The sequence below is a fragment of the Mobilisporobacter senegalensis genome (assembly GCF_003752155.1).
GTDB classification, from domain to species: domain Bacteria; phylum Bacillota; class Clostridia; order Lachnospirales; family Lachnospiraceae; genus Mobilisporobacter; species Mobilisporobacter senegalensis.
In genome coordinates this window covers 1-43267 of sequence record NZ_RJVG01000017.1, presented here as the reverse complement: position 1 = coordinate 43267, position 43267 = coordinate 1, and the positions used below count along the sequence as shown (strand labels likewise).

Annotated in this window: 34 protein-coding genes; 5 read left to right on the top strand and 29 right to left on the bottom strand. The window is 34.3% G+C overall.

Features of this window, described 5'->3' with window-relative positions; translation table 11 throughout:
• Positions 1-691 precede the first annotated feature (691 nt).
• From folD to EDD66_RS17645, 4 genes are all read right to left on the bottom strand, one after another.
• Positions 692-1531 (bottom strand): bifunctional methylenetetrahydrofolate dehydrogenase/methenyltetrahydrofolate cyclohydrolase FolD, encoded by an 840-nt coding sequence (gene folD / locus EDD66_RS17660; protein ID WP_123610917.1) that lies wholly within the window; start codon positions 1529-1531, stop codon positions 692-694.
• A gap of 43 nt (positions 1532-1574) precedes the next feature.
• Positions 1575-2366 (bottom strand): HAD family hydrolase, encoded by a 792-nt coding sequence (locus EDD66_RS17655; RefSeq protein WP_123610916.1) that lies wholly within the window; start codon positions 2364-2366, stop codon positions 1575-1577.
• A gap of 61 nt (positions 2367-2427) precedes the next feature.
• The gene (locus EDD66_RS17650; protein ID WP_123610915.1) at positions 2428-4713 is read right to left on the bottom strand and encodes a hydratase; all 2286 of its coding nucleotides are present in this window, start codon (positions 4711-4713) and stop codon (positions 2428-2430) included.
• A gap of 236 nt (positions 4714-4949) precedes the next feature.
• The gene (locus EDD66_RS17645) at positions 4950-5378 is read right to left on the bottom strand and encodes a hypothetical protein (RefSeq protein ID WP_123610914.1); all 429 of its coding nucleotides are present in this window, start codon (positions 5376-5378) and stop codon (positions 4950-4952) included.
• A 200-nt stretch (positions 5379-5578) separates the two neighbouring features.
• Between EDD66_RS17645 and EDD66_RS17640 the strand changes: the two genes are divergently transcribed.
• Positions 5579-6325, top strand: coding sequence for an MBL fold metallo-hydrolase (locus EDD66_RS17640; RefSeq protein ID WP_123610913.1), 747 nt, complete (start codon positions 5579-5581; stop codon positions 6323-6325).
• 4 nt (positions 6326-6329) lie between these two features.
• On the opposite strand, the gene EDD66_RS17635 is transcribed toward EDD66_RS17640, so the two are convergent.
• Entirely contained in the window at positions 6330-7385 is a 1056-nt protein-coding gene (locus EDD66_RS17635) for a CPBP family intramembrane glutamic endopeptidase (RefSeq protein ID WP_123610912.1), read from the bottom strand.
• 312 nt (positions 7386-7697) lie between these two features.
• Here EDD66_RS17635 and pyrB point away from each other — a divergent pair, with 312 nt between their 5' ends.
• Both pyrB and EDD66_RS17625 read left to right on the top strand, forming a co-directional pair.
• Complete coding sequence (pyrB, locus tag EDD66_RS17630) at positions 7698-8618, top strand: aspartate carbamoyltransferase (RefSeq protein ID WP_123610911.1); 921 nt, start codon at positions 7698-7700, stop codon at positions 8616-8618.
• Entirely contained in the window at positions 8612-9049 is a 438-nt protein-coding gene (locus EDD66_RS17625; RefSeq protein ID WP_123610910.1) for an aspartate carbamoyltransferase regulatory subunit, read from the top strand. The genes pyrB and EDD66_RS17625 overlap by 7 nt, the downstream gene beginning before the upstream one ends.
• 64 nt (positions 9050-9113) lie before the next feature.
• On the opposite strand, the gene EDD66_RS17620 is transcribed toward EDD66_RS17625, so the two are convergent.
• From EDD66_RS17620 to EDD66_RS17515, 22 genes are all read right to left on the bottom strand, one after another.
• On the bottom strand, positions 9114-9695 hold the full coding sequence (locus tag EDD66_RS17620) for a DinB family protein (protein WP_123610909.1): 582 nt from the start codon (positions 9693-9695) through the stop codon (positions 9114-9116).
• A 16-nt stretch (positions 9696-9711) separates the two neighbouring features.
• Positions 9712-9900, bottom strand: a complete 189-nt coding sequence (locus tag EDD66_RS19045) for a GNAT family N-acetyltransferase (RefSeq protein WP_123610908.1) — start codon at positions 9898-9900, stop codon at positions 9712-9714.
• A gap of 98 nt (positions 9901-9998) precedes the next feature.
• Positions 9999-10697 carry an MBL fold metallo-hydrolase gene (locus tag EDD66_RS17610; RefSeq protein WP_123610907.1) on the bottom strand — a complete coding sequence of 233 codons (699 nt, stop codon included), beginning with the start codon at positions 10695-10697 and terminating at the stop codon, positions 9999-10001.
• Between the two features lie 378 nt (positions 10698-11075).
• Positions 11076-12746 (bottom strand): formate--tetrahydrofolate ligase, encoded by a 1671-nt coding sequence (locus EDD66_RS17605; RefSeq protein WP_123610906.1) that lies wholly within the window; start codon positions 12744-12746, stop codon positions 11076-11078.
• Between the two features lie 178 nt (positions 12747-12924).
• Positions 12925-13824, bottom strand: a complete 900-nt coding sequence (locus tag EDD66_RS17600; protein ID WP_148053958.1) for an ATP-grasp domain-containing protein — start codon at positions 13822-13824, stop codon at positions 12925-12927.
• Positions 13817-15763 (bottom strand): M56 family metallopeptidase, encoded by a 1947-nt coding sequence (locus EDD66_RS17595; RefSeq protein ID WP_123610904.1) that lies wholly within the window; start codon positions 15761-15763, stop codon positions 13817-13819. Before EDD66_RS17595 ends, EDD66_RS17600 begins: the two co-directional genes overlap by 8 nt.
• On the bottom strand, positions 15756-16163 hold the full coding sequence (locus EDD66_RS17590) for a BlaI/MecI/CopY family transcriptional regulator (protein WP_170164412.1): 408 nt from the start codon (positions 16161-16163) through the stop codon (positions 15756-15758). Before EDD66_RS17590 ends, EDD66_RS17595 begins: the two co-directional genes overlap by 8 nt.
• A gap of 220 nt (positions 16164-16383) precedes the next feature.
• Entirely contained in the window at positions 16384-17274 is an 891-nt protein-coding gene (locus EDD66_RS17585; RefSeq protein WP_123610921.1) for an ATP-grasp domain-containing protein, read from the bottom strand.
• 1 nt (position 17275) lies between these two features.
• Positions 17276-19906: an FtsK/SpoIIIE family DNA translocase gene (locus tag EDD66_RS17580; protein WP_123610902.1), complete on the bottom strand. Its 2631-nt coding sequence runs from the start codon at positions 19904-19906 to the stop codon at positions 17276-17278.
• A 194-nt stretch (positions 19907-20100) separates the two neighbouring features.
• Positions 20101-20898, bottom strand: a complete 798-nt coding sequence (locus EDD66_RS17575) for a ClpP family protease (protein ID WP_123610901.1) — start codon at positions 20896-20898, stop codon at positions 20101-20103.
• Between the two features lie 181 nt (positions 20899-21079).
• On the bottom strand, positions 21080-22408 hold the full coding sequence (locus EDD66_RS17570; RefSeq protein WP_207667815.1) for an MATE family efflux transporter: 1329 nt from the start codon (positions 22406-22408) through the stop codon (positions 21080-21082).
• 156 nt (positions 22409-22564) lie between these two features.
• Entirely contained in the window at positions 22565-23248 is a 684-nt protein-coding gene (locus EDD66_RS17565) for a YjjG family noncanonical pyrimidine nucleotidase (RefSeq protein ID WP_123610900.1), read from the bottom strand.
• Between the two features lie 177 nt (positions 23249-23425).
• Positions 23426-26056: a cation-translocating P-type ATPase gene (locus EDD66_RS17560; RefSeq protein ID WP_123610899.1), complete on the bottom strand. Its 2631-nt coding sequence runs from the start codon at positions 26054-26056 to the stop codon at positions 23426-23428.
• A 317-nt stretch (positions 26057-26373) separates the two neighbouring features.
• Positions 26374-26886, bottom strand: a complete 513-nt coding sequence (locus EDD66_RS17555) for a dCTP deaminase/dUTPase family protein (RefSeq protein WP_123610919.1) — start codon at positions 26884-26886, stop codon at positions 26374-26376.
• 43 nt (positions 26887-26929) lie between these two features.
• Positions 26930-27418, bottom strand: a complete 489-nt coding sequence (gene nrdG / locus EDD66_RS17550) for an anaerobic ribonucleoside-triphosphate reductase activating protein (protein WP_123610898.1) — start codon at positions 27416-27418, stop codon at positions 26930-26932.
• Positions 27419-27444: 26 nt separating this feature from the next.
• On the bottom strand, positions 27445-29565 hold the full coding sequence (gene nrdD, locus EDD66_RS17545; protein WP_123610897.1) for an anaerobic ribonucleoside-triphosphate reductase: 2121 nt from the start codon (positions 29563-29565) through the stop codon (positions 27445-27447).
• Between the two features lie 144 nt (positions 29566-29709).
• Positions 29710-30516 carry an ABC transporter permease gene (locus EDD66_RS17540; RefSeq protein WP_123610896.1) on the bottom strand — a complete coding sequence of 269 codons (807 nt, stop codon included), beginning with the start codon at positions 30514-30516 and terminating at the stop codon, positions 29710-29712.
• A 4-nt stretch (positions 30517-30520) separates the two neighbouring features.
• Positions 30521-31342 carry an ABC transporter permease gene (locus tag EDD66_RS17535; RefSeq protein WP_123610895.1) on the bottom strand — a complete coding sequence of 274 codons (822 nt, stop codon included), beginning with the start codon at positions 31340-31342 and terminating at the stop codon, positions 30521-30523.
• Positions 31339-32385, bottom strand: coding sequence for an ABC transporter ATP-binding protein (locus tag EDD66_RS17530; protein ID WP_123610894.1), 1047 nt, complete (start codon positions 32383-32385; stop codon positions 31339-31341). Before EDD66_RS17530 ends, EDD66_RS17535 begins: the two co-directional genes overlap by 4 nt.
• A gap of 220 nt (positions 32386-32605) precedes the next feature.
• On the bottom strand, positions 32606-33880 hold the full coding sequence (locus EDD66_RS17525; RefSeq protein ID WP_123610893.1) for an O-acetylhomoserine aminocarboxypropyltransferase/cysteine synthase family protein: 1275 nt from the start codon (positions 33878-33880) through the stop codon (positions 32606-32608).
• 19 nt (positions 33881-33899) lie between these two features.
• A complete protein-coding gene (locus EDD66_RS17520) occupies positions 33900-35177 on the bottom strand; it encodes a M16 family metallopeptidase (RefSeq protein WP_123610892.1) in 1278 nt (425 codons plus the stop codon).
• Positions 35178-35320: 143 nt separating this feature from the next.
• A complete protein-coding gene (locus tag EDD66_RS17515; RefSeq protein WP_123610891.1) occupies positions 35321-37414 on the bottom strand; it encodes a polyribonucleotide nucleotidyltransferase in 2094 nt (697 codons plus the stop codon).
• Positions 37415-37688: 274 nt separating this feature from the next.
• On the opposite strand from EDD66_RS17515, the gene EDD66_RS17510 reads away from it, so the two are divergent.
• Both EDD66_RS17510 and EDD66_RS18835 read left to right on the top strand, forming a co-directional pair.
• Entirely contained in the window at positions 37689-38786 is a 1098-nt protein-coding gene (locus EDD66_RS17510) for a tetratricopeptide repeat-containing glycosyltransferase (protein WP_123610890.1), read from the top strand.
• 84 nt (positions 38787-38870) lie between these two features.
• On the top strand, positions 38871-40478 hold the full coding sequence (locus EDD66_RS18835; RefSeq protein ID WP_279232887.1) for a collagen-like domain-containing protein: 1608 nt from the start codon (positions 38871-38873) through the stop codon (positions 40476-40478).
• Between the two features lie 97 nt (positions 40479-40575).
• Here the strand turns inward: EDD66_RS18835 and EDD66_RS17500 are convergent, their stop codons facing one another.
• Complete coding sequence (locus tag EDD66_RS17500; RefSeq protein WP_123610889.1) at positions 40576-42252, bottom strand: alpha-glucosidase; 1677 nt, start codon at positions 42250-42252, stop codon at positions 40576-40578.
• Between the two features lie 111 nt (positions 42253-42363).
• A complete protein-coding gene (locus tag EDD66_RS17495; RefSeq protein ID WP_123610888.1) occupies positions 42364-43044 on the bottom strand; it encodes a DUF3298 and DUF4163 domain-containing protein in 681 nt (226 codons plus the stop codon).
• Positions 43045-43267: the final 223 nt, after the last annotated feature.

The following is a 43267-nucleotide window of genomic DNA, read 5'->3' as shown; positions in this document are numbered from 1 at the left end:
TAAAGAAAGTGCATTCTGATAAGATAATTCTTAAACCAGAACTACTTAAAAACTAACATTTGCAGGGCAGATATCATTAAATAACAAGATGCCCTTATGAGTGGAATTTAACGATGCACAAGAATTTCCAGTCATCTGATTGTAATGCAAAAAAATCCATAATTTAAGCCAAAAATCTGTTGTTTTATCAGGGTATCACTGTTCAAAAACGGCTTAATAAAGCCTTGAAAATACTGGGATTGTGGAATTTTGGGGTGCACATAATTCTAATACCCGGATGTGGAACTTCGGATTTCATTCAACGCTTTAAGGCTCTTACTAATGATTTAATATTAATATTCTTTGTTCTGAATTATATTTTGCTTCTTAACATCTTTCTCTAATATATAACTTATTAATATTTATAAATCATACCCTTCTCTTGCAAATAGGAATGTCAGCCTTGCCCTGCAAAGACTAAAACAGGTGTACTAATATTTTTCTGGAGTCTTTAAGGATTTATGTAGTTCTTATATCTTATGAATTGTGCTAATCACTGTGAAAAATTCTGTCTGAGCGAAGCGAGTTGGTTTTTCACAGTGATGTTTTAAACAATTCATAAGATTTTAGAACTACTAGAATCCTTAAGTATGACAGGAAATATTAGTACCACCTATGGCATCTATAGGGCAAGGCGTCATACCCCAATAACCTAAAGGGAAACAGATTCCACACAATTATGCAGTAACATTGCAATAGTCATAGGACCAACTCCTCCTGGAACTGGAGTGATTGCACTTACTTTATCAAAGACATCCTCATAATCAACGTCCCCACAAAGTTTACCATTCTCATCTCTGTTAATGCCAACGTCAATAACAACAGCACCTTCTTTTACATAATCTTTTGTAACGAATTTTGGTTTTCCTAATGCCACAACTAAAATATCTGCCCGTTTTGTAACTTCTTTCAGATTCTTAGTTCTTGAATGACAAATGGTTACAGTGCCATTTTCGCGAAGCAGGAGTAACGCCATTGGTTTTCCAACGATATTACTTCTACCAATGATAACGCATTCTTTTCCTTCAATCTCTATATTAGAACGTTTTAATAATTCAATAATTCCTGCAGGTGTACAGGATACAAATCCTTTTTGACCTATACTTAATACTCCCACACTCTGAGGGTGAAAACCATCCACATCCTTTCCCGGATCAATGGTTTGTATTACTAAATCTTCATCAATATGTTTTGGAAGAGGTAATTGTACCAAAATACCATTTACTTCTTTTTTATTATTCAATACTTTAATTAGCATTAGTAATTCTTCCTGGGTTGTATCCTCCGAAAGTTCATAAGCAAGAGATTCAATTCCCACATAAGCACAAGCCTTCTTCTTATTGCCAACATACACACTGGATGCAGGATCCTTTCCAACCTGAATTACAGCAAGTGTAATAGTAATTCCGTTTCTTTTATATTCTTCCACCTTTGACTTTAATTCATCTTTAATGATAGCTGATATTTCTTTTCCATCAATGATTTTAGTCATAATCTTCACTCCCTTTAATTATTAGTACGTTGATTTTTATAATCTATTTCAAAAGTGCCTTTATCACTTGTAACACTCCATCATTCACATTCGTATCAGCTACATGCTTTGCTGCCTGTTTTACTTCTTCCCTTGCATTTCCTATGGCATAACTTTCCCCTGCCTGCTTTAGCATTGCAATATCATTCAAATTATCACCAAATACCATAGTTTCTTCTTTTGTGATATTTAATTGCTTTTGAATCTTCTTTATGGCTTCCCCTTTACTCACATTATAGTTCATAATATCGAGCCATTGATTTCCTGCACATACAATTTCAAGTTGATCTTTCCACTTAGGAATAATAAAATTACCAGCTGCACCAGTAGCATCTGTTTTATGAAAGATAGATATTTTAATAAAATCCTCTTTTACTTCCAATAAATCCGTAACTTGTTCTACTTCATTTCTATATTCATGGATTAGTAGATTAAGAAATCCTTTCTCTGTTGATTCCACATAAATGAAATGTTTCCCTGATAAAGAGATTTCACATTCTGGAATGGAACGAATGTCACGTATAAGCTGATGGATAATATCTCTATCCATTACACTTACAGACATATCTTCTCCTCTACATGTTACATAAGAGCCATTCTCTGCAATAAATATCATATTATCCTTCACTGGTTCAAAAAGTTTTGCAATACTGGAATATTGTCTTCCACTGGCTGCAGCAAAGATAATCCCCTGCTCCTTTAGCTTCAGTATTACATCAAAATATTCTGTATTTAATTTGTTATATCCATCTGGTACAAGAGTACCATCAATATCAGAAGCAATTAATTTTATCATTATGTCCTCCTGTTTATATTACAATCAAGGACGGTATGATTTCTACCGTCCTTTTAATTTTCTATTGTCTATAGTAATTGATTAGGCAGCCCTTTAAAATAATATCTCTTTCATCATCGGTAAGTTCCCCTAGATTTAGAGTGAATTCTTTTAAAGTATTGCCTACTACATATGCTTTAATATCATTAACCTTATTAATAATTGCATTTTTTATTTCTGGAATATAAATATAATCTCCATTTGCAAATGGAATTTCCTCTTTTAAAATAAATGGAAGCATACCCCAGTTAATTAAATTAGAACGATAACGCTTTGTAGCATATTCTTTCGCAATGTTTGCTAAACCACCAAGAACCTTTTGACAGCTCGCTGCTTGTTCTCTTGCTGAACCATCTCCTGGTTTTACTGCATAGATGACACTTCCAATCTCAGTTTCTTTTGGATCAACTTTGAACTGAGTGTTAATCTTGGCAAATATATCTTCTATCTCATCATTTGCAGCAAAAATGTCTTCTCCTGCAATTCTTGCTTTCTCAGCTTTTTGAACTTCTTTTGCTCTTCCAACATAGGCTGGATCTTTACGGGATAATGTAAATTCAGCAAGTCCTAAAGGATTGGAACGATAAGATGAAGTTTCTCCAGATGGAATCAATTCATCTGTTGTTGTTACAGGATCATGAATCTCTGCAACCACTTTAAGGACAATATTATCTGCTAAATTACTCATTGCCGGCCAGTCTACAATTCCTGGTCCAAATTTTAATTCAACATTTGAATCTGGTTTTCCCAGACCGTTGTATACACGATTATCATAAATAGTACGATCAAAGAAATATTTTGGCTTTGCATAGTTTACATCAATATCTGTTGCTGCTGTTAAATACCCTTTGTTGGCTGCAGTTGCTGCGATAGAACGAGCATCCATAAGTGCTACGGAAGCAACCTGTCCATTTGTAATCTTAGAACCTTCACGGTTAGGGAAGTTTCTTGTAGAATGTCTGATACTTAATCCATTATTAGCAGGTACATCTCCTGCACCAAAACATGGTCCGCAGAATGCAGTACGAATGGTAGCACCCGTTGACATTAATTTTGCAATACTGCCGTTCTTCACTAATTCCATAAAGATTGGCTGACTTGCCGGATATACACTTAAGGAAAATTCATCTGCACCAATGAATTTACCATCTAAGATGTCCGTTGCATCACAGATATTTTCAAATCCACCGCCTGCACAACCTGCAATCACACCCTGTTCCACATATAATTTTCCATTACGTACTTTATCTTTTAAAGTAAACTTCACATTACTGTTATCTAAGCTAACAAGTGCTTTCTTTTCTACATCATCAAGAATGTCATATAGATTTCCATTTAACTCATCAATAGTATATACATTGCTTGGATGGAATGGCATAGCAATCATTGGCTTGATTTCTGATAAGTCAACATAGATCATACCATCATAATATGTAACTTTTTTAGGAGCAAGTTCTTTATAATCTTCTGTTCTACCATGAATTTCATAGAATTCTTTTACTTCCTGATCTGTAGTCCAAATAGATGACAGACAAGTTGTTTCCGTTGTCATAACATCTACACCAATTCTAAAATCAACACTTAAGTTAGCTACGCCGTCACCAACGAATTCCATCACTTTATTATTCACATAACCATTTGCAAATACTTCTCCAATTATGGCAAGAGCAACGTCTTGAGGACCAACGCCAATCTGTGGTTTGCCTGTTAAATATACACCAACAACTCCTGGCATATTAATATCATAGGTTTTTGATAATAATTGTTTTACAAGCTCCGGACCACCTTCTCCGATTGCCATGGTACCAAGAGCACCATAGCGGGTATGGCTGTCAGAACCAAGAATCATCTTACCGCCACCAGCAAGCATTTCGCGGGCAAATTGATGGATTACTGCTTGATGGGGTGGTACATAGATACCACCATATTTTTTTGCACAGGAAAGTCCAAACATATGATCATCTTCATTAATAGTACCACCAACTGCACATAAACTATTATGACAATTTGTAAGAACATAAGGAACAGGGAATTTCTCAAGTCCTGATGCTCTCGCTGTTTGAATAATACCAACAAAAGTAATATCATGGGAAGTTAATTTATCAAATTTAATCTTTAATTTATCCATATTATCAGAAGTATTATGGGCTTCTAATATTTCATATGCCATGGTATTCTTAGCCGCTTCTTCTTTGGATATTACTTCATTTCCAAGTTTGCTGGCAAGAATTGCAGCGGTATCTGCATTTTCTTCAATTATTTCAGTGCCATTTAATAAATATGCACCATTCTCAAAAAGTTTAATCATAAATAGTATCCTCCTAAACTGCTATGTAAATTATCATTTTTTATTGTTACATTCTATCTACCTGTTTTAATAAAGATTTCAAATTTTTCCAATCCATGGGCAGACCCTAGTATGTTTTATTATAATGTTATAAGTCGGATAATGCAATTGGTTTTTAAGAAAATATGAGAAAGGATATTGTATAAATGTATATTTATACAATATCCTTATTAATCAGATAAAAAATATTAATGATTCTACATCTTATTTCCTTTATACAAACAGGTAATACAGGTAAATCCAAATATAATTTGAAAAACTGCAATATAGTTTCCCTCCAAAGAAGATGTTTGGGACAGCAACCGATTTGCAAACGTTAGTCCCATATATCCAAATAAAAACGTAAGGGAAAATAATAATGATGGTATTCCTAATAATTCTATCTTAGGCAAATTAATATGCCAGCTACCCTCTTTTTTTATCTCATTCATGAAATGATCCATTCCCAATAAAATTCCTATCAACACATTAAAAATAAGAGGTATAAAAATATAATGTAAAAAATTCATTTCAAAATTTCTATAATAATCTAATTGAATTTTACGAACAATATACTCCTTTAAAAAAATTAAAATAGATAGAAATATAATAATGAATAGATAACGAAACCATAAATTTTTTCTCATAACTTACCTCCATATAAGATTGTAAATATAGTACTATAAAAAATGGAAACACTATTAATATAATTTCTTTATAATAATGTTAACAACTATTGATTTACTATATTAGTAATTGCATAGTACTTATCTCCTATTATATAATTATATCAATAAAATTACCACTTAAATTTCCATATGTTGTAATCACAAGGAGGTACCTTTTCATGGATTCAAATAAATTAGATTTAAAAGTAGTGTATTTATATCACAGTGGATTTGCTGTCAAGACAAAGAATCATCTATTGATCTTTGATTATTATTCAAAACCAGGTACAGATTTTAATAATTTAATAACAGATATTTCCCCTATAGAAGAACTGGAAGCCCAAAATATAATCGTATTTTCTTCCCATAGGCATCCAGATCATTTTGATAAAAGGATCTTAGATTGGACTGAGATGTTACCTAATATTCAATATGTTTTATCTGACGATATCAAATTTGGAAAAAACATTAATAAAAACATTCTTTTTGTTCATTTCAATAGAGAATATTCCCTTGATAATTTAGAGATTCACACCTTGCACTCTACGGACGAAGGAGTTGCATTTTATATAGAGACAGATGGAATCAATCTCTATCATGGTGGTGATTTAAATTGGTGGCATTGGAATGGTGAAACGAAGCATTATAATGATACTATGGCTGGCCAGTATAAACATGAAATAGATTTACTAAAAGGCAAAAAAATTGATGTTGCGTTTTTACCAATGGACCCAAGATTAGAGGAAAATTATCTTCTTGGGATTGATTACTTTATAAAAACCCTTCAACCTGAAATTGTATTTCCAATGCATTTTGGTGAGAATTATAAAGTATTTGACTGGTTAAATAAAGATGACCGGGCAGATAATTATAGGCCTCGTATACAAAATATAACTCATATTGGAGAAACATTTGTAATTCATTGATTCATTAATCTTCGTATGGTGGGTAATCGTTCATATATAAGTCAGCTCTTTCATCCATAGTTGGCAATAAATATTTTTCATTTTTAAAATATTTTGTCAACAGAAAACCCATAAATAATACAGAATTTATAATGAAACCGAATAAAAGAGCTTCCCAGCTCATTTGCTGATTTTCAAGAACATCTGCTGACAAGGTTCCTGTGATGATTGGTACTAAATTGTTGTTTAAAAAATGTAGTGCCACTGGTACCCAGATATTATTGGTTTTCATATATGTATAAGCAAAAAAGGCTCCTAACGTAATACAAGTAACCTGTTGTCCTAATATACTGATAAGTCCATCTGAAGGGGTTGAATAGTAAAAGAGATTAATTGGTAAGTGCCATAATCCCCAGACGATGCCTAAAATAATTACACCAATTTTAATTCCAAATTTTTTCTGCAGGATTGGCTGAAGATAATATCTCCATCCGTATTCCTCACCGAAGAAAGCAGCAAAGACCAAGAAATAGTTTAATGGCAAAGAAGCAGCGGTAATCCAGATATATGGATTTTTTAAAATATTAATCATAGTATCTGTTTCACCGGAAAATATGTATGAAAAAATTGTTCTGGCCAAATAGATAATTATAAAAAGTATAATTACACTTATAGAAATCTTTAAAGAATTGCTTTTTAATCCGTATGCTTCTCTTTTTACCTTTTTCTCAGTCAGCAAAAATATACCTGACACAATGGAACCAAGAAGTATAATATATTGTGATATCATATTCCAAGGTAAATTTACTTCTACAATACTTCCAATTGCACAAATTATCATCAAAATGGTAACCACAATAAAAGAAATAAAAAATCTTTTAGGAATTAATTGATCTTTTTTTCTTGTAATAAGTGCAGCTAACATCACGCCTGCTGCGGGATAGAACATTTGAGCAGAAGGAAATGCAATCAAATTAATTCCCTTGTTATACCCAAATCCCATTAGTATTCCTAATATATAGGGTAATGCAAATGTTATTATTAAAAATATTTTTAGCTGTTTGTTAAAAAATTTATCCATGGCTTTTCTCCTTAATTTTTTTCTCTAATAATATTACTACTAAAATTAATAATATACAAATGATTAATGTCATTATTTTTACTAAATTTCCCTAATTCTTTCTTTTTGATCAATATTATCATTCTCCCTCTCTTTAATATATATTGGGACAGTTAATTATAGAAATTATAGAAAAATAGATGCCATTATATATTGAATAAGATAAACTTTTATATTATAATGTGTAACTAGTAAAACCACACTTGAATTAAGTTTCACTTTATGAGATTACTTTGGTTCTCGCCAAACAAAAAATAACATATGGAGGTATCTATGAAACACATAATTAGTCCCCTTGATTTGTCTATACAGGAAATGGGTGAAGTTCTTGATTTAGCTATGGATATTATTAAAAATCCCAAGAAATACTGTGAAGTTTGCCACAGTAAAAAGTTAGCCACATTATTCTATGAACCGAGTACAAGAACAAGATTAAGTTTTGAAGCTGCCATGCTTAATTTAGGTGGCAGTATCTTAGGTTTTTCCTCAGCTGATTCGAGCTCAGCCGCAAAAGGTGAAAGTGTTGCTGATACCATTCGCGTTATTTCCAGTTATGCTGATATCTGTGCTATGCGTCATCCAAAAGAGGGTGCCCCTCTCGTTGCCGCTAACTTTTCTTCTATTCCAGTAATTAATGCCGGTGACGGCGGTCATAATCATCCAACTCAAACTCTCACTGATTTATTAACCATTCTAAACTTAAAAGGTCGTTTAAATAATCTAACCATTGGTTTATGTGGTGATCTTAAATTCGGACGAACTGTCCATTCTCTTATTAATGCTATGGTCCGTTATGATAATATAAAATTCGTAATGATATCTCCAGATGAACTTAAAATTCCAACCTACCTCAGAGAAGAAGTATTAGATGCCAATCAAATTCCTTATAAAGAAGTAAAAGTCCTTGAAGAAGTCATGCCGGAACTTGATTTATTATATATGACAAGAGTTCAAAAGGAACGTTTCTTTAATGAAGAAGATTATATTCGTTTAAAAGACAGTTTTATCCTGGATGCAAAGAAAATGAAAAATGCAAAAGAAGATATGCTTATTCTTCATCCATTACCAAGAGTGAATGAGATTGCTACTGAAGTAGATAATGACCCACGTGCAGTTTATTTTAAACAGGCAGAATTCGGTGTCTATGCACGAATGGCTCTCATCATGAAATTATTGGAGGTAGAAGTATGCTAAATATTGGTGGATTAAAGGAAGGTATTGTAATTGATCATATAAAAGCCGGGGGAGCAATGTATATCTACTCCTATCTGGGACTTGAGAATCTTGATTGCAGCGTCGCTATTATTAAAAATGCAAAGAGTAATAAGATGGGTAAGAAAGACATTATTAAGATAGATCACAATATAGACATGGATTTAGATATTCTTGGGGTTCTTGATCATAACATAACAATTAATATTATTAAAGATGGTAACATTGTCACGAAAAGAAATTTAAATCTTCCTGAGAAAGTTACTAACATCATTAAATGCAAGAACCCAAGATGTATTACTTCCGTGGAGCAGGAGTTACCTCATGTTTTTCGCTTAACAGACAAAGAAAAAAGAGTATACCGCTGTATCTACTGTGAACAAAAATTCAAGGGTAGTAATGGTAAATTCTAGTTTTCAATATTTCTTATTTTGAATTCATAGATTTAGCTATTAATAAATATAAGTTTAGGGACTTTTACAAAAATATAAGATTCTCTGTATAAGAAGAAACTTTATATTTCGAGAAATATAAAGTTCTTCTAAGTTTCAGAAAAATATATTTTGCAAAAACCCCTATCATATCCTTAGAAATAAGATTGTTTATAATCTCTCTTGTTCTTTTGCCAACTTCTGCTCTATAATTTTTTAATTTCTCTATATTTATATTTTTACTAAATTCAAGGATTTCTTCTTTCGTTAATGCATTGCCCGTATCTGTGATCTTAGAGTTGATTTTGTCTTTCCAATTCTCTATATTTAATACTTGCTCGCCTCCTGCAATTAAGAGATTCATAGTGATATCTTCAATTCTTGTAGAATGCCATATACCATATACAATCGTACGTCCTTTCTCATTTACAGCAGTCTTACATGATTCTTCGTCTAATCCTTCCCATAGCTCATCTTCAAAAGTTTTTACACTTACTCCTGACATATTAGATGAATGAACCATAGAATGTAAACTTAAGCATAGGTTTTTACTTTCTTCAAGTTTATCTTCTTTTAAAATAACTTCCCTTAAATGTTTTATATCCTCATTCCAAGGTTTCAAATTCATGTTCAATCCCCCCCACTTATAATTCTTTTACCAATTTATAAAACTTTCCCTCTTTTTCCATTGTTTCATTTATCAGTGTATTAAAACCCTTTTTCATATATAAGTATATTGCCGGAGCATTGGATTCAAAGACCCCAAGAGATAATTCACGGTACCCAAGCTCTTTTGCTTTTACACATAAAAAATCTATTAATTCTCCTCCTATCCCAGTATTACTGTATCATAATAGGCTTTATAATCTTCCTTTAAAAGCCTTTTAATGGTGTGTTCTCTAAACATAATTTCCCCTTCTTTTCTTCATATCTATCCTTCTCTAAGAAGTACTCCTCCATGATAACAGATAATTGTTTTTGCATTTATCTCTCTAATATGATCTAAAGATTTTATGGCGCGGTTCATATCCAGTGTAAATTCAGGATTTGGAATCAATAAGTTATTATTTTCAATAGCTGCAGCATCTCCGGTGATAATGGTTTCTTCATTCTCTACATACAAAGAGATATGACCGGGAGAATGACCAGGGGTCCCTATTATAGTACAACCGTTACACCATTCAAAATGATCACCATCATGAACTATCAGATCAACCTTAACAGGCTCTACCTTCTTTAACATATCACAAAATGCCTCACCAAATGGTTTCTCTTCTTCCGTCATATGCAGATATAATTCTTCTGCCTGTTCCAGTCTGAGTGATTTTAATTTTCCTGAAATATACGGTTCTTCTACCTCACTGGACACCACTTTAACATTAGGATATGTTTTCTTTAACTCAGATAATGCTCCCATATGATCATGGTCATGATGAGTAATTATAACATGAGTCAATTGATTACAATCCAAATTTTCCTCTTTCATAGCATTTTCAATCATGGGTAAAAATCCGGTATATCCACAATCAACTAAAACCATATTCTTATCATCTTTAAGAACAACCGGATGAATGACATCTTCCCCCCCATTAAAATTAAATTTTATATTCAAAACTATAATATCAGCCATATCTTGTCTCCAATTCATGTAATATTAAAATATGCATCTATTTCTTATTCAATCTAAATAAGAATATTATTATCATTCACAAACTAATCATCTATATTACGTAATATTATTACTATACTAGTTAAATCTATAACCAGCTTTGCCTCATAACTTATAAAAAGCCCCTCCGTATAAATAATCATCTAGGCGTAATCCGGCCGACGACGATGTTAATGCTTTGTCAAGACTCTTGTGAATAATGTGGGTCCATAGCACACATTATTCACAGTCTAGAGGCTTGTAAAAAGCATATCGTCACAAGGGAAAGGTAGCCTAGATGATTTATTTATCACGAGGGGCTCTTAAAACTCCAAGGCAAAGCGTCATACCTAAATATTCCTAGAATAATCCAGTAATTACTCCCTCTTCATTTACATCAATTCCAAAAGCTGCCGGTTTCTTAGGTAACCCAGGCATCGTCATTACAGTACCCGTAATAGCAACAATAAACCCTGCACCAGCAGAAACATAAACTTCTCTAATGTGAATAGAAAAATCTTTTGGGCGTCCAAGTAAGGTTGGATCATCCGATAGTGAGTATTGATTCTTCGCCATACATACCGGAAGCTTGCCGTATCCAATCTCTTCTATTTTAGAGATTGCGACCAAAGCAGCTCCATCATAAGTGACATTCTTTGCACCATAGATTTCTTTAGCAACTGTCTCTATCTTTTCTTTAATGGATAAATCATCATCATAAAGAGGTTTAAAATGACTTTCTTTCGTTTCTAAGGCAGCAAGAACTTTATCCGCAAGTTCAATTCCACCTTCTCCTCCCTTTTCCCACACGTTGGATAATGCAAATTCACAGCCTCTTGCTTCGCAGAATTCTTTTACATAGTTTAATTCTGCCTCAGTGTCTGTAATAAAGCGATTTAAAGTTACCACAACTGGTACATTATATTTTTGAAGGTTTTCAATATGCTTCTCAAGGTTTGAAATTCCTTTTTCTAATGCATCTAAATTTTCACTGCTTAATTCTGTCTTTGGAATCCCACCATTATATTTTAATGCTCTGACTGTCGCCACCAATACAACCGCATCTGGTTTTAAACCAGCATTTCTGCATTTAATATCAAAGAATTTCTCTGCACCTAAATCAGCACCAAAGCCTGCTTCCGTTACAACGTAATCTGCTAATTTCAAGGCAAATCTTGTGGCTCTTACACTGTTGCAGCCATGTGCTATATTGGCAAAAGGTCCACCGTGAATAATAGCCGGAGTATGTTCCAGGGTCTGAATTAAGTTTGGTTTAATTGCATCTTTTAAAAGTGCTGCCATGGAACCGACTGCATTTAATTCTTTTGCTGTTACAGGTTGTCCCTCGTAGTTATAAGCAACTATTATCTTGCCAAGTCTTAGCTTTAAATCATGCATATCTTCCGCAAGACATAGGATTGCCATTATCTCAGAGGCAACCGTTATGATAAAGTGATCCTCACGGACAACACCATCTGCTTTCCGCCCAAGACCCACAACTATATTACGCAGTACTCTATCATTCATATCAACACAACGTTTCCAGACAATTTGGTTGGTATCAATATTTAGATCATTTCCTTGCTGAATATGGTTATCCAATAAAGCTGCCAACAAATTATTCGCTGAAGTTATTGCGTGGAAATCTCCTGTAAAATGCAGATTCAGATCTTCCATAGGAACAACTTGAGCATATCCTCCTCCTGCAGCACCGCCTTTAATACCAAAGCAAGGGCCAAGAGATGGTTCCCGAAGGGCAATCACTGCCTTTTTGTTTAAAACTCCAAAAGCTTCTCCAAGTCCAACGCTTGTTGTTGTCTTTCCCTCACCTGCAGGCGTTGGGTTAATTGCTGTAACCAGAATTAACTTGCCATCTTTATTATCTTTGACCTTATCCCACAATTCATCAGAGAACTTTGCTTTATATTTTCCATAGAATTCTAAATCATCTTCAACTAAGTTAAGTTGTTCTGCCACCTCTCTAATGTGAATCATCCTTGCTTCCTGTGCAATCTGTATATCTGTTTTCATTATAGAAACCTCCATCAACCGTACTTTTTTTATCCTAAATATATTATAACAAAATGATTGTATAAGAAAAGATTTATTTACTGTTTATCTTCTTAATTTTTCTAATAAAAATTATTATAAGTTAATATATTGGTCAGGACTAATATTTTAAACTTATTTTTATTAATTCAGAAACTTTTTAATCCTTAAACTCCAATAAATTCTTTCGAATAAATTCAAGATATAATTTTACCACATTAATGTCAGTACATTGGTATAGCATCCTTGAACCAACCACATCTTCTATCTCATTAAATAGAAGTTCCCCTTGGTCTCCAATAATAAAATCAATTCCCACAAATCCAAAACCGTATGTTGAATTTTCCTTAAATAAATTTATAATTTTATAAATAATGTCCTTTTCCTTACTGGATAATTTATATAGACTTACCTCGCCACCCAGGCAGAAATTAGACTTAAATCCTTCTCTTGCAGTTCTCATAACAGCTGCAATAATTTCATTTCCTATAACGTAAACTCTTAGATCCTGATGGTTTTTCCCTACAAAGGGCTGTATTACAACATCTTTATCATGACAGGAATTTAAAACCACCTCAATATCTTCCTTCTTCTCTAATAAAAATACCTCTGTTCCTCCATGTCCATCCGTTGATTTTATCACACTGGGGAACGGTATCAGTTCTAATTTATCAGTGATGAACTCTTTCTTGCAAAATGTTGTATCCACAATAGCTACCTTTGTTTTTGCAACAAATTGATATGTCTTTGCCTTATCATTGCAAATATCAGAAATAAAAGAATTATTATATACCCTGATTCCCATATTCTCCAAGTGGGTAGTCAGCATTGGATACATCATTCGGCAAATGGCAAAAGCCGGTTTTAACAATTCTTCTCCTTTATAGGACAAAAACCACTTTGAATCTTTTACCCCAATATCAATTTTTTCTGCGATAAGAAGCTTGATACTTATATCAAGCTTCTTTCCCTCTTCCATATAGAACTCTATATATTTTTTATTTCTTTTTGACTCAAAATCTGAGTAAATTAACCAGGCATTCATCTTCTCATCACTCACCTTCCAGAGCTTTTATATTTTTATCCATTTCAAAATCCAAAACAAAAGCCTGATCTAAAGTGATTGGGACATAGGTTCCTTCTAAAGGAATTTGTATGGAATTTATCTTGTAATCATTTTTCAAAATAGTATTGATATATGCTTTTAATTCATCTTTATCCAAATCTATTTTAACATAAGAGTGTATTGTATCAAATATTTTTAAAACCGTTGATACATTGACTGTTTTACATTTTTCAAAAATCTCTATTAAGATATCCCGCTGTCTGTCCGTTCTTCCAAAATCACCCTTCAAGCCCTTGGAATTCCCTACATGACGCACTCTGGCATAACCTAACAATTGATTCCCATTCAAAAGTTGTTCTCCTGATATAAGTGTGCGATACGTTGGATTTGAAATATAGTTCGTATGATTAAGGTATTCTGCTTCTTGTGGTGTTAAAGAAAGATTGATTCCACCTAATTGGTCAATAATAGTTTCAAATGTTTTATAGTCTAATTCAATAGTGCTATTAATGTCTAATTTGAAATTCTCCTCTATCGTTCTTTTCATTAAATCGATTCCACCAATACGATAAGCTTCATTTAATTTATAATTCTTGTATCCCGGGATATTTACATACATATCTCTTAAAAAAGACACTATCTTTACTTCTTTAGAATCTGGATGAATTGATATTAATATGATACTATCTCCATGTCTACTATCTGGATTATTAATTTCACCATCCGCTCCAACAATAAGTACATTATGTGATTTTATAGCTTGAGTATCCATTTCTAATAAACTATCCGATACGGTGGATGATAACTTTTCTTTATTTTGTGTGTTCATCTTATATCCAACTAAGCTTCCAGTAAGTAGAAGAAAGCAAAATAAAACTATAAATAAAGTCATTCCTTTTTTTCTGGGCACTATGTTCATGATTTGTTCAAATCTATCCTTCATATTCCTTTGACCTCCATAAAAAGATGTTGAAAAGGAGTTATTATTATTTCTTGATCGTTCCGTAATCATATGTAAAATTGCAAAACCATAGTTTCTTCTATAATCCTCGTCCTGCTTTGATAATACTGTCTCATCACAATAAACTTCCAAATCATGATTTATAGATCTTATCATAGAATAAACCAATGGATTGAACCAATGGATTCCATTGACAGCACATAATATATATTTCATAATCAGATCGTAATGCTTATAATGTATTAGTTCGTGTTTTATGATCATTTTCATTTGTGCATCTGTTATATCCTCTGTTGGAATTATAATCCGGGGTAAATATAAACCAATTAATAATGGAGAAGAAATCGTTTTATTTACTTTTATGGAAATATGTTTCTTAATTTTTAATTCTTTTAAAAGAACTGATAGTATTTGATTGGTTTTATTGTTTACAGGCCGATTCCAACGTTTAAGCCTTTTGTAAAACAGCAGATACGAAATTAAATGATACAATAAAAATATTCCAAGACCGCCAACCCATATATAAGGTAATATAGAGGTATATTTCAGTAAAGATTTGATAGATGCCATTAATCCAATCTGCTTTATTCCTTCCGTATGCTTTATTTGAGAAACATTACGGTTACTAACCAATTCTAATTGCTCTTTTTCATTGAGAGTCTCTTTTGAATTCCCATCTTCTTTTGAACTCATATCCTCCGCTGAATTCGTTTCCCTTTTTAAAAATAATTTATCTTCTGAATACATTCCTTCCAATTCTGTCATCACAGCTTTATCGGGATGAAATAATGGAAATTCCACTATATTAATTTGAAACGGAAGAATCATTCTTAATGCCATCATAAACCAAACGTATTTTTTCCATCTGGGTGAATATTTTTTTCTCAAAAAGGCACTTAATAAAAATATGATAATAATGATACCGGAACAATAAACAGAAATCTCTAAATATGCAAGAAATATCTTATTCATTCCTATCACCACCTCTTTTTAATATCTGTATAATATCTTCTATGTCCCCCTCTCCAATGTTATTATCCTCAACAAGTGAGGCTATTAATTTTTTATAAGAATTATTATAGAAATGTTCTAAGAAAGTTTTCGTTTCTTTTTTACAATATAAATCTTCATCTATTAAAGGAGTGTAATACTTTAACCTACCCTTTTTCTGTGCTTTTATAAATCCCCGCTCTTCCAGTCTTGATAGTAAGACCTGGACAGTGGAACGGGTCCAGTCTTTTTCTTTTGCTATGACTTCAATTATTTTTCCAATACCAACAGGTTCACTGCTGTCCCAGATAACTTTCATGATAATTAGTTCAGAATCTGGGAGTCTTTCGATAAATTCCTCATTATATGATTTCTTCTCCATAGAACTCCTTTCCCACATTAAAAACTTTATAATAAATTTTCTGATTTTAATAAACCATTATTTGCTTATGATTATAAGCTTTGTAATGACATTTGTCAACGAGTTTTTGATGACAAATGTCATTAATCCAAAACATTCCCTATTAATTTAAAATGCACCCTAAACGTTTTGTTTAAGATGCATTTCAAATTAATCTTTATTCCATTGCTAATTCATTCATTTATAAATTATCTATGATATATTCCATCATAAAATCTGCAACATTCACACCAGTACAATCATATATATTTTTAAAATGTGCATTGGAATTTACTTCACAGATAATCGGTTCTTCTCTTTCACCAAACATGATATCTACTCCCGCAAAGTCAAGACCAAGTATCTTACAACAACGAACCGCTATCTCTTCCTGCTCCTTCGTAGGAGTATACTTTTTCATTTTGCCGCCATTAGTGATATTCGCCCTAAAATCACCGGTATCTGAGTAACGATACATGGATGCTACTACTTTATCTCCCACAACGTTCAGTCTGATATCTCTGGCGAAACTGGATTTTATAAATTCCTGAAACAGCATTGGCTTCGTACCGATCTCTTTCATTTTGCCAATGAGTTCTTCCTTATTCTTTATAAAATATACCTGCTTCCCAAAAGAACCAAAACATTCTTTTAAAATCATTGGAAACCCTAAATTATCTGTCACTTGTGTTATAAAATCATAATTGGTATAGCCAATTCCATCATAAGTCATTGGTGCTATGATTGTTTTAGGCATAGGAATGCCTGCATTTTGCAATAACATATGAGTCAGTGATTTATCATCGCATACATTTATTCCATTGGATGAATTAAATACTCTATAGCCTGTTATTTCAAGGTGTGCTGCAAGACGTATGTCTTTATCCCAAAATAGAACAAATTCAGGTTTTATCTTTTCTAAAATGGGATTCTTATTATCATTTGATTGCCCCAATGATACCATTATCTGTGCATTGGTATAAATCATCAAATTGATATCATATCTCTTTCCAGCATCCACAAGCCATTGATGAATCTCATTGAATTTATTATTATTTAAGAATTCATTGATAATAAGAACTGCATTTTTCATATTAAACATATTCCTCTATATATTGTTCAAATTCTTCCAAAGACATTAATACTTTTCTTGGTTTTGTTCCTTCTTCCGGTCCAACGACTCCTGCTTCACAAAGTTGGTCCATAATTCTTGCTGCTCTGTTGAACCCAATCTTATATACCCTCTGAAGCATACCAATTGATGCTTTATCTTTTTCAATAATAAATTTACCTGCTTCAATAAAATATTCATCCCGATCGCTGGCCGGACTGTTTCCAGCGCTTCCTGATACAGCGGTTGAAGTAATTTGATTTGCTATATCTTCACTATATTGAGGTTCACTGTTCTGTTTTGCTAAGAATTTTACTACTGCTCCCACCTCTTTATCAGATACGAAAGCACCTTGAATACGAACCGGTTTCGGATATCCAGATGGAAAGAATAACATATCGCCTTTACCAAGCAGCTTTTCTGCTCCTGCTCCATCAATAATAGTTCTTGAATCAATTGCAGAAGAAACAGAAAATGCAATTCTTGATGGTACATTGGCTTTAATCAGACCGGTAATAACATTAACAGATGGTCTTTGAGTTGCAATAATTAAATGTAATCCTGCTGCTCTTGCCATTTGTGCCAATCTACAGATGGCATCTTCCACTTCTCCTGGCGCTACCATCATAAGATCTGCAAGTTCATCGACGATAATTACGATCTGTGGCATTTTCTGATATCTTTCATCCTGATACTCTTCCACAGTCTTAATTTTCTCATTGTAGCCTTTAATATCACGAACACCAATCTCTGCAAATTTATTATAACGTTCTGTCATCTCCATAACGGCCCAGTTAAGAGCTGCAGATGCTTTCTTAGGGTCAGTCACTACCGGAATTAATAAATGAGGAATCCCGTTGTAGACACTAAGTTCTACTACCTTAGGATCCACCATGATAAGCTTCACATCTGCCGGGTCCGCTTTATATAAAATACTCATGATCAATGTATTAATGCATACAGATTTACCGGAACCAGTTGCACCTGCAATTAATAAATGAGGCATTCTGGCAATATCAGTTACTACAGTTTGTCCACCAATATCTTTCCCTACTGCAAATGCAATATCTGAAGAGTGTTTCTTAAAATCATTGCTTTCGATTAATTCCCGTAACATAACAGCAGAATTAGTTTTATTCGGTACCTCAATGCCTACTGCTGCCTTCCCTGGAATTGGAGCCTCAATACGGATATCTGCTGCAGCAAGATTTAGCTTTATATCATCTGCCAGCCCTGTAATTTTACTTACCTTCACTCCTTGTTCCGGCTGCAGTTCATATCTTGTAACTGCAGGACCGCAGCTCACATTCGTAATAGTTACCTTTACTCCAAAACTTTCTAAGGTACTTTGCAGCTTCATTGCTGTTTCTTTTAATTCTACATCTGTAATTCCTTTTGCAGCACCTGCCGGCTTGGATAGCAGATCAATTGGCGGAAATATATAATCTTTCTTTAGTACAGCAGCTGTTCTTACAACAGGACTTATAAACTCGCCGGCATCTGCATCTTTTACCTTACCAGGAACAGTTTCACTCTCCGTAAATGCAGAAACAATTTCAGGAACAATGTTCTCTTCCTTTTCACTGTCTAAAGATTCATCTATAACACTATCCATATTCATGACTTTATTGGCGAGTTCTTTGATATCGTATGCTTTTCCCCTGCCAAATTTATTATCCAGTTCTTTCTCATATACCGGTTTGTCATCCTCGGATTCAGCAATATTTTCATTCATTTCCGTTCCACGTTGGATTGGTATATCCATAATCGTAGAATTTATTTCTTCCATGGCAAGGCCATTAGAAATATCTTGATTCATCCCTGCATTAGCTGCTGCAAATGACTCATCCGGTTCCTTATTATTCGTTGTTGTATTTTCCTGATCTGCTTTCTTGAAAGTAAATGTTTTGGCTTTTCTTTTCGGTGGTGCAGGTTCTTCCAATTCCATTTCTTCATATTCTGCTTCCCTTTGTTCAAGATATGCTTTTCTTTTTTCTTTCATATATGCTATCGTTTTCGTTCCATTCTTGCTTAGTGAGGCAAAGAAAAGTTTTTCTGTAATCAGCATGAACAGAATAATCATTAAAGCAATCAGTATTATGTAAGTTCCAATCTCTCCAAACAGTGGCGTCAGTAATTTGCAGATGATGGCGCCAACAAGACCTCCACCTAATTTACTCTCTGCAGACTGATTAAAATATTCCATTAATTTTAAAGCAGAGGTTTCATCATACAACATCTGCATGAAAGAAATTAATACGATGGATAGACAAATCATTGATATTAATTTTCTTGTTGCTATTTTGTTGCCCCTGTTGGCAATACGAAATGCTACTCCAAAGAAAAGAAAATAAGGGAGTAGATATGCAAAAAATCCAAACAAACCAAAAGTTGCAACATTAATTGCATTTCCTACAACCCCGCTTAAATGGAATCCGCTTAAAATTAACAATAAAGAAATAACCAACGTTATAATAAGAATTATTTCATCATGAAAAGAACTAAGATCACCCTTTGATTTATTCTTAGCTCCTTGTCCTTTATAATTACGTCTATTTGAATTGCTTTTATTTGTTTTCGTTGTTTTTGCTCTATTTGATGAATTGGCAGCCATGTAAACGCCTCCTTGCCACAATGTTCATAAAAAATTGATTCTTAGGCTTTATCATAGATAAACAGCTTTAGAATCAACTTTATTATAACGTTTATTAAATTTATATGCAAGAAGAATCTATTCCATTTTCGAACATTCTTTCTTGTTTTTAGCAACTTATTAACTTATCTCCGGTATTATGGAGTTAAGATTTTTTATTGTATATTCTCTGAATTATTTGTAGGATCGGCACTTTCAGCGGCATTATTGTTTTCTGCCCCACAATCCTCTTCATCCTCAGGCTTTGGTACTTTTGGGATCATTTCATTTAATCTTTGCAATGCTTTATTAATTCCTCCCACTTCATCTATCAGCCCTCTTACAACTGCTTCGTCCCCAATAAGTATGGAACCCACATCTTTTGCAAGTTGTTTCGTATCCAGCATAAGATCCCTAAAATCCTGCTTGGAAATTTTAGAATGTGAAATTACGAAATTTATGATTCTTTCTTGAATCTTTTCAAAATATTCATAAGTCTGAGCAACGCCAATGACAGTTCCGTTCATCCTTACCGGATGAATTATCATTGTCCCACTTGGTACAATGAAACTATAATCTGCAGAAACAGCAAGAGGCACACCAATGGAGTGGCTCCCGCCAAGTACTAATGAAACGGTGGGTTTGCTTAAGGACGCAATCATCTCCGCAATTGCCAGACCGGCCTCCACATCTCCGCCTACCGTATTAATAATGATCAAGACCCCATCAATATCGCTGCTGTCTTCAATTGCAGCTAATTGTGGCAGAACATGCTCATATTTTGTTGCCTTATTCGTAGTGGGCAGGCTCTCATGGCCTTCAACTTCACCAATAATAGAAAGTAGATGAATTTTAGACTTTTTATCATCATTTACTAAAGTCATCTGACCAAATTCTTTCATTTTCCCATCATCAAGTTCTTCTTTTTCTTTTTGCTCTCTTTCCTTCTCTATTTTATTACTATTGTTTTCCATAAGTATTCTCCTATCACATTTTTTAGATATGAACCAATGTAAAATATTAACATGATCTCAATAAAGATATTATTGAATCAATTTTACTCTTTGTTATTATGTGATTTTTATGAAGAAAATATTTATGAAACCTTAAATGAAGACATCTTCTATTTTTTAAATTTAATATTCTATTTTTTAATCATTCTAAACTATATGCCAATCTCCATTTTCCTTTTAAGAAGCGGATCACAAAACAACTTCCCCTGAATAACCAGTCCAATGTCATTGCAATCCAGATACCAAGCACTCCTAATCCATAATACTTACCAAGAACATAACTAAATATGATCCTCCACACCCACATCGATATGATAGAAACCATCATTGTGAATTTCACATCACTTGCGGCTCTTAGAGCATTAGGTAAGGTAAAAGATAATGGCCAGATAAAGATACAGACTACGCTGTGATACATAATCAAATTATATGCAATTTCAGTAGTCTCCTTTGAAAAATGATAGAAATTAACAATAGGCCCGCAAAGTAACGCTATAATAACATTAAGAATACCCATAATAATAAATGTAATTTTCATTAATTTAATTGTATAATATTTTGCCTGCTCTAATTCCCCTGCACCAACACATTGACCAACTACAGTAATAAGTGCAAGGCCAATTGCACTTCCGGGAATAATTTCAAAAGAAGCCACTGTATTGGCTATTGCGTTGCCGGCAATGGCTGTGGTTCCAAAGCTTGCAATCAAACTTTGTACTATAACTTTACCAATTTGAAACATACTATTCTCTAATCCATTGGGAACACCAATTCTCAGTATTTTCTTAATTAAAGTAAAATCCGGTTTAAATGAAAACTCTCTTCCAATATGTATATTATATTTTGTATTGCGTATTAACAGGAGCATAATGATTGCACCAGTGATGCGGGAAATTAAAGTTGGTATTGCAACTCCTTCTACACCAGCGTGAAAGCCATATAAAAAAATGGCATTACCAATAATATTAATGCCATTCATACCAAACGATATATACATTGACACTTTAGAATTTCCCATAGAACGAAATAATGCGGCACAAGCATTGTATAGACCCAGGAATGGATATGAGAATGCAGATATGAGAAAATATAATCTTGCATTATTCATAACATCAGTTTCTACATTTCCAAATGCTAAAGATAAAATCTCTTTATTGCCAATCAAAGCAATTAACATAATTGTGACGGCAATGGTGAAAACAGTAATTAAAATCTGATTTGCTGATTTACAGGCGCTTTTCTTATCATCATGCCCCAGAAACTGGGCAGAAACCACAGCACCTCCTGTTGCCAAAGCAGCAAAAATATTAATTAATAATATATTAATGGTATCCACTAAGGAAACCCCTGAAGCTGCTGCTTCTCCTGCTTTTGCTACCATTATGATATCAGCCATTCCTACTGTAATAGCTAAAACCTGTTCAATAATCAGTGGAAAAATTAACTTTTGTAAGTCTTTACGGGTAAACATGATGAACGCCTTTCTGATATTTATAAACTTAAAAACAGGAAGAAAACTCATGTTTTCTTCCCAACCTCTACAAATAGTATAACTCTAATGGATAAAATATCAATAGTTCTCAGGAACTTTCTTTCCCCATTGCAATTTTTGTATCTTAACTATATATTATAAGAAACTATATAGTTCTTTTAATTGTTTTATTTCATAATCAACACTTATCTTTTCTTTATTGTCCAAACTATCTGGATTAACCCAACAAGTAGCAACAGAAGCATTGTTTCCACCTTGTATATCTGAAGATAAAGAATCTCCAATAATAATGGTCTTTGATAAATCAAGATTTGGTATTCTTTCAAAACAATAATCAAAATATTCTTTCATTGGTTTCTGATAACCGGTTGCTTCCGATACAAAGATATCTTTAAAATAATCTTTCAATTTAGAATCCTGTAAACGTTTCATCTGTGTCCTGGTCACTCCGTTGGTCACAACATAAAGCTCATATTTCGGATGTAGATATTCCAGTACTTCCCTGGCCCCATCCATTAGAGCATGTCCTTCTCCTAATAATTCCTGGTATTCATCTTCAAAACGAATACCGTCCCCGTCAATCCCCAGCTCTTCAAATAACTTAACAAACCGGCTGTAAATAACCATATTACGGTCGATGATTCCTAACTCATATTGTTCCCACAAAAATTTATTAATACGTTCATAAGTTCCTTTCACATGTTCATCTAAAATATAATTATGCATTGCAAATACTTTTTCTAATGCTTCTTCCTCACTTGCTTTAAAATCTAACAAAGTACCATCAATGTCAAATAATATTGTTTTAAATTTATTCATAAAAACCTCTCATATTCTTTTATTCTAATATTTTTTACAATTTTATTATCATATAATTATAACATAGAGAGCACAAGAAACAAATCAAATTCCCATATTCTTTTATCCATTGGGTAAAAAAGGGCCGTCGCACTATGCGACAGCCCCGATAAATTATATTGAAAACTTACATATTTATTACTTTTTAACAGATCTTTGGATTGCTTTGATCATTTCAACAATCGGTATTACAGATACCGCAAGTAACATGGCAATTCCATATTCCTGAATTGAAATATGTTCAAATTCAAAAATTTCAGCTAAGAAAGGAACAGATATTACTGTTGTCGTTAATATAAAGGATACTATCATAGCACCAAACAGATACATATTCTTACGTTTCATCTTAAAGATAGATCCACGCTGTGATCTCATATTTAATGACTGGAATATCTCTGCCATAGACATCGTTAAGAATGCCATGGTAATACCGTCTGGACTACTTGCTACTTCCCATACACCAGATTCAATATAATGACCAATGAAATATGCAGCAATGGTAACAATTGAAATTAATAATCCTTGATATCCAATATCAAAACCTACTCCACCAGTAAAGATACCTTCTTTTGAAGAACGAGGCGGTCTGGTCATAAGATCATCTTCCCCTTCTTCCATACCTAATGCAAGTGCAGGGAAAGTATCTGTAATTAAGTTGATCCATAGTATATGAACAGGATGTAAGATAGTAAATCCTAACACTGTTGCAAAGAAGATGGATAAAACTTCACTTAAGTTTGATGCAAGTAAAAATTGGATTGATTTACGAATATTATCATAAATCTTTCTTCCTTCTTCCACTGCATTAACGATAGTTGCAAAGTTATCATCTGCAAGAACCATATCTGCAACATTCTTAGTAACATCCGTACCAGTAATACCCATACCAATACCAATGTCCGCACTCTTAATAGAAGGGGCATCATTTACACCATCACCAGTCATGGCAGTGATCATACCATTTTGTTTCCAGGCTTTTACGATACGAACTTTATGTTCTGGCTGGACCCTTGCATATACAGAATAGTTACCTATTGTTCTATTTAATTCTTCCTCACTGATATCATTCAACATTGCACCTGTAATTGCTTGTGAAGGATCATCAATAATTCCTAATTCCATGGCAATTGCTGCTGCAGTGTCTTTATGATCTCCGGTAATCATAATAGGGCGGATTCCCGCAACCTTACATTCTTTTATGGCATCTAAAACCTCTGGACGAACCGGATCAATCATACCAGTTAATCCAATAAAGATTAAGTCAGTTTCAAGGTCCTTTGCTTCAAAGGAAGATGGCATATTATCATATTCTTTATATGCTGCACATAAAACACGTAATGCTTTATCCGCCATTCTCTTATTATCTGCTAAAATAGAATTTCTAAATTCATCCGTTAATTCATGTACTGTACCATCTTTTAAGTATTTCGTACATAATTTAAGTACTTCATCGGGAGCACCTTTTGTGTATTGTATAAATCTACCATCCATTGAATGGACAGTCGACATCATCTTTCTCATTGAGTCAAATGGTGCTTCTCCCACTCTTGGTTTTTGATTCTTTAAGTCAGGTTTTCTTAAAGACAGCTTTGCCGCATAATTAACGAGTGCACATTCTGTAGGTTCACCAATCGTGTCTCCATTTCCATCAATCTCAGCATCGCTGCATAACGCCATTGCTGTAGCCAGTAATTCTTCATTATCACCAAAATGATCTACAACTGTCATCTTGTTCTGAGTTAATGTACCAGTTTTATCGGAACAGATAATCTGGGCACTTCCAAGAGTTTCTACTGCAGTTAACTTACGTATTACTGCATTTCTTTTTGACATATTGGTAACGCCTATGGATAATACGATCGTAACAACTGCAGCTAAACCTTCAGGAATTGCAGCAACTGCTAAACTTACTGCTACCATAAAAGTATCCAGCATAACTTCACTGCTGAAATCACCAATTTTAATTAATCGGAATGCAAAGATAAAAATACAGATTCCAATTACAATAAAACTTAATATTTTACTTAATCCTGCTAACTTAATTTGTAAAGGTGTAGAACTTTCTTTTGCCTTAGAAATCGCATCTGCGATTTTACCCATCTCAGTATTCATGCCAGTACCAACAATAACCGCCTGGCCCCTGCCATAAACTACAGTGCTTCCCATATATACCATATTTTTACGATCACCAAGGGATATATCTTTGCCATCGTCACTTAAAAGAGTGTCTTCTGTTTTTGTTACAGGAACAGATTCACCTGTTAAGGCCGCCTCTTCAATTTTCATACTGGCACATTCGATGATTCTTGCATCAGCTGGAACAGCATCCCCTGCTTCTAATATAACAATGTCACCAACAACAATATCTTCGCTTTTGATTGTTATCTGGCTTCCATTACGTATCACTTTAGATGTGGCTGCCGCCATCTCATTTAAAGCTTCAATCGCCTTTTCTGCTTTACTTTCCTGATATACACCAAGAAAAGCATTAATCAATACCACGATAAGAATAATAAAAACGTCTGCTAAAGATTCGTTTTCATAAGCTGCTGTAATACCAGATACAGCTGCTGCTGCAAGTAAAATAATGATCATAGGATCCATTAATTGTTTTACGAATCTCTCAGCCAAACTAATTTTTTTCGATTCTGCTAATTTGTTTTTGCCATTTTCATTAAGACGAGTCTCAGCCTCCTGCTCTGTCAATCCGGCTCTACTACTCTTAACTTCAGCTAATACATCCTCTGTGCCTTTCAAGTAATGTTGCACTGCACAATTCCTCCTTGTAAATAATTAATAGTAACTTGAATAATAATATTATCATAAACTTACCTAATTTGGAATATTAAGTAGTAATTTCTAATTATATTCTAATATTTTGTTGCAATTGAGCCATGCAGAAAGTATTGTACAAGTTGCACGTGGGTGCTTGCAGCTTTCTATATGGCTGAACTGTAACAATATTTGCTTAAATATGCCTACTTGCAATTATTTACAATACGAGAACTGTTTATTCCGAAATTTATAAAAGGGTTTTAAAACTCTTCAATACTCTAAATTGAAGAGTTTTAAAACCCATATCAAAGCTATTTTGTGGTACTTCCAAAACCACCATTTCTTATTTCTGTTGCATCATCATCTACGGTAATTCCATATTCTACAAAGATTCCCTGCATAAAACCAGTTCCTTCTTCAATATTTACTGATTTTCCCTCATTAGAATCATTGGTTATTTTTGAAAAAATATGACCTTCGTTATCAGAAAAATAATAGTCACTGTCTATAATACCTACTGTATTGTTTAATTGCAGGCGGAATTTAAATCCCAGTCCACTTCTTGGATAACATTTTAATACCCAATTTTCATCAATCCTTACCCGGATTCCTGTAGGTATTTTAATTGTTTCACCTGGGTTTAATATAAATGTGACCGGACTATAAAAATCATATCCTGCAGAACCTGTCGTTGCTCTCTTTGGTAATTTAATCTTCTCATATAATTGCTCTGCAAATTCCTTTGTATCATTTTCAAAAGAATCCATCCAATCTTTTATAAATTGTTCTTTGCTCACTTTAAAAAACTGTGCAACTTTTTTCATTTTATTCTCCGTTTCTTCCATCTTTTCTTCTGTTATATTTCCACTACAAATATAAAACCATATTTCCAGTTTCTATAGTTTTTTTAACGTCAATTACATTTTGATTGGAGCTTCCCCGCCAGTAAAGTTTTGGGTCTTTCAACTCTGCTACGAATTTTCCATCCACCAATACATCAATGTCTTTCATAAAATGAATATCTTTAATTTCATCCCATGTAAATCCAGTATAGACCCAAATGGACTTTTTCGGAAACTCGCTCCTGAGCTCTTTAATAAGCTCTCCTACTTCTTCTCTATGTACAGGATGAAGTGGGTCACCACCACTAAAAGTAATTCCTGAGTTATGACTATGTCTTAATTCTCTATAAATTTCTTCCTTTGCAGCTTCATCAAATAAAATTCCACCATTTATATCCCAAGTAACAGGATTTTGACATTCTTTACATGCATGAGTGCAGCCAGCCACCCATAATACGACCCGCAGTCCATCACCATTAAGCATGTCATCTTTCGTAATATTATGATATCTCATGACAATTCCTCGCTTATATTCAATTATTACATACTTTTTCTTTCCGCTATTTCAACCATTTTTGCATCATTTAATCTGGTATCGCCTTTTACCCTGGAATAAGAAAGATATCCATTCATACGGTCGATCTTTGTTAAATTCTTGCTGCCACAGTGTGGGCATTCATCCATATCTAATTCCTGATGTCCACAATCATCACAATATGCCAGAGAAAGATTCACACCTTCATAAAGTCCCATATCCATTGCCCTGCGCACCAAAGTTTTAATGGCTCCTACATTATAGTCAATTGGGTATTTTACATATTGTATTTTACCACCATTACTTAATTCCCAGAATCTGTACTCTAAATCTTGTTTCTGAATTGGAGTAATATCTTCTGTAACATGGCAGTGAAAACCATTGCTTACATATTCCCTGTCTGATACATTTTCAATAATACCATATTTTTTACGAAATTGGGTTACTTGCAAACCACATAAATTTTCTGCCGGTGTGGCATAGATCGCATATAGTTTTTTATCCTGTTCTTTAAATTCATTCACCTTTTCATTAATGTGCCTTAATGTATTTAAAGCAAATTCTCCATCATTGGCAATGGATTTCTTATTATATAATTGTTGTAATTCATTTAGGGCAGTAATACCAAATGAAGCTGTTGCCGTTTTCAAGATCGGCTTGATCTTGTCATGAATCCCCAGATTCCCACCATAGAAACCGCCTTCACAATAAGCAAGTGGATTGGTGGAGGCTCTCATTTCCCCAAGGTATGCATAAGTACGAAGATGTAATTTACGGATCAAATTCAAATAATAATCTAATACTTCATAGAAATCCCTGCTTTCCTGCTGGGATTTTGCATATATCATCGGAAGGTGAAGGCTTACAACACCAATATTGAACCTTCCCACAAAAACCGGTTTATCCTCTTCACCTGCTGGCTCCATTCCCCCTTCTTTGTACCAGGGAGAAAGAAAAGCTCTGCAACCCATTGGACTAATAATCTCACCATATTTCTTATACATACTTGAAACATATCCTTGTCCCGTTAAACTTAACCAATCCGGATACATGGTTTTACTGGAGCAACGAATTCCTGCTTCAAAGACATCTTCTAATTCTCCACCTTCTCCATGTAGATTTTCATCGTATAGGAACACAATCTTAGGGAACAGAACCGGCTTTTTACATTCTTTCTTTCCCTGTCCTTTTCTTCTGACATCTAATAAAGAGATGGACGCCATTTTTGCAAATTTACCAGTCCCTGTACCTGTCGTAACTGTAATAAATGGGTAGTCTCCACGACTGGATGCAACCGTATTGAACTTATACTCCCATCCTTGGAAGCCTTGTTCAAATTCTGTTTTAATATCCTCCATCGTTACCCTATGGGCAGTTTCATCGTCAAGTCCCAAATTTTTATATTTCCCCATTAATTTGTCATATGATTTTTGGGCATAAGGTTCAAGTAATGTATCTACACTGGGAACAGTGAAACCACCATATTGCTGACTGGCTGCACTAAGAACAATGTCTCCGATAACATCAAAGGCAACATCCAGGGTTTTGGGCTCATTATACCATAGGTTCCCCATCTCAAAGCCACCTTTTAACACGTTTTTCACATCAAAAAGACAGCAGTTCATAGTATCTCTTCTTGCAGACATATCATGGATATAGAGGTACCCATCTCTGGCTGCCTGTAATTCCTCTGTTGTTAAAAAGAATTTTTGATATAATTCTTTATTTAACTGATTAAAGATCAAACTTCTTTTTGTAGAGACTAAGGCACTATCTGTATTACTATTCTCTTTATCCCCAATATACATAATAGACTGGCTCTTCTTATAGACTTCATCCAGCATCTTGACAAAGTCCTGTTTATAGTTTCTATAATCTCTATAACTTTTTGCAACAAGTGAGTTTGTTTTCTCCAAAGCACTTTCCACCACATTATGCATCTCGCTAATATGTACTTCACTAAGGTTCATTGCGTTTACTTTTTCTTCAACGTAATTACAAATAAAATTCAATTCTTCTTCCGTAAAAGTAATCAATGCCCGATGGGCTGACTTATTTACAGCATTTACCACCTTTTGTACATTAAATTCTTCTAATGTATTATCTTTCTTTATCACTTTTATCATGCCAAATCCTCTTTCTGTATGTTCTCATTCCGGCAGTCATTTACCTTAAATAATTTTACCTAAATCGAAACCGAATGTCAACATATTGTGGTATGTTTTGAATTTAGCACAAGAGATTGTGTATTTGTGAAGAAATGGAAACCCTTATGAACCTGTTCCCGAATAGGATAAAGCACCCTTCATCCATACTTTATAACTAATATAGAAAAATATCATTCCAAGAAATGGAGAAAGATAGGTCAATGGGGGGATCTCATCTGGCTTTAAAAAGAATAAGCTGGGATAATATGCCACAAATGCAATGGGGATGATAAAAGTAAAAATAAAACGAAAAACCCTGCTAAATATTTTAACCGGATATCGTGCATAATCTTTAAACTTAAATGCGAATATCATAACAAAAGTAGAACCCATCAGCCAGAAATTAGTTGCTGCTGCCAGATTCATTAATGCAATCATAAACAAAGAAGCTGATATAAAACTAATGATCAGCAGTATAAGATTTTTTAGGGTAAATGGTATTCCGAGCTTATTCCACGCATAATATAAAGTTCCTGTTCCAAAGAAAAACTGCCCGATTCCTTTCATATCAAATACTTCTGACATATAGTAAAAGAAAAGATTAATTGGCCGCAGGCAATATTTAATAAAGTCCCCAGTATAAATGTGGCTGCGTAAATTCCAGTTATTATCAAAAAAACATTGGACCGGGGTTAAAGCAAGCAGGGAAAACCCATATAAAAATAACATTTCATAATAATTCCACCCTGCAATGGATGGAAAATTTTGAAATAATATCCAAAAGGTAATGAACCCTGAAACATTTGTAAAAACCATTCCAATGGTAGAAATAATAAAATCCGCCCGGTAGCTCATTTTACTTTTAAGATCCTGAGTCAAAATAATTTTATATAAATGAATATAAAATCCAAGACCTCTTTTGTTATCCATATCCTCAACCTCCATTTACTGTAATAATACGTTTTGATACATTCCAAAAAATCCTGCTGATAAGTATCATTATTGCTACCCAAAATATTTGAAATCCAATTATAGTTATATAATCTTTTGTCTCCAATGATTTATCAATAAGAATTTTGAGAGGTGAATTATAAATTGCCTGGAAAGGCAAAAAATTTACTATGGTCCGCAATCTATCCGGAAAAAATGCCAAAGGAATGCTCGCTCCAGATAAAAGTGCTACAACTACTTCTTTCATAATATTGACACCCCAGACAGATTCTGTATAAAAACAAATTACTCCGACAAAAAAATCAACACAGAAATTTATTACAATTGCCAGGATAACACTTAAAATAAAATAAATAAGATTTATACTTAAGGCAAAACCACCTTTTGTAATCAGGTACACAATGATTAAAGTCGGTAAAAAAGTAGTAAAAAAAGAAATGAGATACTGTCCTGAATTGGCAAAGAAACAAAAAACCTGATAATCCATTGGTTTAATTAATTCTAATGCAATCTGTCCCGTCTGAAAATTTCTACCAATACTCCATACAATAAAACATTCCATAAAATTAAATAATGCTAAAGCTAATACCAGGTAAATCATAGTATCATGGAAAGTCATCCCATTTACAACCTCACTGGAACTGGAGGCATAAATTGCTTTCCATAAATAATAGATAACAATTAAATAAATAAGATTACCTATTACTGTTATTAACATGCTGAATCGAAAAGATAAGCTTTCCATTATACTTCCCTTGGTAAGAGAAAAATACTTATTTAGGGTGAAGGATTTCTTATTGGTCATTCTAATCCTCCTTCATAAATCTTTTTAATTACACTTTCCGTTGATATTTCCTGTAAAGTCATATCAACAATTTTTTTTCTTTCCTGAATGCAATTAATAATTTTCATCATCGGAACTTCATCTTCATTTAACAATACATCTATCCATTTTTCATCCATACCCACAGATAATGATTTTGCACCTGAGAACTCTTCCTTTAGTAATGTATCTATTTCCATCATTGTATTCTCTACAGTTTCATTCTCTTTGCTTGCCCCATGTTTATTAAACATAAACCTTATAGTTCTGTATGCCCCAAAATACTTCCGAAGATTCTCAATATGATTGTCATAAAGAATGGTTCCCTTATCAATGATAACAATACGGTTGCAAAGTGCATCTACATCTCCCATATCATGAGTTGTAAGTATAACAGTCGTACCCCGTTCATGATTTAATACCTTGATCAATTCACGAATTTTACCTTTCATGGATACATCCAGACCAATGGTAGGTTCATCTAAAAATACAACGCTTGGATTATGTAAAAAGGAAGCTAAAATATCACATAGGGTTCGCTGCCCTAAAGACATTTGTCTTACTGTTTTATAATATAAATCACTGGCTCCAACTAAAGCATCAAAATATTCTAAATTATCCTTATAAGTCTTGTCATCAATCCGATATATTTCTTTTAATATGCGAAATGACTCAATTGCCGGAAGTGCCCACCATAATTGTGACCTTTGTCCAAATACCACACCGATATTTTCAGAATTTTTTGCTCTGTTTTTATATGGTACTCTGCCATTTACAAGTATTTCCCCACAAGTAGGTTCCAGAACACCCGTCATCATTTTGATCGTTGTAGACTTACCGGCACCATTTGGCCCTAAATAGCCTACAATTTCACCCTGCTTAATTTCCATTGAAATATCATTGACTGCCTTTAAGACCTTATAATCTCTTGAAAACAAATCCAAAAAACTGCCTTTAAGACCTACCCGCCGATTTAAAGTCTTAAATTCTTTTGTAATATGATCAATTTTTATTATAGAATCCATACTATCCCCCCAGTTTTATTTTATCCTTTAAAATATCAAATAAAAAATTAATTTGCAATACATTCTATAATTAAGATACTTTTTTATAAATTATATACTTAAAAGCAAAGGGAGCACCGTAACAAATGTTTCTATTACATAAATAAAGAAACTATTTAAACCAGAACGTTTAAATAGTTTCTCTCATACTCTTTTCCAATCACTATATGAATTTTAAATATTATAGCTTTTCCAAACCTTGCTCTAAATCTTCAATAATATCCCTTACATCTTCAATTCCAATGGATATTCTGATTAAATCCGGCTCTACTCCTGCAGAAATAAGCTGCTCATCTGTTAGTTGACGATGAGTCGTGCTAGCCGGATGAAGGACACTGGTTCTTGCATCTGCAACATGAACAACAATTGCTGCTAATTTAAGGCTATCCATTAATTTAACTGCAGCATCTCTTCCACCTTTTACTCCAAAAGAAATAACTCCACAAGTGCCACTTGGCATATATTTTTGTGCCAGATTATAGTATTTATTAGACTCCAGACCTGGATAGTTTACCCATTCAATTTTTTCATGTGTTTCTAACCATTTTGCTACCGTAAGGGCATTGCTGCAATGACGCTCTACTCTTAAATGAAGTGTTTCTAAACCAATATTTAATAAAAATGCACTGTTAGGAGAAAGAGTAACTCCTAAATCACGCATTAATTGAACCCTTGCTTTTACAAGATAAGCTGCTTTCCCGAAAGTTTCAGTATAAGTGATACCATGATAAGATTCGTCCGGTGTTGATAGTGATGGAAACTTGCCATTATCCCAATCAAAATTACCACCGTCAACAATCACACCACCCAGGGCAACTGCATGTCCATCCATATATTTGGAGGTAGAATGAACTACGATATTAGCTCCATGTTCAATTGGTCTGCAGTTAATTGGTGTTGCAAATGTATTATCTACAATGAATGGTATCCCATTTTTATGTGCAGCTAACGCAAATTTTTCCATATCAATGACTACAAGTGCCGGATTTGCAATTGTTTCCGCAAAGATACATTTTGTATTTTCTTTTATGGCCTTTTGCAGTTCTTCTTCTGTAGAATCTGGGGATACTAAAGTTACATCCACTCCAAATTTCTTTAAAGTCACAGTAAATAAATTGGTAGTTCCACCATATATGGCACTGGAAGCTATCATATGATCTCCGGCAGAACAAATATTAAGGATTGCTGTAGTAGTAGCTGCCTGTCCGGAAGAAGTACACATGGCACCGATTCCACCTTCTAAATCAGCTATCTTTTTCTCCACACAGTCTACCGTAGGATTAGAAAGTCTGCTATAAAAAAAACCTTCTGCTTCTAAATCAAAAAGCTTTCCAACATGTTCACTTGAATCATATTTAAAAGTGGTACTTTGATAAATGGGTAATACTCTTGCTTCTCCGTTTTTAGGTTCGTAACCAGACTGAATACATTTGGTATTAATATGATATTTATTCATGATATCGCCTTTCCTATTTTTATAGATTTAAATTTCCGCTTTCCCATAGTTTCTTCGTATTTTCAATATTTATTTTGGATAGATTTCCAACAAGGGATAAACTCAGATTATCTATTCGTAGATATTTCTCCATAAATCCATGAATTTCTTCATTTGTAACAAGATTAACTCTGCTGATTGTTTCATCTATTGATATTATTTTTTCATGATTTAACAATGATTTCCCATTGTTATTCATTCTGTTTTTTGTACTTTCACTGTCAATGATCAATTCTGTCTTAATCTGTTCTTTCATCTGAACTAATTCTTCCTCTGTAATCCCGGTTTTTTTCAGTTCTTCAATGATCTGAATAATTTTTTTTAAAACCGTAGTCAGCTTACTGGGGTTTAACGCGGCATCAATATGAAAAAGACCTGCTTTTTCATAAGAACAGCTATAGGAATAAATAGAATAGGTATATCCTAATTCTTCCCGAATGATTTGATATAGCTTAGAATTTTCCGAACCACCTAAAAAAGCATTCACAATGGCAAGAGGATATTTTTCATCCGAATGATAGTCGATACAGTCAAAAGCAAGATTCATATGTATCTGTTCAATATCTCTATGACTTGTGTAAATACATCTTTCATACTTCGGTCTTGTAAGTTCTGCCTCAATAGTTCTATGAGGTATCTCTCCGAAATTAGCTTCTAATGCCCTCATTACCTCATCTTCTTTATAATGTCCAGCTATTGATATTACTATATTTTCAGCTATATAATTCCTATTCTTAAACTCCAGAAGCTCCTTTTTGGTATAGCTATTTACAATTTCTTTTTCACCGGAGATTATAAATCCTAAAGGATGGTCCTTCCAGACTTCTTTCTGTAACATCTCGTGAACCATATCTTCGGGAGAATCTTCATACATATCTATCTCTTCAATGATCACACTTTTTTCTTTCTCTATATCTGATTCCTCGAATAATGAATTTTGTATCATATCCCCCACAATATCAATTGCCATAAGAAGGTGCTCATCTAATGTAGTAACATAATATGTAGTACATTCTTTACTGGTATATGCATTCATATTGCCACCAATCTTTGCAGTATCTTCAGCAATTTTTTTGGCACTTCTGTTTTTTGTACCTTTAAATAACATATGTTCGATCATATGAGATATCCCATTGTTATACTTTGTCTCATTTGCTGAACCTACTCTCACCCAAACACCAAAGGATACACTTCTTAGATAATCCATTTCTTCTAATACTACTGTAATTCCATTTGATAGTTTTTTAATAGAAACCATGTATCAATTCCTTCCTGCTTATATAATATGGCTTATTAGGAAACTCGTAAATGTGTCTATGATTGTTCCGGCTTCCTAATATAACTTACCAAAAGAAGGTGCCTCAAAATTGATATTTTGAAACACCCTCTATTATTTTACGATTAGTCTTGGTTTACATCTTTCATACTAAAGCTGATTCTGCCCATCTTATCTTTTCCAAGGCATACCACTTTTACAATATCTCCAAGAGTAAGCACATCTTCAACATGGTTAATTCTTTCTTTAGAGATTTTTGAAATATGAACCATTCCTTCTTTACCTGGTGCAAATTCAACAAACGCACCAAATTCTTTGATACTAATAACTTTACCTGTGAATACTTGTCCTTCTTCAAAGTCAGTCGTTATGATACGAATCATATTCATTGCCTTCTCGATACTATCAGCATCCACTCCACCAACGGATACAGAACCGTCATCTGTAATATCTATCTTAACACCAGTTTGTTCAATAATTGCATTAATTGTTTTTCCTCTTTGTCCAACAACATCACCAATTTTCGCTGGATCAATTGACATCTGAACAATTTTTGGTGCAAATTGGCTTAGTTCTGTACGAGGTTCACTGATACAAGGAGCCATAACTTCATCTAAAATATATGTTCTTGCTTCTTTTGTTCTATAAATAGCTTTCTCAATGATTTCTCTTGTTAAGCCGTGGATCTTAATATCCATTTGAATTGCAGTAATTCCTTTATGAGTACCTGCAACTTTGAAATCCATATCTCCAAAGAAGTCCTCTAACCCTTGAATATCTGTTAAGATGATATAATCATCATCCGTGTCACCTGTAACAAGACCTACAGAGATACCTGCAACCATTCTCTTGATTGGAACTCCAGCTGCCATAAGTGATAAAGTAGAGGCACAGATACTACCTTGGGAGGTAGAACCATTGGATTCCATGATTTCTGATACAGTACGAATCGCATATGGGAACTCTTCTTCTGTAGGAAGCACTGGAACTAAGGCACGTTCTGCTAAAGCACCATGACCGATTTCACGTCTTCCTGGTCCACGGGAAGGTTTTGTTTCACCAACTGAGTAAGATGGGAAATTATAATGATGCATATATCTTTTGCCTGTTTCTGCTTCATCAAGTCCATCTAATCTTTGTGTTTCTGAAAGCCCGCCTAAAGTTGTAATCGTAAGCACCTGGGTCTGACCGCGAGTAAACATGCCTGAACCATGAGTTCTTGGTAAGATGTCTATTTCAGCCGCAAGAGATCGAATCTGAGCCATATCTCTGCCATCAGGACGTTTATGATCTTTTAATATCATCTTGCGAACAGTTTTCTTTTGGAATTTATAGACCGCTTCATCAATAAATGGAATCCAGTCAGGATTCATCTCAGCATAACGAGCTTCTAACTTGTTTTTAATTTCTCTGATATTAGCTTCTCTTATTTGTTTTTCATCTGTAAATACTGCTTCTTCCATTGCCTCTGGAGTTATGAAATTCACAATATCATCGTAAAGATCCTGTGGAGTATCACAGTGAATATATTCATGTTTTGGCTTTCCACATTCTGCAACGATCTTATCAATAAATTCAATTACCTTTTGATTTAATTCATGAGCTGCAAATATTGCTTCAATCATCTGATCTTCCGGTATTTCATTGGCACCAGCTTCAATCATGATTACTTTTTCTTTCGTAGATGCAACAGTAAGAGCTAAGGTAGATGCAGCTTTTTCAGCAGAAGTTGGGTTAAATACTAATTTACCGTCTATCATACCCATCATTGTAGCTGCAGTAGGTCCATCAAATGGAATATCTGAAATTGCAGTTGCAATGGCAGAGCCTAACATTGCAGTAAGTTCCGGACTACAATCCTGATCCACACACATAACCAGGTTATTAAGTGTTACGTCATTTCTATAATCTTTTGGAAAAAGGGGTCTCATAGGTCTGTCAATAACACGGGATGTCAGGACAGAATTCTCTGAAGCCTTTCCTTCTCTTTTATTAAATCCACCTGGTATTTTACCTACGGCATATAATTTTTCTTCATATTCTACACTTAGAGGGAAGAAATCAATTCCTTCTCTAGGTTTTTCAGATGCAGTTGCTGTGGATAATACTACTGTATCACCATAATGCATAAATGCTGCACCATTTGCTTGTGCTGCTACTCTGCCTACATCGACTGTAAGTGTTCTACCAGCAAGTTCCATGGAAAAACTTTTGTACATGGCATTATCTCCTTTATTCTATTTTGGTTGGAGATGCCGAAACAACTGAAAAACCCACTCTGTGAATGATCTTTTCAGAAGTCTCGGGATACATCTCCACCACATTAACTCTTTTATTATATCACTTGTAACAAAAATATGCTACTAGATATTGGTTAAAATTTTTATATTAATTATTATCTTATTTTTCTTAAAATTTTATTCTATATAAAGAAGAGTCACCTCTTAATTACAAAACTCATAAAATAGATTGAATACCTTTATGGAGGTACCTATGAATTATAAATATAAAGTTTGTGTCTATGCAATCTGTAAAAATGAAGAACAATTTGTTGATCGATGGATGGATCATGTACAGGAAGCAGACCTTATTGTTGTTGCTGATACTGGCTCTACCGATAATACCGTTGATAAATTAAGACAACGAGGAGCCTATGTATATAACTATAATACCCAGCCATTTCGATTTGATCATAGCAGAAACTATTGTTTAAATCTTATTCCCCAGAATATAGATATTTGTGTTTCTGCAGATCTTGATGATGTTATTGAACCTGGATGGAGAGAAAAATTAGAAGAAGCATGGCAACCTGACACTACAAGAGGATTGTACTTATATAATTGGAGTTTTTATCCGGATGGTACACCGGCAGTACAGTATATTCATCAGCGCATCCATGCCAGACATGATTTTCAGTGGATGTATCCCACTCATGAAGTTCTGAAATATACTGGTGAGGCTGAAGAAAAACAGGTTTTCATCAAAGGATTAGTTTATAATCATTATCCTGATGCTACCAAAGACCGAAGCTTAAATCTACCTTTATTAGAATTAGCAGTGGAAGAAGATCCAGGCGATGGAAGAAACCTCCATTACCTTGGACGGGAATATATGTTTGACGGTCAATGGAAAAAATGTATTGATATACTTACGAAATATCTGGATCCAGCAATATCATCCTGGGATGAGGAACGTTCTGCCTCCATGAGATTTATTGCAAGGGCTTATGGAGAAATGGGAAATCGATACGAACAAAAAAAATGGTTATACCGGGCTCTTGCAGAAGCGCCATTTCTTCGTGAACCTTACATTGAACTGGCTTATATAGCTCATAATGAGCAAAACTGGATAGCTTTATACTTTTATTCAACAGAAGCATTGAAAATCACAGACAAAACATTACGGTATGTGAATGAATCTTTTGCATGGGATTATACTCCATATGATTTTGCAGCATTGGCCTGCCATAATCTTGAGATATCACACAAAGCAATTTCTTATTCACTAGAGGCAATGAAATTATCTCCTAATAATCAAAGGCTGAAAGACAATCATCAATTTTATCTTCAGGGGTTAAAAATAGGCAAGTAGTCAACAAATAGATAACCTAATAGATTTTCCTTCATATAATAATATGAGGTAAGAGTGTCAAATCCTATATTAGGAGGTATATTTATGCAAAATAGCCCTGATTCAAATAGATCTAATGAAATAATGAATTCAAATAGCATAAATTCTAATGATTTAAATGAATCATCTTCAATAGATCCTAACGAAAGATATTTCCATCATCAACATCGTCATAGAAGAAGGTTCTGTAATAATGTTGGATTTTATAATAACAGATATTATAGTAGAGAAATGACCACAAATAATGATACATCTGAATCATCACAACCAAAACCATTGAATTCTATTACAATAGATTCCAGAAACTGTGAATACTTAAGGGGTCCTACTGGCCCTACCGGCGCCACTGGATCACAAGGACCAGTAGGTCCACAGGGACCAGCAGGAGCAACCGGGCCTACTGGTCCCGCTGGTTTTAATGGCATCACCGGTCCTACTGGCGCTGCCGGTCCTGCTGGTTTGAACGGTATCACTGGGCCTACTGGGGCTGCCGGTCTTGCTGGTTTGAACGGTATCACCGGCCCTATCGGTCCTACTGGCGCTACCGGGCCCGCTGGTTTCAATGGTATCACTGGGCCTACTGGCGCTGCCGGTCCCGCTGGTCTCAATGGTATCACCGGTCCTACTGGCGCTGCCGGGCCCGCTGGTCTCAATGGTATCACCGGTCCTACTGGCCCTACTGGTATCAATGGTATCACTGGGCCTACCGGTCCTACTGGCGCTGCTGGTCCTGTTGGTCCTACCGGTCCCGCTGGTTTGAACGGTATCACTGGGTCTACCGGGGCTACCGGTCTCGCTGGTTTGAACGGTATCACTGGGCCTACCGGTCCCACTGGCGCTGCCGGTCCCGCTGGTCTCAATGGTATCACCGGTCCTACTGGGGCTACTGGCCCTGCTGGTTTCAATGGTATCACCGGCCCTACTGGCGCTGCCGGTCCCGCTGGTCTCAATGGTATCACCGGTCCTACCGGTCCTACCGGCCCTACTGGCGCTACCGGGCCTGCTGGTTTGAACGGTATCACTGGTCCTATCGGTCTCGCTGGTCTCAATGGTATCACTGGGCCTACCGGTCCCGCTGGTCTCAATGGTGTCACTGGTCCTACTGGCCCTACCGGGGCTACTGGTCCTGCTGGTCCTGCTGGTCCTGCAATTAATCTGGATGACTTTGGAATAATACAACGCCGCTCGGCGGGCGAGATGGTTGCAAATGGCGGAATGGAAGTTTTTACAGGAAACACACCAACAGGATGGACAACAAATACTCCTCAAATTGTTTCACCAATTTTTGCACCAGGACGTATCCATTCTGGAATCCTGGCAGTAAATCTTCTCAATGGAGCTGACCTGATTCAGACTATAAATGGAATTGTTCCAGGAAATTATTATGAATTCTCATTCTTTGCACACGGAGAAGGAGAAGCTGTCGGCTTAAAAGCTGAAATTATATTTGTGACTTCTTCTGGTAGTATATCCGGTGCTGTTATTTCAATAAAAGAAGAAGATATTCCAAATGCTAACCGGGTCTTTGCTTATTATAGAATTACAACAACTGCTGCACCACAAGATGTTACTGGTGCAAGGATTGAATTTAATGTTTCCTCAGAAGGAGGGCAATCATTAGATTTAGATGACGTTTCTTTCACTGTTGCATGATTCAAAAGCTGTTTAAAATATGACATGTTTAGAAAGAGACTATATATCTCTCAAAATTTTGAATAGTATATAGTCTCTTTCTAATCGATTTATATTTTCATCTGCTTCTTTTCAGTTTGCAGACAACAGATTGATATGGTTGTAGTTCCAATATATTTCCATCCATTGTTAATATATCATAATTGTTCAAAAGTATTTTTTGTATCCCATCTTTCAATTCAATCCTTGTTCCATGAGAATCATAATTATTCAAAATTAAAACTCTCATATCCTTATCCACTCTTTCATATCCTATTATATTTTCCATTTCAGTATATGCAGGTTTAAATTCACCATAAATAAATAGGTTTTTGTATTCTGTTGAATTTCTAAGTCTCGTTAATTTTTTATAATAGGATAATAAAGATTGCTCCTCTTGTAACTGGCTGGCAACATTTATCATCGTATAATCAGGATTTACAGGAAACCATGGTTTACCACCTGAGAAACCACTATATTCTGATGCGTCCCATTGCATTGGTGTCCTTGCATGCTCTCGGCTTCTTCGATTTACCAAATTCAAGGCTTCCACCTGACTAAGTCCATCTAATAATGCTTTCTCATATATTTCAAAGGTCGATACATCCACATATTCATCAATACTTTTCTTCTCGTAGTTCATCATTCCTATTTCCTGCCCTTGATATAGGAATGGAATCCCCCTTAAATAAAAATACATTGTTCCAAGCATAGACCCACTGTAGAAATTTCTATTTTCCTTCGGTATAAATTTATTCAATGCTCTGGGCTGATCATGATTTTCTATAAATTCAGATACAAAACCATACTTTTGTGCCTCTAACTGATATGTAAACATTGCTTCTTTGATTTCTTTTACTGAATATTGCTGTTTCTCATAGCTTGCTTCGTCTTCAATCCCCTCATTATAGCTGAAATCAAAAACAGTTGAGAAAAATCCGTCTTCTTTAATATAATTAGAAAGACAGTTCACGTCTAATGACATTGCTTCACCCACAGTCATAGCATCATGAGGTAAAAAGGTTCTCTCTTTTAACTCATTTAGGAAAACTTCAATCCCTGGAACATTCGCATACATATCCCAGGCATTTACCAGACCATCTTCTCTATCTGCTGGTCTTCCCTCAAAAGAAGGATGCTTCTTAATATGAGTTATGGCATCTACACGAAAGCCGCCAATTCCCTTATCAAGCCAATAGTTCACCATCTTGTAAAGTTCTTCTCTTAATTTTTCATTCTCCCAATTCAGATCTGGCTGCTCTTTTGTAAATAAATGAAGGTAATACTTATTTGTTCCTTCAATCTTCTCCCATGCACTTCCACCAAAGATTGATCTCCAATTATTTGGTGGATTTCCCCCATTTCCCTCCTTAATAATATAATAATCTGCATACGGACCTTCTAAATCTTCCATCGCTCTTAAAAACCACTCATGTTGATCTGAAGTATGATTAATTACAAGATCCATAAGTATTTTAATACCTCGTTTGTCTGCTTCTTCAATCAATTGATCCATATCCTTCATTGTACCAAACATAGGATCGATTTCATAATAATCGGATATATCATAACCATGATCGACCATAGGCGATTGATAGACAGGGGATATCCATATTATATTCACCCCCAGATCTTTAATATAATCTAAACGATTTATGATTCCCTGTATATCTCCATAACCATCACCATTTGTGTCGTAAAAACTTTTGGGATAGATTTGATAAACGATTCCGTCATGCCACCACTTTTTTCTCATCTTATCTTTACCTCCGTATAAAACATGTTAGTATACCACTATTTTTATATTATAAAGATAAGTCTAATGTATATCTAACACTTTACTGACATGTAATAACATAATTTTGACTCACTGGCACATCGGGCGGATTACCGAAGGGTCTGTATATGGTATTTTAAAAATTAGAATGCCACTGGCAAATGGGGCTATATCATACTCCTGAAAGTAAATTGCAATTCCTTCTGTCGTCAGATAAAAATTATTTTCACTAAACTTTTCACTGATAATAATATAATAATACTCATAGTATAGATTTTGATTTTTTTTAAGCTGACTTTCAATCTGCTCTCTTAACCGGTTTAATATATACTCTTTATAGCTAGGTGATTCATAGAATAAATCTCTAAAATAGATTGGTTTACCCTCTTGTATATCCCAAGAATAGGAGAAACGATTTGTTCTCCCATGTGGTCCGCCTGTATATTCATATTGATCAAAATAAAGACTAAGTGCACAATCCTGATTAAATGTCACCTGATAATCCATATAGATTTCAAATACACGAACAGGAGTCCCATATGTTTTAGATTTCTGAAATTCTTCTACTGCAATTTGATATAAGCGATTAATCACATATTGTTCATATACTCTTGCTTTTGTCTCCAGTTCAAGATTTATTTCATTAATGTATGCTGCAAATCGCTCGGATTCAAAATGAGGAAAATAAATAGTATAGATTAATATTTCCGTATTTTCATATGACAGTTCACTTTGTAACATATATTTATTCACTGTAACTTGATATTCCATGGCATATTCCCTCCTTTATGTTATCATATGTATGCAAATTATTCTCTTGCAAGTACATAAAGTGAAACTTAATTAGAGGTGAATAAAACCATAGCTGAATTTTAGCTGCCAGTCATCAGATAAATACAAAAAAGGGGCTGTAAAAAAACGGCCATAAAGAACGGCCATAGTAACACCAGACGGTGAAGCTATGGCTGTTCTCGATTTATTTACAAGATTATAT

Coding starts and splice junctions, on each gene's coding strand:
- folD (WP_123610917.1), bottom strand. CDS start 1,531: ATGACTAAAATCATTGATGGAAAAGAAATATCAGCTATCATTAAAGAT.
- EDD66_RS17655 (WP_123610916.1), bottom strand. CDS start 2,366: ATGATAAAATTAATTGCTTCTGATATTGATGGTACTCTTGTACCAGAT.
- EDD66_RS17650 (WP_123610915.1), bottom strand. CDS start 4,713: ATGATTAAACTTTTTGAGAATGGTGCATATTTATTAAATGGCACTGAA.
- EDD66_RS17645 (WP_123610914.1), bottom strand. CDS start 5,378: ATGAGAAAAAATTTATGGTTTCGTTATCTATTCATTATTATATTTCTA.
- EDD66_RS17640 (WP_123610913.1), top strand. CDS start 5,579: ATGGATTCAAATAAATTAGATTTAAAAGTAGTGTATTTATATCACAGT.
- EDD66_RS17635 (WP_123610912.1), bottom strand. CDS start 7,385: ATGGATAAATTTTTTAACAAACAGCTAAAAATATTTTTAATAATAACA.
- pyrB (WP_123610911.1), top strand. CDS start 7,698: ATGAAACACATAATTAGTCCCCTTGATTTGTCTATACAGGAAATGGGT.
- EDD66_RS17625 (WP_123610910.1), top strand. CDS start 8,612: ATGCTAAATATTGGTGGATTAAAGGAAGGTATTGTAATTGATCATATA.
- EDD66_RS17620 (WP_123610909.1), bottom strand. CDS start 9,695: ATGAATTTGAAACCTTGGAATGAGGATATAAAACATTTAAGGGAAGTT.
- EDD66_RS17610 (WP_123610907.1), bottom strand. CDS start 10,697: ATGGCTGATATTATAGTTTTGAATATAAAATTTAATTTTAATGGGGGG.
- EDD66_RS17605 (WP_123610906.1), bottom strand. CDS start 12,746: ATGAAAACAGATATACAGATTGCACAGGAAGCAAGGATGATTCACATT.
- EDD66_RS17595 (WP_123610904.1), bottom strand. CDS start 15,763: ATGAATAAGATATTTCTTGCATATTTAGAGATTTCTGTTTATTGTTCC.
- EDD66_RS17590 (WP_170164412.1), bottom strand. CDS start 16,163: ATGGAGAAGAAATCATATAATGAGGAATTTATCGAAAGACTCCCAGAT.
- EDD66_RS17585 (WP_123610921.1), bottom strand. CDS start 17,274: ATGAAAAATGCAGTTCTTATTATCAATGAATTCTTAAATAATAATAAA.
- EDD66_RS17580 (WP_123610902.1), bottom strand. CDS start 19,906: ATGGCTGCCAATTCATCAAATAGAGCAAAAACAACGAAAACAAATAAA.
- EDD66_RS17575 (WP_123610901.1), bottom strand. CDS start 20,898: ATGGAAAACAATAGTAATAAAATAGAGAAGGAAAGAGAGCAAAAAGAA.
- EDD66_RS17570 (WP_207667815.1), bottom strand. CDS start 22,408: ATGTTTACCCGTAAAGACTTACAAAAGTTAATTTTTCCACTGATTATT.
- EDD66_RS17565 (WP_123610900.1), bottom strand. CDS start 23,248: ATGAATAAATTTAAAACAATATTATTTGACATTGATGGTACTTTGTTA.
- EDD66_RS17555 (WP_123610919.1), bottom strand. CDS start 26,886: ATGAAAAAAGTTGCACAGTTTTTTAAAGTGAGCAAAGAACAATTTATA.
- nrdG (WP_123610898.1), bottom strand. CDS start 27,418: ATGAGATATCATAATATTACGAAAGATGACATGCTTAATGGTGATGGA.
- nrdD (WP_123610897.1), bottom strand. CDS start 29,565: ATGATAAAAGTGATAAAGAAAGATAATACATTAGAAGAATTTAATGTA.
- EDD66_RS17540 (WP_123610896.1), bottom strand. CDS start 30,516: ATGGATAACAAAAGAGGTCTTGGATTTTATATTCATTTATATAAAATT.
- EDD66_RS17535 (WP_123610895.1), bottom strand. CDS start 31,342: ATGACCAATAAGAAATCCTTCACCCTAAATAAGTATTTTTCTCTTACC.
- EDD66_RS17530 (WP_123610894.1), bottom strand. CDS start 32,385: ATGGATTCTATAATAAAAATTGATCATATTACAAAAGAATTTAAGACT.
- EDD66_RS17525 (WP_123610893.1), bottom strand. CDS start 33,880: ATGAATAAATATCATATTAATACCAAATGTATTCAGTCTGGTTACGAA.
- EDD66_RS17520 (WP_123610892.1), bottom strand. CDS start 35,177: ATGGTTTCTATTAAAAAACTATCAAATGGAATTACAGTAGTATTAGAA.
- EDD66_RS17515 (WP_123610891.1), bottom strand. CDS start 37,414: ATGTACAAAAGTTTTTCCATGGAACTTGCTGGTAGAACACTTACAGTC.
- EDD66_RS17510 (WP_123610890.1), top strand. CDS start 37,689: ATGAATTATAAATATAAAGTTTGTGTCTATGCAATCTGTAAAAATGAA.
- EDD66_RS18835 (WP_279232887.1), top strand. CDS start 38,871: ATGCAAAATAGCCCTGATTCAAATAGATCTAATGAAATAATGAATTCA.
- EDD66_RS17500 (WP_123610889.1), bottom strand. CDS start 42,252: ATGAGAAAAAAGTGGTGGCATGACGGAATCGTTTATCAAATCTATCCC.
- EDD66_RS17495 (WP_123610888.1), bottom strand. CDS start 43,044: ATGGAATATCAAGTTACAGTGAATAAATATATGTTACAAAGTGAACTG.